Origin of the sequence: Sulfitobacter sp. (assembly GCF_036960155.1) — a bacterium.
GTDB lineage: Bacteria > Pseudomonadota > Alphaproteobacteria > Rhodobacterales > Rhodobacteraceae > Sulfitobacter.
This window is the reverse complement of sequence record NZ_JBALWB010000015.1, coordinates 1-55922: the sequence shown is the minus strand read 5'-3', so window position 1 is coordinate 55922 and position 55922 is coordinate 1. Positions and strand designations below refer to the sequence as shown.

58 protein-coding genes and 1 pseudogene (1 of these 59 running past the window's edge) are annotated in these 55922 nt (G+C 53.8%); 29 read left to right on the top strand and 30 right to left on the bottom strand.

The genetic code is table 11. From position 1 onward, the window contains the following. Both V7775_RS21170 and V7775_RS21165 read left to right on the top strand, forming a co-directional pair. Window positions 1-578, top strand: the 3' portion of a protein-coding gene (locus V7775_RS21170; RefSeq protein WP_335753919.1) for a hypothetical protein. 382 nt of this gene lie to the left of the window's left edge; 578 of the gene's 960 nt are visible here — the last part of the coding sequence; the start codon falls outside the window, past its left edge; its stop codon occupies window positions 576-578. 496 nt (window positions 579-1074) lie between these two features. Next, the gene (locus V7775_RS21165) at window positions 1075-1983 is read left to right on the top strand and encodes an ArdC family protein (RefSeq protein ID WP_335753918.1); all 909 of its coding nucleotides are present in this window, start codon (window positions 1075-1077) and stop codon (window positions 1981-1983) included. A 136-nt stretch (window positions 1984-2119) separates the two neighbouring features. Here V7775_RS21165 and V7775_RS21160 read toward each other — a convergent pair whose 3' ends face one another. The 3 genes from V7775_RS21160 to V7775_RS21150 all read right to left on the bottom strand — a co-directional run bounded on the left by V7775_RS21160 (window position 2120) and on the right by V7775_RS21150 (window position 3947). Then, complete coding sequence (locus tag V7775_RS21160; protein ID WP_335753917.1) at window positions 2120-2299, bottom strand: hypothetical protein; 180 nt, start codon at window positions 2297-2299, stop codon at window positions 2120-2122. A 239-nt stretch (window positions 2300-2538) separates the two neighbouring features. Beyond that, window positions 2539-3234: a hypothetical protein gene (locus V7775_RS21155; RefSeq protein WP_335753916.1), complete on the bottom strand. Its 696-nt coding sequence runs from the start codon at window positions 3232-3234 to the stop codon at window positions 2539-2541. Then, on the bottom strand, window positions 3234-3947 hold the full coding sequence (locus V7775_RS21150) for an AAA family ATPase (RefSeq protein WP_335753915.1): 714 nt from the start codon (window positions 3945-3947) through the stop codon (window positions 3234-3236). The genes V7775_RS21155 and V7775_RS21150 overlap by 1 nt, the downstream gene beginning before the upstream one ends. Window positions 3948-4618: 671 nt before the next feature. Between V7775_RS21150 and V7775_RS21145 the strand changes: the two genes are divergently transcribed. The 3 genes from V7775_RS21145 to V7775_RS21135 are packed head-to-tail and all read left to right on the top strand — an operon-like array spanning window position 4619 to window position 9408. After that, window positions 4619-5194 (top strand): transposase, encoded by a 576-nt coding sequence (locus tag V7775_RS21145; protein ID WP_335753914.1) that lies wholly within the window; start codon window positions 4619-4621, stop codon window positions 5192-5194. Continuing rightward, window positions 5181-7340 (top strand): relaxase/mobilization nuclease domain-containing protein, encoded by a 2160-nt coding sequence (locus V7775_RS21140; protein ID WP_335753913.1) that lies wholly within the window; start codon window positions 5181-5183, stop codon window positions 7338-7340. The genes V7775_RS21145 and V7775_RS21140 overlap by 14 nt, the downstream gene beginning before the upstream one ends. Next, entirely contained in the window at window positions 7333-9408 is a 2076-nt protein-coding gene (locus tag V7775_RS21135; RefSeq protein WP_335753912.1) for a type IV secretory system conjugative DNA transfer family protein, read from the top strand. The genes V7775_RS21140 and V7775_RS21135 overlap by 8 nt, the downstream gene beginning before the upstream one ends. Before the next feature lie 197 nt (window positions 9409-9605). Here V7775_RS21135 and V7775_RS21130 read toward each other — a convergent pair whose 3' ends face one another. The 14 genes from V7775_RS21130 to V7775_RS21065 all read right to left on the bottom strand — a co-directional run bounded on the left by V7775_RS21130 (window position 9606) and on the right by V7775_RS21065 (window position 20786). Next, the gene (locus V7775_RS21130; protein ID WP_335753911.1) at window positions 9606-10691 is read right to left on the bottom strand and encodes a type IV secretion system protein; all 1086 of its coding nucleotides are present in this window, start codon (window positions 10689-10691) and stop codon (window positions 9606-9608) included. Window positions 10692-10702: 11 nt separating this feature from the next. Beyond that, the gene (locus V7775_RS21125) at window positions 10703-11104 is read right to left on the bottom strand and encodes a hypothetical protein (protein ID WP_335753910.1); all 402 of its coding nucleotides are present in this window, start codon (window positions 11102-11104) and stop codon (window positions 10703-10705) included. Continuing rightward, entirely contained in the window at window positions 11101-11310 is a 210-nt protein-coding gene (locus V7775_RS21120; protein WP_335753909.1) for a hypothetical protein, read from the bottom strand. The genes V7775_RS21125 and V7775_RS21120 overlap by 4 nt, the downstream gene beginning before the upstream one ends. Further along, window positions 11297-12292, bottom strand: a complete 996-nt coding sequence (locus V7775_RS21115) for an ATPase, T2SS/T4P/T4SS family (RefSeq protein ID WP_335753908.1) — start codon at window positions 12290-12292, stop codon at window positions 11297-11299. Before V7775_RS21115 ends, V7775_RS21120 begins: the two co-directional genes overlap by 14 nt. Next, entirely contained in the window at window positions 12292-13659 is a 1368-nt protein-coding gene (locus V7775_RS21110; RefSeq protein ID WP_335753907.1) for a TrbI/VirB10 family protein, read from the bottom strand. Before V7775_RS21110 ends, V7775_RS21115 begins: the two co-directional genes overlap by 1 nt. Continuing rightward, window positions 13656-14354, bottom strand: a complete 699-nt coding sequence (locus tag V7775_RS21105) for a TrbG/VirB9 family P-type conjugative transfer protein (protein WP_335753906.1) — start codon at window positions 14352-14354, stop codon at window positions 13656-13658. Before V7775_RS21105 ends, V7775_RS21110 begins: the two co-directional genes overlap by 4 nt. A 1-nt stretch (window position 14355) precedes the next feature. Next, window positions 14356-15009 (bottom strand): virB8 family protein, encoded by a 654-nt coding sequence (locus tag V7775_RS21100; RefSeq protein WP_335753905.1) that lies wholly within the window; start codon window positions 15007-15009, stop codon window positions 14356-14358. A gap of 14 nt (window positions 15010-15023) precedes the next feature. Then, a complete protein-coding gene (locus V7775_RS21095; protein WP_335753968.1) occupies window positions 15024-15773 on the bottom strand; it encodes a type IV secretion system protein in 750 nt (249 codons plus the stop codon). A 92-nt stretch (window positions 15774-15865) separates the two neighbouring features. Further along, window positions 15866-16978, bottom strand: a complete 1113-nt coding sequence (locus V7775_RS21090; protein WP_443070153.1) for a transglycosylase SLT domain-containing protein — start codon at window positions 16976-16978, stop codon at window positions 15866-15868. Between the two features lie 32 nt (window positions 16979-17010). Beyond that, window positions 17011-17235, bottom strand: a complete 225-nt coding sequence (locus tag V7775_RS21085) for a hypothetical protein (protein ID WP_335753903.1) — start codon at window positions 17233-17235, stop codon at window positions 17011-17013. Then, a complete protein-coding gene (locus V7775_RS21080; protein WP_335753902.1) occupies window positions 17232-19595 on the bottom strand; it encodes a type IV secretion system protein B4 in 2364 nt (787 codons plus the stop codon). The genes V7775_RS21085 and V7775_RS21080 overlap by 4 nt, the downstream gene beginning before the upstream one ends. Continuing rightward, window positions 19585-19863, bottom strand: coding sequence for a type IV secretion system protein VirB3 (locus V7775_RS21075; RefSeq protein WP_335753901.1), 279 nt, complete (start codon window positions 19861-19863; stop codon window positions 19585-19587). The genes V7775_RS21080 and V7775_RS21075 overlap by 11 nt, the downstream gene beginning before the upstream one ends. 9 nt (window positions 19864-19872) lie before the next feature. Beyond that, window positions 19873-20163, bottom strand: a complete 291-nt coding sequence (locus V7775_RS21070; RefSeq protein ID WP_335753900.1) for a TrbC/VirB2 family protein — start codon at window positions 20161-20163, stop codon at window positions 19873-19875. Beyond that, window positions 20160-20786: a lytic transglycosylase domain-containing protein gene (locus V7775_RS21065; RefSeq protein WP_335753967.1), complete on the bottom strand. Its 627-nt coding sequence runs from the start codon at window positions 20784-20786 to the stop codon at window positions 20160-20162. Before V7775_RS21065 ends, V7775_RS21070 begins: the two co-directional genes overlap by 4 nt. Before the next feature lie 594 nt (window positions 20787-21380). Here V7775_RS21065 and V7775_RS21060 point away from each other — a divergent pair. Continuing rightward, complete coding sequence (locus V7775_RS21060) at window positions 21381-21659, top strand: hypothetical protein (protein ID WP_335753899.1); 279 nt, start codon at window positions 21381-21383, stop codon at window positions 21657-21659. A gap of 141 nt (window positions 21660-21800) precedes the next feature. Beyond that, entirely contained in the window at window positions 21801-22568 is a 768-nt protein-coding gene (locus V7775_RS21055; RefSeq protein WP_335753898.1) for a hypothetical protein, read from the top strand. Between the two features lie 29 nt (window positions 22569-22597). Here the strand turns inward: V7775_RS21055 and V7775_RS21050 are convergent, their stop codons facing one another. Further along, complete coding sequence (locus tag V7775_RS21050; protein ID WP_335753897.1) at window positions 22598-22966, bottom strand: hypothetical protein; 369 nt, start codon at window positions 22964-22966, stop codon at window positions 22598-22600. 735 nt (window positions 22967-23701) lie between these two features. On the opposite strand from V7775_RS21050, the gene nthA reads away from it, so the two are divergent. From nthA to V7775_RS21020, 6 genes are read left to right on the top strand one after another with little or no spacing between them, the layout of a single operon-like run. Then, the gene (nthA, locus tag V7775_RS21045) at window positions 23702-24343 is read left to right on the top strand and encodes a nitrile hydratase subunit alpha (protein WP_335753896.1); all 642 of its coding nucleotides are present in this window, start codon (window positions 23702-23704) and stop codon (window positions 24341-24343) included. Then, window positions 24343-24996 (top strand): nitrile hydratase subunit beta, encoded by a 654-nt coding sequence (gene nthB, locus V7775_RS21040; RefSeq protein WP_335753895.1) that lies wholly within the window; start codon window positions 24343-24345, stop codon window positions 24994-24996. The genes nthA and nthB overlap by 1 nt, the downstream gene beginning before the upstream one ends. Next, entirely contained in the window at window positions 24986-25342 is a 357-nt protein-coding gene (locus tag V7775_RS21035; protein WP_335753894.1) for a nitrile hydratase accessory protein, read from the top strand. Before nthB ends, V7775_RS21035 begins: the two co-directional genes overlap by 11 nt. 2 nt (window positions 25343-25344) lie before the next feature. Beyond that, window positions 25345-26307 (top strand): Gfo/Idh/MocA family protein, encoded by a 963-nt coding sequence (locus V7775_RS21030; protein ID WP_335753893.1) that lies wholly within the window; start codon window positions 25345-25347, stop codon window positions 26305-26307. A 17-nt stretch (window positions 26308-26324) separates the two neighbouring features. Continuing rightward, window positions 26325-27266 (top strand): acetamidase/formamidase family protein, encoded by a 942-nt coding sequence (locus V7775_RS21025; protein WP_335753892.1) that lies wholly within the window; start codon window positions 26325-26327, stop codon window positions 27264-27266. 24 nt (window positions 27267-27290) lie between these two features. Continuing rightward, entirely contained in the window at window positions 27291-28886 is a 1596-nt protein-coding gene (locus tag V7775_RS21020; protein WP_335753891.1) for a gamma-glutamyltransferase family protein, read from the top strand. A 163-nt stretch (window positions 28887-29049) separates the two neighbouring features. On the opposite strand, the pseudogene V7775_RS21015 reads toward V7775_RS21020, so the two are convergent. Beyond that, window positions 29050-29712 (bottom strand): annotated as a pseudogene (locus V7775_RS21015) (IS6 family transposase); the annotation flags it as partial. 91 nt (window positions 29713-29803) lie between these two features. On the opposite strand from V7775_RS21015, the gene V7775_RS21010 reads away from it, so the two are divergent. Next, window positions 29804-29959: a hypothetical protein gene (locus tag V7775_RS21010; protein WP_335753890.1), complete on the top strand. Its 156-nt coding sequence runs from the start codon at window positions 29804-29806 to the stop codon at window positions 29957-29959. Window positions 29960-30622: 663 nt separating this feature from the next. On the opposite strand, the gene V7775_RS21005 is transcribed toward V7775_RS21010, so the two are convergent. The 3 genes from V7775_RS21005 to V7775_RS20995 all read right to left on the bottom strand — a co-directional run bounded on the left by V7775_RS21005 (window position 30623) and on the right by V7775_RS20995 (window position 33372). Then, entirely contained in the window at window positions 30623-31468 is an 846-nt protein-coding gene (locus V7775_RS21005; protein WP_443070152.1) for a sterol desaturase family protein, read from the bottom strand. 45 nt (window positions 31469-31513) lie between these two features. Next, entirely contained in the window at window positions 31514-32926 is a 1413-nt protein-coding gene (locus V7775_RS21000) for a multicopper oxidase family protein (protein ID WP_335753888.1), read from the bottom strand. A gap of 74 nt (window positions 32927-33000) precedes the next feature. Further along, on the bottom strand, window positions 33001-33372 hold the full coding sequence (locus V7775_RS20995) for an SHOCT domain-containing protein (RefSeq protein WP_335753887.1): 372 nt from the start codon (window positions 33370-33372) through the stop codon (window positions 33001-33003). A gap of 242 nt (window positions 33373-33614) precedes the next feature. Here V7775_RS20995 and V7775_RS20990 point away from each other — a divergent pair, with 242 nt between their 5' ends. From V7775_RS20990 to V7775_RS20970, 5 genes are all read left to right on the top strand, one after another. Further along, entirely contained in the window at window positions 33615-33917 is a 303-nt protein-coding gene (locus V7775_RS20990) for a DUF302 domain-containing protein (RefSeq protein WP_335753886.1), read from the top strand. Window position 33918: 1 nt separating this feature from the next. Then, window positions 33919-34608, top strand: coding sequence for a TVP38/TMEM64 family protein (locus tag V7775_RS20985; RefSeq protein WP_335753885.1), 690 nt, complete (start codon window positions 33919-33921; stop codon window positions 34606-34608). 60 nt (window positions 34609-34668) lie between these two features. Beyond that, entirely contained in the window at window positions 34669-37002 is a 2334-nt protein-coding gene (locus V7775_RS20980; protein ID WP_335753884.1) for a heavy metal translocating P-type ATPase, read from the top strand. A gap of 210 nt (window positions 37003-37212) precedes the next feature. Next, on the top strand, window positions 37213-37746 hold the full coding sequence (locus V7775_RS20975) for a DUF1697 domain-containing protein (protein WP_335753883.1): 534 nt from the start codon (window positions 37213-37215) through the stop codon (window positions 37744-37746). Between the two features lie 452 nt (window positions 37747-38198). Continuing rightward, a complete protein-coding gene (locus V7775_RS20970; protein ID WP_335753882.1) occupies window positions 38199-38549 on the top strand; it encodes a hypothetical protein in 351 nt (116 codons plus the stop codon). Window positions 38550-38639: 90 nt separating this feature from the next. Here V7775_RS20970 and V7775_RS20965 read toward each other — a convergent pair whose 3' ends face one another. Both V7775_RS20965 and V7775_RS20960 read right to left on the bottom strand, forming a co-directional pair. Next, a complete protein-coding gene (locus V7775_RS20965; protein WP_335753881.1) occupies window positions 38640-39977 on the bottom strand; it encodes a hypothetical protein in 1338 nt (445 codons plus the stop codon). 460 nt (window positions 39978-40437) lie between these two features. After that, window positions 40438-41478: a LacI family DNA-binding transcriptional regulator gene (locus V7775_RS20960; RefSeq protein WP_335753880.1), complete on the bottom strand. Its 1041-nt coding sequence runs from the start codon at window positions 41476-41478 to the stop codon at window positions 40438-40440. Between the two features lie 203 nt (window positions 41479-41681). On the opposite strand from V7775_RS20960, the gene V7775_RS20955 reads away from it, so the two are divergent. From V7775_RS20955 to V7775_RS20925, 7 genes are all read left to right on the top strand, one after another. After that, on the top strand, window positions 41682-43004 hold the full coding sequence (locus V7775_RS20955; protein ID WP_335753879.1) for an ABC transporter substrate-binding protein: 1323 nt from the start codon (window positions 41682-41684) through the stop codon (window positions 43002-43004). 140 nt (window positions 43005-43144) lie between these two features. Next, window positions 43145-44092, top strand: coding sequence for a carbohydrate ABC transporter permease (locus tag V7775_RS20950; RefSeq protein ID WP_335753878.1), 948 nt, complete (start codon window positions 43145-43147; stop codon window positions 44090-44092). Continuing rightward, the gene (locus V7775_RS20945) at window positions 44089-45027 is read left to right on the top strand and encodes a carbohydrate ABC transporter permease (protein ID WP_335753877.1); all 939 of its coding nucleotides are present in this window, start codon (window positions 44089-44091) and stop codon (window positions 45025-45027) included. Before V7775_RS20950 ends, V7775_RS20945 begins: the two co-directional genes overlap by 4 nt. Further along, window positions 45024-45224 (top strand): hypothetical protein, encoded by a 201-nt coding sequence (locus V7775_RS20940; RefSeq protein ID WP_335753876.1) that lies wholly within the window; start codon window positions 45024-45026, stop codon window positions 45222-45224. The genes V7775_RS20945 and V7775_RS20940 overlap by 4 nt, the downstream gene beginning before the upstream one ends. Window positions 45225-45227: 3 nt before the next feature. Then, a complete protein-coding gene (locus V7775_RS20935; protein ID WP_335753875.1) occupies window positions 45228-46325 on the top strand; it encodes an ABC transporter ATP-binding protein in 1098 nt (365 codons plus the stop codon). Continuing rightward, entirely contained in the window at window positions 46318-47313 is a 996-nt protein-coding gene (locus V7775_RS20930; protein WP_335753874.1) for an ABC transporter ATP-binding protein, read from the top strand. Before V7775_RS20935 ends, V7775_RS20930 begins: the two co-directional genes overlap by 8 nt. 8 nt (window positions 47314-47321) lie before the next feature. Next, a complete protein-coding gene (locus V7775_RS20925; protein WP_335753873.1) occupies window positions 47322-48941 on the top strand; it encodes a dihydroxyacetone kinase subunit DhaK in 1620 nt (539 codons plus the stop codon). A gap of 150 nt (window positions 48942-49091) precedes the next feature. Here V7775_RS20925 and V7775_RS20920 read toward each other — a convergent pair whose 3' ends face one another. Together V7775_RS20920 and V7775_RS20915 are read right to left on the bottom strand one after the other, a co-directional pair. Next, a complete protein-coding gene (locus tag V7775_RS20920) occupies window positions 49092-49778 on the bottom strand; it encodes an IS6 family transposase (RefSeq protein WP_335753966.1) in 687 nt (228 codons plus the stop codon). A 486-nt stretch (window positions 49779-50264) separates the two neighbouring features. Further along, window positions 50265-50810, bottom strand: coding sequence for a TetR/AcrR family transcriptional regulator (locus V7775_RS20915; RefSeq protein WP_335753872.1), 546 nt, complete (start codon window positions 50808-50810; stop codon window positions 50265-50267). 89 nt (window positions 50811-50899) lie between these two features. On the opposite strand from V7775_RS20915, the gene V7775_RS20910 reads away from it, so the two are divergent. The 3 genes from V7775_RS20910 to V7775_RS20900 are packed head-to-tail and all read left to right on the top strand — an operon-like array spanning window position 50900 to window position 52199. Further along, window positions 50900-51370 (top strand): DUF2269 family protein, encoded by a 471-nt coding sequence (locus V7775_RS20910; protein WP_335753871.1) that lies wholly within the window; start codon window positions 50900-50902, stop codon window positions 51368-51370. A 10-nt stretch (window positions 51371-51380) separates the two neighbouring features. Then, window positions 51381-52004: a DUF1295 domain-containing protein gene (locus V7775_RS20905; RefSeq protein WP_335753870.1), complete on the top strand. Its 624-nt coding sequence runs from the start codon at window positions 51381-51383 to the stop codon at window positions 52002-52004. Between the two features lie 6 nt (window positions 52005-52010). Then, window positions 52011-52199 (top strand): hypothetical protein, encoded by a 189-nt coding sequence (locus tag V7775_RS20900; protein ID WP_335753869.1) that lies wholly within the window; start codon window positions 52011-52013, stop codon window positions 52197-52199. An 81-nt stretch (window positions 52200-52280) separates the two neighbouring features. Here the strand turns inward: V7775_RS20900 and V7775_RS20895 are convergent, their stop codons facing one another. From V7775_RS20895 to V7775_RS20880, 4 genes are all read right to left on the bottom strand, one after another. Continuing rightward, the gene (locus V7775_RS20895) at window positions 52281-52880 is read right to left on the bottom strand and encodes a carboxymuconolactone decarboxylase family protein (protein WP_335753868.1); all 600 of its coding nucleotides are present in this window, start codon (window positions 52878-52880) and stop codon (window positions 52281-52283) included. Window positions 52881-52981: 101 nt separating this feature from the next. Beyond that, a complete protein-coding gene (locus tag V7775_RS20890; RefSeq protein WP_335753867.1) occupies window positions 52982-54082 on the bottom strand; it encodes an alkene reductase in 1101 nt (366 codons plus the stop codon). A gap of 21 nt (window positions 54083-54103) precedes the next feature. Then, window positions 54104-54616: a hypothetical protein gene (locus V7775_RS20885; RefSeq protein ID WP_335753866.1), complete on the bottom strand. Its 513-nt coding sequence runs from the start codon at window positions 54614-54616 to the stop codon at window positions 54104-54106. Between the two features lie 92 nt (window positions 54617-54708). Beyond that, window positions 54709-55689, bottom strand: a complete 981-nt coding sequence (locus tag V7775_RS20880; protein ID WP_335753865.1) for an alpha/beta fold hydrolase — start codon at window positions 55687-55689, stop codon at window positions 54709-54711. Window positions 55690-55922 lie beyond the last annotated feature (233 nt).

The window sequence follows — 55922 nt, the reverse complement described above, 5'->3', positions numbered from 1 at the left end:
ACGCTGCGGGCCAAGATAGATTTTGCTACATAACGCCATGCGAGCCGGACGAGGATCTTAGCGATACAAACCTCTGGCTCATACCGTGGTTTGAAAGTGGTCTTGTCATGGACATGTGCATTGAACGCGAGGACGAAATCATCCGGTTCGATGTGAGCCTATATGATTATCTAAGATCTGAACTCAAGTCTTGGAAAAATGTCGTTGTCCGAATGCCAAAGCCTGAGGGTGACAATCCTACATGGGACCTTGATGAGATTGGGCTGGAGCTTCCTTATGTTCCAGATTGGTATGCCGAAGCGCATGATCTCAATGAGGAACAGATGACGTTAGTCGATACAACGGTTTCGATCTCCCTCAATGCAACTGGTGCTGAAGATTTTTCAGATTTGGGGGCATTTCAAAGCCGTGCAATCCACTTCGTTGAAGACAATGAAATTCGCGTAATGATGGAAGCATTTGAATCTCCTCGTGACGCCGATTTGACAGCCACCAATGAGAATTTGGCGATCGTTTTGCGGGACGTATTTGGAACACGGTCTGCGTTTCTAAAGCACATAAACTACACACAATCCTGATCCATAGCCCGCTTTGTTGGGCGCGTTACCGCACATTAGCGTTAAGCTGGCGTTGCGCTAAGGCTGACGCCAAAACGTAATGACGCTGATAACTGCGTCACCGACTTCCCTGTTGTCGCTCTGAACCAGCACACGCTTTTGCCACATGCTTGCCCAGGAATGTGCCAAACTGCCCTACGAGTAACGATCACTGGGACAACAGATAATAGGTGGTCTTGATCTCTTCTTTGTCCTTTGGGGTTCGCTCTGCGAACGCCACGTCAGGACGTTTAGGGAAGGCTCTGCCTCCCCCGCAAGACAACCCAAAATAGACAAGCCGTGTCCTCGCTCATCGCTGCGGGCCGCACCAGCCTTGTCGATTTCAGGTGGTTTTGCACCCCCTCCGCACTTCGCCAGCGGGACAGGTTTTAGAGACGGACGCCCTTTCAGGGCTGCGCTCAAAACCAGTCACCGAACAGGGGCAACGCCCCGACCTCACCGCACAGGAGCAAGTGTTATGCCAAAGATTGATATTCACCAGCACGTCACTGATATGATCATCGCACAGATGGAAGCAGGCACACCGCCTTGGCGCAAGCCTTGGACGGAAGGTGGAGGTGCTGGGGCCTTGCCATTGCGACACAACGGCGAACCCTATCGTGGGGTCAATATCCTGATGCTTTGGGCATCGGCAGAAATCAGCGGATTTACATCGGAGCGCTGGATGACGTTCAAGCAAGCCACTGATCTTGGCGGCAGCGTCATAAAGGGGTCGAAATGTGCCCGTTCTGTCTTCTACGGCACGTTTGAAAAAGATAACCAACAGACAGAAGACATGACAAAAGACGCTGAAGGCAAGACGCGTATCCCGTTTGCTAAATGTAACAATGTGTTCAATGCCGACCAAATCGAGGGGCTACCAGATGCATTTTATATCTTGCCAGAACCTGCGCGTGACCTTGGGACGCGGGCCAACCCAGATTTAGAGGCGTTTTTCGCCAAAACGGGAGCTGATATTGTGACCACATCTGAGCCTCGCGCCTATTATCGACCGTCCAAGGATCAAGTTCATATGCCGCCCATCGCAACGTTCTTTGAAGCGGCGCGCTATTACGGGGTTTTGGCGCATGAATTGACGCATTGGACTGGTGCCCCCAACCGTTTGGACCGGATCGAGAAATACTCGGATCGCTGTGCTTATGCGTTCGAAGAATTGGTGGCCGAGATTGGCGCATGTATCCTTGGTGTGAAACTTGGCATTGGACCTGAGTTTGATCAAAGCGCTGCCTACATAGAAAATTGGCTCGAAGCGCTGAAAAACGACAAGGGTTTGATCTTTAAAGCCGCGTCCGAAGCGCAGAAGGCCGTTGATTTCATTATGGATGCAGGTGGGGCCGATAGAATGTGCGATGATGAGGCCGCATAGCCGTAAGGCGGATTGATATACATGCGCCCTCGTATGATCGGGGGCGCGTGTCGCGGATAGCGGTGACGCGGCAAAGGGCGCGCGGTGCGCACCCTCCTGCCCCGCCCGGCGCTTCGCGCGGATGCCCTACGGGCTTTCATGGCTTAGGCGTTTCCTGTGGTTGGCCTGCATAGATTACATCCGTTCGAACTCCTTTTTTCCATTTTGGAGTGCGCTCGCCCGTGTTCCATTGGTACAGCCAACCGACCACCACGCGGGTTTTGCGGTCCAAGATGCGCGCTATTGCATGCGCTTCTTGTCGTGGTTTGCGTGGCATAGGTTATCCTCGATTTGCGTTGAAAACAGTGTTTTACCTACCCGTTTTTTCAATCGAAGGAGGATAAGCTGTGGCTTATCCCTGAGTATGCGCGGAGCTTGAGAGGATGGGGGTGAAACCAAATCGACAAGAGTGGCGCAGCCGACAAGACGGTCTTGTCTATTTTGTTTCAGGGGGAAGGAAGTCGAAACTCCTTCCCCCTCTTAAGAATTATCGGGCGCGGACTTCCGCGCCCGCGCTTAGTATTTGGCTTTGAGTTCTTTGATCACGTCATCAAGGCAGGACCAAAACAGAAGTTCGAATTGCCCTCTGACCATTGCGGGATCCGAACTGATGCCAAGGGGGTCTTGCTCTTTGCGCATGGCGTCCAAAATGGAGCCGGGCAATCGTTTGGAGGTGTGATAGCCCTGTTTCATCGGCAGCCTTTCGGCCTCTGGCTTTGGGACAAAGTCGGGCGAAAGGACAAACCGTTCTGTTGCGCGGCGTCCCGCCAAGGTGACGATGTCTTTCATCTTGAGGCCTTTCTCTTCCAAGATGGCCATTTGTTTTGCCTGCGTGACCTTTACGGCGGCATCGAGTGTGGTCTGGCGTTCGCCCGCCTCCTGTGGGTCATCAGAGCCCCGTGAGGCATCAGCGTCGGTTTTTTGTTTTTGAACTGCTGGGGTCTTTGGCTTCGGCGAGGTTTGCCGTTCTGTTGTGCTTGGTCTGGTTCGAGTGATCTTTTTTGGTTCCGGTGCGGATGTTGCGATTTTTTCTGCAGTCACACCGGCTGGTTTTGGCTGGGGTTTTGGAGTTTCGACAATGGTTTTCTCAGCTGCAACACCTGGGACCACGACATCAGGGGGCATGTCGTTTGGGATGGGACGGAACCGTTCAAAGCTGTGATCATATGATGGATCGGTGCCTTTGATTTGTGGCTTTTTGCGTCGTGCCATTATGTCTCTCCCATGGCTTCGGTCAGGATGGCCGTGGCTTCTTCGACAGCTTCGTCGAAGAGCTTTGCGTGGCTGCGGAATAATCCATATTTGTGGGCGCGTCGGAAATCCGCCAAGTCATGCAAGAATCCGGAACGATCCGCGTCGATGTGCTGGTTGCGGTGCATGAAGTAGTCTTCCATGATTGGAAAACGCGTCAATGCGACTTCTTCGATGTATTTCTGAGAGGCCGTGAGCTTATTCGGAACATCCGCAAGCACAACTTTGAAAGATGGAAGGTTTTCGGGATCATCTGTCCGTTCTCTGAGCCCGCAGTACCAATTGAAAGTGTCGGTCGTGATTGTCAGATCAGTATCGCCGAGCTTCATTGGTACGATGAGCACATCACTGAATGCGGCGAGATCGTCAGCCCATGCACCTGCCGCTCCTTGAGTGTCCACAAAGACAATATCTGTCTCGCCTTTCTCCCAGGCCTCATCTGTCCATTTTTCGAGATCAGAAGACACTTCGAGTTGCGCGCATCGCACAAGCGGATTGTTTATTTCGGCCCGTTCAAACCACCGTGTCAGTGCTTGTTGCGGATCGGCGTCAAGTGCGAGGCACCGTTTTCCGTCTTTGATGGCCGCACTTAAGAGCGCTTGGAGGAGGGTGGTTTTTCCGGCCCCGCCTTTGCGGCTCATGACCGTGATGACCTTCATCTTGTCGTTTGGCATTGCTCTACCTCATTGCGTGTCGCGTATCGCGTGTCCGAAACAGCGCGTCGCGTTTATTGTTTTGCGTGCAACTTATCGCGTACAGCGTGCTGCGTGTCAATTATCGCGTGCTACAAAACACGTGGCGCGTGTTGCGTGTGTAATATCGCGTGTCCGTGATCCGTTTCGCGTGATAATTGTCGCGTGTTGCTTGAAGCGTGTCGCGTGTCGCGTGACGACAAGACCTATTGCTCGGTTGGCTGAAGCGGCGTGCTGCCCACTTCATGAGTTTCAATGCGGCGCGGCGGTCCTGTGTCGCGTATCGCGTGTCGCGTGCCCTAAAGAGGCGAATCGGGCCTGTTTCCATGGCCGACACAGAGAGGTGAGGTCAATATTGCCGATCAGAGGCGCTGAGCTGCGATTTAAAGGGCCATAACGCCACAGCGGCGGGTGTTTACTGCGAACTGAGTATGCATGGCCTCAGGGGCGTTAATTTTGAACCTCGCGCCGGGAAATGAAATTGACTCGTACCTAGGCTCGATCCTAAGGGCCGCCTGTGGGGCGGCGAAAGTAGCGGAATACAGCTCAGCTATCCGATTTAGCAATCGTATAGGTTATGGCGCAATATTATAATTTCGTCATAACTAAACTGGCTGTATGAAGTTGGCAGGAAATAGGGAGTCTTTGTTCGCATGCCGTCTCGACGCCGCTTATCTGATCTGGAGCGATTGGAAATCGTCCGCGAAACTCTCGAAGGAGTATCGTCTGGGGTGTTGGCAAAGCGCTTCGATGTGACAGTACGAACCGTCCAATACACGGTCCATCGCGACAAACACCGCAAGCGTGATAGCGGCATTCGTACCGAAACGGTGAGCGTCACCCTAACGCCAGACGAGTTGCACCACTTTGATGCGCTCCTGTCACTCCATGGGATCAAGTACCGCTCAGATGCGCTTCGGCGTTTGATCCAATCTGCAAACGGTGTGTTCCAACCGGATGAAATTCTCGCGGATGAACTGCGCGGGTTTCGCGCTGCGCTCAATCGCGTTGGCAACAATGTCACCCAGATCGCGAAGCGGATGAACGAGGCCAACAACAAGGGCATGCGCCCAATCTTCGGTCGCGCAAGTCTTGCCCAGATGCGCAGCCTTGCGGGCTTTGTTCTCGACTTTGCTGATCAAGTCGACCTGTTGACCCGTCGCCGGACGGATGGCGTCCGCTTGATTGCAACCGACGCCCTGAAGGAGCTGGCCAATGCAGAGGAATAATGCGGTTACCGCTGTCACGGGTGAGATCTTCCGCGAAGGGTGGAGCAAGGTGCGCGGATCAATGCAGGGATTGGGTACAAAGCGATCTCAAATGGTTCGTGCTGCCAAAGGTCATCGTGCCGCTGTGTTTAAGGCGATCAAATCGGGCGGGTGTCACACTAAAGCCCAGCTATCAAACCAGCTGGAGTATCTTACCACCAAATCTTCGCACATCGTCGACAGCAGGGGTGTTTTGGACGGCAAGACCCAACTCAATGCTGCCGAAATTAAGAGCATTACCGATCGGTTTAGTGCGCGATGGGATGAAGGATTCCGGCCCAAGATGGGCCATACTACACATATGCTGATGTCTTTTCCGGTTGGAACCAAAGGCGAAGACGTTCGCGATGTTGCGGCTGGGGTTTGCGAAAAGTTCTTTGCCAATGATGCGCGCAACTTTGACTATCTGATTGCGGTGCATGAAGACCGGGCACATCCCCATGCCCATGTTGTGCTGAACCGTCGCTCTCAAGAAGGCGAATACTTCTATCTTGGGCGAGATCATCACTTCAATTACGACGATTTTCGCATCGCGATGGTTGAGGAAGCGGAGAAAGTAGGTGTCCGGCTTGAGGCCACGCGGCGCATTGATCGTGGCGATGTAACCTATGCCCCACGGACCAAAGATATTTATGCCGCTAAGTCTGAGGGTCGATCACCGATTGCACGTGAACGGGTTGGATCAGATCTGGACCGAGCCCTCGCGGACATCGCCAACACTGCTCGAACTTATCGATCCCTGGCGGCAGAGGCTTCAGCAGAGAACCGTCACGATATTTCAAAGGCCTTGTTCCGCGCTGTTGAGATGTTGGCGCACGGCGGTCACCTTGAACAGAATGGAGAGGTTTACATGGATACGCAGGACTCTTTTGATGATTTGAAAGGGCGGTTTGCCGAGCGTGCAGAGCGGGTTGAACACTTCGTGCGTGACGCGCCCGATACTCTGAAAGCAAAGTACGAAAAGCAGCTTGATGCAATTTACCGCAACGTGGCTCACATGCAGCCGGTTGGCGTGCGCTCCTTCACCCTAAACGATGCAGCGTCTGAGACCGGAGTCTATTCCGAAATCAACATCAACAGGGACGCTGTGGCTTCCATGTCAGAGCCGGAAACCCGTGCTCAAATTGAAACTGCATTGCGCGGTACGGGGATTTCAGCGTCGTCGGTGACTGCACGTATAGAGGTGGGGGCAAGCAACGCATGGCTCGAGCAGCGCTGGTTGGCGGATGACTTGACTAAAATCGCCGAAAGTGAGGGCCTCAATCTAGAGCGGAACGCAGATCTGAAGGCTGCTGTTGATCGATTGGATGAGGCACATGTTCAATTGGGACAGGTTTTGGAACGTGCTGGTGTGCTTCGCGTAGATGGCGTGGTCGAATCTGACGTGGATAGTGAAGAGGACTACTTCCGTGATGTTCAACAGCCTGAGCAAGAAGAGTTCATGGCAAAACATCCGGAACTGCTGGCCTCGCCGTCGCAAGTTTACCGTGAAGATGACGACGGACGGGCTGCCGAGATCATCGACGCGCGACGGGCGGACCAGATTGACCGTGAAGTTCAAGCGATTATGGGGCGGTTAGATGGGCGGCTCAATATAGAGGAAGCCGTCGCCGCAGATTTCAAGGCACGATATCCTGACATGCCGGATCATTTGGCGGATGGCTTGGCTGCTACCTATGCGGCTTCACATGAACTTAATGCGCGTGACGAAAATCGCCGAGACGCGACAGACCTAGTCCGTCAGGACAATCTCAATGCAGACAGCACCGAGCTGCGGCGCGTTATCGCCCATGAACGCAACGACAAGATCAACACACCGTTTGTCGAGGACGGCAGTGGCTCTGCATTCCGTCGCGAGATTGAGCGCATCTTGGATGATGATCAGGTTGAAGCATTGCGGTCTGGCGACAGCGACGCCCTTGCAGAGGTCTTCGATGATCGACTTGATCGTCTCCATGCCGCCAAGGCGTATCTGCAATCTGACGAGGCTACTGCCAGCAGTGAAGCTACCCGCGAAGTTGTCTCCGAGATTGCGGAAGAAGAATATGACGCTCAGCGTCTGAAACATACACATGGAACGACCGAAAAAGGTCAGACCCATGGATAAGGGTAAGATCGCCATTGGCATAGTGCTGCTAACATTCTTAGCAGTGGCGATTGGATATGTCGTGGCCACAGCGGTTTTGACGTTTCGGGACTTTGGGATCAAAACGGAGATCGACTTCTTTTGGCTTGCCCAGAACTACTTTGGCCTTCAAGACGGGCGACCGGCTGATTTTCGGATTGCCAACCTGATCATGGGCGGCTTTGGTTTGGCTGGGCTTTTACTCAGCGCTGTGCTGTCCGGGAGCGCGCTCACCAAGTTTGGCCAAACACAGTGGCAAAAAGCCGGTCATATGCGGCGAAACGGATTTTTCAGTGAGCCTGGCACTGGTTTTGTCATTGGCAAACTAGGGAAGGCGAAGGCCAACGGGCAGCTCATTTGTTCCAAGGTGTTTCCTCACGCTTTGATTGTTGCACCCACGGGGCGCGGCAAGACAACTGGCTTTGTGATCCCCAACCTTTTGACGTTCCATGGCTCTGCGGTGGTCTTGGATGTGAAGGGCGAGAACTTTGAGGCAACTGCGCGTCATCGAGCAGGGCAGGGGGATGACGTGTTCCGGTTTGCGCCGACAGATTGGCATGACCGTCGCAGCCACCAGTATAACCCATTACTGCGTATCGCCGAGATGGCTGATCCTGATCGCCAACAGATGGAACTGCAGTTACTGGCCTCATTGTTTTTACAAGCGGACAGCGACCGTGTTCAGGGCCTCTTGAAAGGCGGGATAGATTTGTTTGTCGCGGCCGGTCTTCTGGCGTTTGAGCGGGGTGTGCCAACGTTGGGTGAAATCTATCGGATCACTGCTAGTGGTGGACACAAGCAAAAGGAATTCATGAAGCGGCGCGACGAAGTGCAGAACCGTGCGGCCAAGCTCATCCTCGAGCGTATGGCCTCTACGAATAATGACACGCTGACATCCTATGTTTCCTTGTTGATGACGTCGGGCCTTGATCAGTGGAGCAATCCGGCCATCGACAAAGCAACCCGCGTTTCTGATTTTGACTTCAGAAGGATCCGCTCAAAGCCGTTTTCTGTCTATCTTGTCGTGTCGCCGAACATGGTGAAACCACTGGCACCGTTGATCCGGTTGTTTTTCTCGGACTTGATATCGTCCATGCAGGACAAAGAGCCTGGACCAGATGAGCCATGGCCGGTGATGATCATGTTGGATGAATTTAATCGTCTTGGAAAAATGCCGATTGTCACTGATAGCATTGAGACCTTGCGGTCTTACAACGGACATCTGGCTATCGTCACGCAAACCATTCCGGCGCTTGATGAGATCTATGGTGAGAACACGAGGCGTGCGTTGCAGGGTAACGCGGGTGTAAAGCTCTACCTGACACCATCGGATGAAAAGACTGTCGAGGAGTTGAGCAAGGCTGTTGGCAAAACCACAAAGCGTGTGGTCACTCGTTCGAGGTCTATTGGCCGCAATCCATTTGAGGGGCGCAGTATGTCAGAGCGGACAGAAGAAACTTCGCTGTTGCCAGAAGATGAGGTGCGCCGATTGCCTTTGGATGACATCATCATCGTTGTGGATGCGCAGATGCCGATCCGCGCCAAGCGCATTCAGTATTTCGATGATCCGTTCTTCAAGAAAATTCATGCAGCACAGACTGGAGAGTTGCCGTTCCCGCCATTGGCGCTTGAGGTTGTCAGCGAACAGCCGCTGCCAGAAATTGATGCGGTTCAAGGTGAGATGGACCAGTCCGAGTCTGGATCAACGGATGTCGGGGCAGGGAGCGCCTTTGTCGCGGCAAGCGAACTCCAAAAAGTAGGTGAACCGATGTCGATTGAGGAGTTGCGGGCTAAACCGCATAGGACCAAGTTGCGGACATCCAAACGTAAGAAAAGTGCGAAAGCAGTTGATCAGGCCACTCGTGATCTGGAGGGTACGCAGGCCAAGTTGGATGACGCAGTACAGCACAGGCTCGTAAGTCCGGACCTTGAGAAAGTTACAAAGGCTGATCTAGAAATACTCCAAGCTGCCGACGAACAACTATCAGAGCTGGAAGCAGAGTTTGCTGAAGATCGGCAGACGGGCGTTTCTGTTACGGCGGCTGAGTAGGAAGCCTCAGCCACGCAAATCGCTATCTTCTGAACAACTAGATATATTCGTAAAACACAAACAATCGGTTGCGACGTTGCCCCGTGATTTCGGTCAGGACACCGTGGGTTACTGTCCTCATATCTCAGAAAACAACTCAGAACCTGAGATAAGAGAATTCTAATGTCAAATTCAAAACTGTCGACTTGTACTGAACTCTACTTACCACGAAGCCTATCGGATCTCGCCTGAATCCGCTGCATTTGTTGACCAGTTCCGGTTGGTTGCGGCGGTGGTGTAGTAACAGGGCTAGTTGCTGGCCGTTGCTGGGTCCTTGTATTTGGATCACTCAAACCAAGCATTGATCTCCCGCGTATCGCAAGCATTTCTGGACCCGTCGCGGTTCCTACGCTGCGTCTGTTATAGGCTTGCTGACTACCTGCCATAGCGCGGCCAAACGCATATGTGCCTCCCATACCGCTTGTGAGCGCAGGCATTACGATGTTGCCAGAAACGGCTCTCACAATGAACGGGGTGGCGATGATGAATCCTTTGGCCATCAAGACCATCATGAAGAAGGGAATAAGTGCGCCAATATTAGTAGCGCCTTCTGGATCGCCAAGTTCTCCCAGCAACGCGCGAGACACTCCCGTTATCGTTGCAAAAACGCCCGCCACAATAATGGGATAAATGGCAAAAGAAATTAGTGCGGAGAGCCAGCGTGCGAAATAGTCTTTTGTGACATCAAAAAGCGTCAGAAAAATCATCACAGGTGCGATACCAATGAGGAGCGCGATCATTAAGCGCGACGCGACTAAAATAAAAGCGGCGAGACCACCAAGGATCGAAAGTAAAAGTACCCCAAGTATGTCCAGCATGGCGCCGGCCATCCAGTTTAACTCGGAACCAGCGGCGTTTAGGTAGTCACCGAGAGACTCAATCAGACTGTCGAACTCTTCGGCAAATGTCCCTGACGGTCCTGGGGTGCCGCCACCGACTGATCCGACCAGTGCGCCAGCGATACTATCAATGCCGTTGAGAATGGCTGATGAAAAAGTGTTGAACTGAACCCAGTTTGTCGCGAAGAGACCCACAAGCGCGATTTTCAGAGCAAGCCAAAAAGCAGTTCGCCCATCCATCGAACGATATTGATACGCCATGTTAATGAATACGAAGATCACAAGGATTGTCGCCGCTAGAATTATCAATGTCCCAACAGTAGCGGCAACTGATCCAAATTGGGTTTCAGCAGCAGTGTTCAGGTATCCTTCGGCAGTTTCGACGAAGTAAGTTACAACACTCAACTTTCTGCTCCTTACCAGTTGTCCTGTTGCTCACAGATCGGTTTGGCAACCCTTCGGTTTTCATTCGCTATGTCGCGATATTGCTCCGTTCTCTCAGTGGCACCCCATCGGTCCAAGTTCGCATAAGCTTCTAAGAAAATGGTTTCGGCGGTCGCCCACGATGGGAATCTTGTTTCACAAGAACAATCACCGCTTTCTGCAACAGCTTGCATGCTTTGCGCGCGGTACATTTGCTGGATCAGCACTTTGTTTTGCGCTTCACGTAGCGGAATTCTGTCTACCCATTCAGGTTGCGGCGGTTGATCTGGACATACTCGCGGCGTCTCACTTCCTAACGTTGGAGTGATCTGAGCAATTGCATAATTTGCATTGACGGCCACAAGTAGGATGAAGGTGACATGTATCAGTTTCATCTTGCGGCCTCGCCAGTTCCGGTGGCTTGTTTGACGATCTCACGTTTAAAAAATACATTTACTACATCGAAGCCAAGACTTGCTGGAACGACTGAGATCACTTCAAAGCCAACTTCACCCCATTCACGTAGGGTCTGCTGCATCCCTGCATATTTTTTGTCCGTAGAGATGTCTAAGTTGAGAACTTCATGTTCAAACTGTTTCATTCTGGCCTCCTGTCTCTGATGTGCCGGGCAGATAAAACTCGGTAATGCCCCGGTCTCCTTCATGGCGACCGGCTTGGATGATGACATCAATTGAGCTTTCGATGTATTCTATCATGTCTCGATAAGTCATAGGCACATCGGTCTTCAAAGCAGCGATCGCTAGGCGTTGAACCGCCAGTTGGGGCGTCTCTGCGTGAAGAGTCGTCATCGAGCCGCCGTGGCCAGTGTTGATGGCCTCCAAGAAGGTCATTGCCTCTTGGCCGCGCACCTCCCCTAGTACAATGCGATCTGGCCTCATTCGTAAAGTCGATGTGAGCAGTACGTCCGCCGATTGAGCGGGCGAGTCACGGTTAGAGATCAACGTAACGGAATTTGGCTGTGTCGGAACCAACTCCGCTGCCTCTTCAATCGTGATGATGCGTTCGTCATTAGGGACGTCCGCGAGGATTTTTCGCGCCGCAACAGTCTTACCCGTGGATGTTCCACCAGAGACGATCATGTTCAGTTTGTTTTCGACGCAAAACTTCGTGGCTGCGTAAATGTCGCCACCGGCAACTACTTCACGTAAAGCGAGATTCTTTTGCTGGCGTTCGGCCTCCAAACTACGCTCAGCTCCAAATAGGAACTTCAGTTCAATGTCTTCTAATGGAAGCGTCGAGAAAAACCTGAGCGCGATTGCGTAACCATCGCGGACGGCTGGGGGCTGGATCACTTGGGCCCTGATCGAGCGGCCATGATAGGGAACGCTGACAGAAATGATTGGTTTGTTCTTGCCCATCGCTGTGGAGGCTTTGTCAGCAATTTGGGAAGCAAGATCCTTAATGTCAATTTTGGTCAGAACCGTATCAAGGCGGCGCATGAAATGATCGCCCTGAAACTCCCCCCACAGTGAGCCATCGGGGTTGATACACAATTCAATGACATCATCCTGCCTCGCTTCGGGGATTTTATCTAGGCTGACTTGGAAGTAGTTTGAAGCCATCAGAATATCTCCAAATCACGATCAACCATGACCGTAATGCGTGAACCCTGATCGACATATATGACCGGACCGATAGCGAGATATTCTCCAATCACGCTGTCAGTGCTGTCCGCCAGATCATCGCCAACATCTTCCAGAACTTCTGCGGAAGCCTCATCCTCAACTTGAGCGGCAGCAGCGCCGGGCAGGGCGGTTATAAGTGAGATCAGTGCAGCAGAACCGAAGCGTTCGCGAAAACGAGTGTCGACGACACCTGACACACCGGAACGACCAAGTTCATCGCCACCGAACGAAGTAATCGTCACCGTCTGGTTGTTGGGCATGATAATCCTATCCCAAGCCACAGTGACACGTTGTTGAGCAATTTCGACACCCGACTGGTAGCGTCCGATCAAGCGTGACCCACGCGGGATCAAAATGCGCGATCCGTCAAAGGAATAGACATCTTCTGAGATTATTGCACGTATCGCGCCGGGCAATGAACTGTCCAAGGCTGTTTCGGTCACCGCTTGGATCATTGTGCCTTGGACAACCGTATTTGCTGGATTGGCGATGACTTCTGCTTGTGTGACTTGGGACGGCAATGCCCCGTTCACAACAAAATCTTGAACGGCTCCGAGTGTACGTTCGCTGAGGGCGTCAGAGCCATCGGCCGGAGCACCGCCACCAAAAGCAATGGTCGGGGATTCTATTCGGGCTTGCTGGAAGGCCAGTTCTTCTGCGCGCCGTCGTTCCAATTCTGCCATTCTGCGCGCTTCTTCCTCGCGTTGAAGCCGAAGCTGCTCCACCTCCAACAGATCATTTTGAGACGGACTTGATGCGGGTGTTGGCGGCTGAAGCTGGGCAAGCTCAAGATCCATACGCAACCGTTCCAACTCGCGATCTCTTGCTTCAAGTTCATTTTGAAACTGTTCTTGAGCACTCTCCGATGATGCCTGAAGAGCAGCTATTTGTTCGCTCAAAGAATTGATGGCATCTGCTGCAGCAGTGTCGTCTTCGACCACCGGCTGTTCGGCGTTTTGCAAGGCTTCGATTTGTGTTTGTAGCGCTGCGAGCTGCGCCAATAATTCCGCATTTGGTTCGACCTGTGTTTCCACGATCTGGACTTCGGGGTCTGGTGGGGGAGGCGGAACAAACGGAGCAATATCACCAAAGCCTTCGCCTTCAGATTGGAACTCGTCTGGTTGGGCTGTCGGTAGGGGTACATCGACAGTTGGCTGCAATGTCAAATATGCGAACCCTCCTATCGCTGCGATGCCAATGATGCCTGCTAAGGCCGCTTTCATAGATGGCCTCTTTCGGGTGGATGAAGAAGAACTACCTTCCAATGCTGCTAAGCGTTTTTCTAAATCGGGTTGATCGCTCATGATCCTGATCCTCCAGCACTAGCTTGAATGCAGACCACTTCTTCACCGAGTCGAAGAACCCATTGGCTGCTGACGCCCGAAACACGCAAAACACCGTCCTCAATTTGTTGGCTGTTGACCGTGCGTTCTCTTCCGGCGGTAGATCGAAAGATCGCAGGGACAGGCGCATTTCGCGGAAAGCGGAAATATGTGAAAGTGCCATCGTCCCAGACCGACGTTGGGGTGAACTCGGTTTGATCACTAGCTGCGTAGTTATAGTTGGGGGCTTGTTGTGCGACCGCATTCGTTGGGCGCACGTTGTCTTCAGGATACCGAAACTGGACAACGTAGTAGGTTGGAGACGCTGCCTCTGTCACATTGAAATAGTAGCTGCGCCTATTGGTATAAACCGTGATGTTGGTGTGAACGCCGCGTGCGTTTGGCTTGACCGCAAAAGCCCGTCCGCCGGGAACACCATCAAGTTGGAACCCTTCGGTGTCACCAGCGATGATCGAACGGATTGTTTCGCCTTGCCCAAACTCCACTGTCGTCACATGCGTTAAGCTAACGCTCAGTCGGTAAACCTGACCGTCTTGATATGTTGCGACGCGCACGCGGTTGTCGTTACCACCCGAGCGCGGGATGTATTCTGCGAGGGCAGGGGCGGCAATCAAGGTTAGCGCGATAAACAGAATGGTTGGCTTAAGGGCCTGCATATCAGTTCTCCAATCTGTCTGAGCGGATTGCGTATTCAATGACGGTGAAGCCGAATGGATTGCTCCAGACGTCATCAATCGAACGACGTTCTTCAGGCCTGAATTCAAACAACAGCGTCGCGGTGAAAAGGCCTGCTTGTACGCCTTGGGGCGATGTAAGACGCTTACGCATCCGAATCTGTGCGCGGTTCACCCCGATCCGGTTGATGCTGAGGATCTCGACATCGAGACGACCGGCATCGCCATAAACTTCTGGTGGATAGTTTGGATTTGCACTGTCCCATAAGGACCGCATGGATGCTTCGGCGGCCCGATCAGAACGTTCAAGAATGCTGCGAACGCGCAGATCATTGTCGAGTTGGTTGTAGGTCTCGCGGTCTGTCACGTAGCGAAAGACGACGGACTCAATAATGGCTTCATTCTCAGTCACGCGAACAGCGCCAACCGATGCATTAGGGAGGGCCATTCCTGTCTCTGGATTATAGGGAACAACTATGGGGTCTGGATCGACATCGAGGATTGCAACAGCTGCGGCTGACAAGCATCCGACAATCCCGAAAACCAAACCCGATAACGCGAGCTTCTGCCAAAGCTGTTCGCGTCGCCGCGCGCCGTAAATAAGCTCTTCTTCAACGATCTCGGTTTCCTGTGTCACACCCTGTTCCTCAATCAATCAGCAGTCAGTGTGGGGAGAGTGAAATCCATGAACTGCTGCTCTTCGGCGAGCGTTGCGGCATCCAGAACGCCGGCTTGGCCCGATCCAACGGTCTGCACAGCCTCCAACTGCCATTGCGCGACCAAGGCGATTGCAAGTTCGGCAGTGACACGGGTGTTGAGGTCAACGCTGTCTTTGAGCTCTTCCATATCACCGATCATGCCAACGAGACGGTCTACACGCTCCAACGATTGGCCCGCTTCTTCATAACTGTTCTGGGCGGCGGCAGACATGACAGCACCTGTGGTCGCTTGTTGGGCAATGCGTTCCGCACCCGCCGCTCCGCTGTTTGCCATCTGTGATAAAGTGTCTTCGTCAAACCCTGCATCAGCCAGAACGCGGGTCATTTGTGTCTGAATGCCGGGTGCACCATTGCCCGCCAGTCGAGACCAGTCACCATTCTTGATAGCGTCAATTGTAGCGAGGATATCGCCGAACTCTTGGTCCAGAATTCCGTTCAGCTCAGCTTCAAACTGCGTCGTGATGATTTCTGGGATATCCATCAGTCCGGTAAGGGCTGCATAGGTTTCCTGCAGCTGGGCGTACTGCTCGCGCAGCGTGTCGAGTTGGTTCAGGGCTTGTTGCAATTGTTCGTTTTGCAGGACCTCATCTTCGATCATTTGTCGTAGTTGCTGGATCTCTTGCGCAATATTTCGTGTATCAACGGTTGGAACTCCCTGCGCAAAGGCTGCGCCGCCCCCCATAAGGCTGGTCGCGGCTGTGAAGCCTATTGAGCACAAAACGACGGTTTTGACTGTGAAGCCTAATGTGGCTCCCTTGTTTGAAAAGATTTCCATTAGTCGAGTTCCTCCAATGTGAAGTCCATGAACTGATTTTCCCTGAGTTGTGCGGCGGCCATCGCGAGTTCCGCGTCGCTCAGTGGCCGAGTTCGGACGGCCTTGAGGCGGGTCAGGGTCGACACCAACCGAACCAATTCAGTGCGGGCGTAAGTATTGAGGGCGAGGGATTCTTGAACGTCCTGTGTTTGACCGATACGTCGCACAATGTTCTGAATGCGCAGGGCTGCAGCTTCAACGTTTTGCATCGAGCTGTTAGCGTAGAAGCTGGCACCCGAGCCGGTGATCGATAGGTTCGAGTGCGCAAGCAGTGCGGGGTCAATCGTGCCCAGTGCGTCAATACCACCGACCCTTGTTAGGTAGTGATTGTATTTGGCTGGGATGACCTGAACGTAATGCTGCGTTTCTTTGAACGGCGGGACGCCACCATAAGTCTGAACATTGCCGGGTCCTGCGTTATAGGCAGCGAGGGCATGGATAATGTTGCCATCAAACATGCGCAGCATCTGCGAAAGGTATCGCGCGCCACCCTCGACCTGCAGATATGGGCTGTCATAGTACTCTGGGTTTATGCCCAAATCGCCTGCGGTTCCGGGCATGATTTGCGTCAGGCCAAAGGCGCCGACGGGGGACCGCGCTCCAATCGTGAAGCGGCTTTCTTGCCAGATCAGAGCTTGCAGGAGACACCGCCACTGGACGACAGTGAGACCTGCCTGACTTACCCCAGTTAAACCGTGGGTTTCTTGCGCCACGCGGATTATGAGCTGCTCGATATTCAGATTTGCGTCCCCGAACATTTGATTGGCACCGGGATTGCCATCGATAGGGGAATATAAATTGTCGGCCGACTGCTCTGGCAGAGTGCCATCTTCGAGGGTGCTCACCATCGCTAGAATGCCCTGCCCACCAAAACTGGATTGAGCATCGAGTATCTGCTGCAGCACAGCGAGTTGTTCGCGTTCGATTTCGGAGATCGCTTCTGTGGTTGAAAGGCGTTCGGCTTGTGTAGCTAAGTCACTTTCGCGACGCAGGTTGGCCGCTTCGTTTCGGATAAACAGGTTTCGATCCACGGTTGGCACGCCTTGGCTGACCGCCGCAGACGCCCAGATCATTCCAATCGCAGTAACTGTGAAGGATGCACGCATTACTGTGTTTCGGTTTGTGTCGGCGCGTCGATAGCAACGAAGTTGCAATCGGCAGCGGGCGCGGTGCTGGTCGAGACGCGGCCACCAGGTGATTGAAGGAAGCTCAAGCTGTTGGTTGATCGCGCAACGACGTCTCGTTCAAAGCAATTTGCCTTCGGTCCTTGGTAGTCACCGCAGGCTCCAAGGCCAAAAGCACACAATATGATCAAAGTGGTTCGTTTCATGAAGTCCTCCAAAAATCGGGGTGTTGGCGATAGTCGGCACCCACCAATTGTTCTCCTTTTTCCATCCCGCCAAGGATGGTCAGCAGCGGACCCAAGGCACTGAGGTCGGCATTAATTACTACCGAGCCTTCATCGTCCCTGACGAGCCCGAGCCGAGAATTGCTGCCAGTGTTCAGCAGCAGGTCGAGTTCTTTGCTTTGAAGATTGAGCATCGCGTAGTCGGACGCGTTCGCTCGAATGTTGGGCAGTAAGATCTGTGTGGGAACGGCTTCCACAATGGTCCTACCCGTGCGGGTTCGTTCCAATTGACTGGCGTATTGGGTCATCATCACAACGACCGCATTTTGCTTGCGCGCAGTAACAAGCCAATTGGACAAGCGTTCGGCAAAATATCCGTTATCGAGGGCCTTCCAAGCTTCATCGATGATAATGATTGTTGGCTTGCGGTCTTCGATCACACGTTCGACGCGACGGAACAAATAAGACAGGACGGCCATTCGCTCTTTTTCACTTTCGCTGTCCAAGATGCCTGTGAGGTCAAACCCGACTACATCGCCTTCAAGCGAGAATGTGTCTTCTTTGGTCTGGCCAAAAATCCAGCCACAGCGGCCATCAGCCGTCCATTCCTGCAAGCGTTCATGCAAATCGCCGTCGTCATCGGCAGAAACAAACAGGGATGCGAGATCGTGCCAGTTGCGTAGATCAGCGTCAGAGGCAGATGCGTTTTGCCGAACGACCTCTTGGATGCGGTTGGTCTGTGCCGGGGTGAGTGGTTTGTCGGCGCGGTAGAGGAGGGAGGCTAGCCAGTCGGCAAGCCAAGATTGCCCGCGCTCATCAATTTCGGTCCATAGCGGATTAAGGCCTGTTGCCTGACCCGCGTTGATTGCCGCGTAGCGGCCACCGTTCGCCCGCACAGCCATTTCCATACCGAGGCGGTAATCGAAGACGAAGATCCGCGCACTCGCTCGTCGTGCTTGGGTCATCAGAAATGCTGATAGGACCGACTTGCCCGAGCCGGGGCGGCCAAGGATTAGTGTGTGGCCGCCAGTAGGTTCTTTGTCAGGTGAGCCTTGCTCATGGTAATTGAACCAATGTGCGGACCGCTCGGGCGTGGGAAACATCGTGATTGTTGTTCCCCAAGGGACCTCGTGGCTGCGTTTTCCAAGTGGTGTCCGATGAAAGGCTGCAAAATCAGCAAAGTTCTTGTTGGTGACAGCGGCCTTCCGGCTGCGTTTTGCTGCATTACCGGGATGCTGGGCAAAGAAATGGGTCCGGGCGGCGAACGCCTCATTGACCAAGTTTACCCCTTCAATCGCGGCGGTGTTTCGTACTTCGCCTGCAATGGACGCAAGATCGTCGATGGACGATGCGAATACGGTCACGCTCATATGGTGATCGCCAAAACTCAGGCGTTTTGACTCCAGATCATCAAGGGCATCAATCAGCTCTGCCTCCAGCGAGATTGCGCCGTCTTCAGCGGCACGCATGAGGCGTTGTTGCTTCTTGATCCGTCCAGCCATGAGGTTGCTGTTGATCGGCGTGAAGGAGTGGGTGACGACCATGTCGACAGGTAGGTTTAACTCATCAAACATCGTGCAGGATGTTTTTGCGGGATAATTCTTGATGGCGAAACTGGTTCCGAACCGTGAGCCAACCGCTCCGTCAGAGACCTCAAAGGTTGCTCCGCGGAATGTAATGCGTGCGTTCGCTAGGTCTTGCGCCAGGTATCCATATTTTGAGGATGCAAAGAGTGGTAATTCTTGGCCGGTATTCAATCCGCCAAGAAAGCCCAACAACTCGCCCTCGGAGGCAGCCAGCAACCGAGGAGACATGTCTGCGAATGTAGACTGTAGAAACCCGACAACCTCTGCCAACCGGCGCATCCGCTTTGCAGTCTGCTCCTTCAGCTGATGGACAGACTTCTTGCTGCTGAACAGAATTTTTGAGCCGAGAGGGGGGCGGTTGCTGACCGTGAGTGTCAGAGTTTTATCACGCAACCCGCTGCCGTGGAGGAGTTCTGTCCAGTTCCGATCTACCGTGGCGGCAAAGTCGTCGCCATCAATTGTTGCCAAGGCCGGGTCGATGGCTTTGGAAACTTTGTGAACGTAGAATGAAAACTCTGGGCCGGTCTGAGCAATTATAGACGCGAACAGCGCGCGGATCTTGTCGAGGTGATCATCATCTTTGGTGTAGCTGTTCACGCCCTCCAACCGGATGCACTGGAATATTTCGTTTCCACGCGTCCGAACGGTAAAGTCATCTACGAGGCTCACATACGGAAGCATGTGGGCCAGTTCTTTTTCTTTCTTTACCCAGTTGGGCAAGAGGGTGAGAGGGTCAAAATCAGTATCACGGGGCATAGCTATCGCCTCCGTGGATTTTGCGGTTGGCTGTTGGGGGTGTTTCTTGCAGCGTTGTGGCAACCACATCTAAGAAATTGGGGTCCCAGTCTGCGGCTTTCCACAAAAGGGGGTAGGTGATCACCGCTATGACGGCGACCACCCAATGCTGAATCCACAAGAAAATGAGAACAGATCCGAACAACCAGACCATCGCATACATGATGGGCAGGCCCAACAGTTTGGGAGGTCGTAGGAGGCCCAGAAAAAGACGAGACTGTTCAGCCATTCGGGCCCCCTATGTCGTCCAAATTGCGGCGACGATTGTGGGAGCCGCAGCGATGCCGGCGATGGCCACAACAACCCAAAGGGCTTGCCGAAAATCAAGAATGCCGAAGAGCCATGACAGGAATACGCCGATCAATGCGAGTGTGCCGATAACGATGCCAAGCGGTCCTGTAATAGCGTCAACGATGCCTTGCAGGACGTTCTGAACGGGGGACAAGTCAATGGACTGCGCCAAGGCAGGCTGCGCGACCATCAAGAACAGGGTGCAAAGCGTTACAATTTTTGTTGTGGTTGGCCTCATGAGTTTTCTCCCTCAAGCCTGTTGAATACGGCCAGCACACGGCTGACGTGATTTTGAGTTTCTCGGTAAGGTGGGATGCCTGCGTATTGGGCGACTGCGTTGGGTCCAGCGTTGTATGCAGCCAGTGCCAGTCGGGGGTCGCCAAATTGCTCCAGCATCATGAGTAAATACCGCGCAGACCCGTCAAGGTTCTGTTGCCAATTATGGGGGTCGACGCGCAAATCTGAGGCGGTCTCTGGCATTAATTGGCCCAACCCGATGGCACCAACCTGACTGCGGGCACTAGGGTTGTACGCGCTCTCAATTTCAATGTTTGAGCGGAACAACAGCCGCCATTCCGTCACTGAGAGGCCAGTCCGACGTAGGGCAGGGTGGCTTGCATATCGCAGGGCCGTCTCATCAATTGCAGCCAGTATTTCTGGACGAGGCGCGATGCGTTGTGGAGCAACTGAGGCAACACGGAAGCCTTCGTTGGCAGACGCTGCTTCTTCAGGTAGTTGGCCGAACAGTTGCAGCTCTTCTGACGCAGTTCCTTGCCCGGCTCCGTCGTTGTAATTTCTGGCAAAATTGTTCTGCGAAGCCGATTCTGTCAGAGAGCCGTCACCCTGCATAACCAAGACCATGCCTTGAGCAGTTGCGCCACTGCTAACAAGCATGAACCCGATGGCGCTAGCGACGGTTAGATGCTGAAGGGAAACGTGTAAGAACTTGGGATGAACGGCCACCTTGAAAAAGCGGGATACTGATTTGGGCGAAACCCATGCTGTAGAGAAATGAGATGAGACCGTTTGCTGTCTTAAATGTTCTAGGGACCACTTCGTCTGCATCGCCTGACCGCCGGTGGGCCAATACCAAGAGCTTCTCGCGCTTTTGAGTACTGTCGACTGCCCGAATAATCCATTCTCCGTACCAGACGGCTCTCCTGTTCTCGGCGGTGCACTTGCAAACGACCTCAGCATGGTACGCGCTTTGCAGGAGAGATCTGAAACGGGCTTCTGTGACCACATTGGGCGTTTCTCTCTCTAACTCTGGGCCCATTGCTGCACTTTCATTGCTATTGGCAGGTCGGAACCGGTTTTCGGTTCCGCTTCAATACAATATTATAATATTGACATCAAGCTATAAGATCGTAGCGTATTCAGACCCTGAGTAGGTTTGGCAAGTAATCGCTGCCATTGAAAAGTACCCATTAAAACAGTGAGAAGGCGGTAGGTATCATGCGCATCACGACTTTTTGGGGCATTACAGTCTTGCTGATTGCAGCATGTTCGCAAGCGGGTGCGGAAACCTGCCTTGCGCCTGTTCGCCCTTTTTTACCGAGCGATCCTGCGGCTGCCAAAGAATACGAAGACCTCATTCGCCTAGATTTTGAGAATTACATCAGCGAGGTGCAGGATTACTTTCGCTGCATGGAGGGCGAGCGTGCCCGTGCTTTCACCGAGGCGCAGGAAGTTAGCCAAGAATATGGTCGCTTCGTTCAGGAAATGGCTGAGTAACAGAAATATTCACAGGGACCTCTTTCTGAGCTCGGTTTGGAACGTCCATGCAAAGACGGATAATAGAGTTCATACCTTTTACCTAACAATACTATAATATCGTGTTAATAAGCATAGCATCATTCTGTTATGGAGCCCCCCATGTTTAACTCTCTGCGCACTTCGGCATTCTCATTGATTGTAGGGGCAATCAGTTTGATTGCTGTCCCAGATCGAGCCCAAGCACAAAGCTATCAAATAGACTGCGCAATTTTATTGTGCCTCTCTGGTGGATGGCCTGCGTCAGTACCATGTGCCCGAGCCCGCGCCGAGTTCATCCGACGCATAACGCCTTGGCCCGTGGAGCCGCCTCTTCAAATCTGGCGCTGTCCTATGGGAGCGGCTTACACAACAGATCCTCAAACGCTGACGGCTGATCGTATCTACGATATCTTGTTCAGAATGGAGGATGCGCGGGTACAGTCATTGCCAAACAGCCCTGCGGGCGATTTTGATCCCATTCCACAATCTGCGGTTCTGAGGCTGGCTGGCGGTCCTGCTGCGCGATTGCCCGAAGCCGCAATCCTGAACTTGGTCCAAGGTCTGAGTGACGGGACGGGCAGAGCTGACATCGATATAAGCGGTCAAGAGTTCAACTTTGTGCGGTCAATCCGCGTGTTTGATGTCCAAGCAAACCAAAGGGAGGCTGGAAGCGAAGGTGACTGTGAAAGATCAGCAAGAGTTCGGCTCGGATCTTATGGCACCCAAGGTGACTACCGTTGGAGCCGTGCAGGTATCGCTGACTTGCCGGTTGCACATGTCGGAACGGAGCGTTGGGGGTTGAACTGCCCGTCGATCTGGCATCGCTCCGTCTTTGTCGAATGGAGCGACTATGAGGGGAACTACGGTTTTGAACAGGTCAACTATTGAGAGGCTTGGGCGAAAGCTTCGATGTATTGTTAGTCCTGATCTTTGGTTAGGAGCTCATCAGGCAATGTGTGAGTGGAAACCCCACCTTCTTGAAGTGGTACATTGGCATGCGTGCACCCCATGCTGGCGAGGAAAGATATCAAACCGTTCGCCGTCTTAAACTCGCGAATTCTGATTTCATCATGTTTGTCTGACATCGACCGTGCTGGGACCAAAAGCTTCATAAATGTTCTGTCCTCATCGATGATCCGGATTACCCACTTGCCGTACCAGACCGCGCTCTTGTTGTAGGCGGAAGATTGGCAATAGACCTCCGCAAGGTACCCGCTTTGCATTAGTGTGCGGAAACGTGTCTCAGTAATCACATTTGGTGCTTCGTTGTCTTGGATGCTGCTCACACCAAACCTCTTCCCGTTCTACTCAAGACTTTGGTTCTTAAGGCGCCCCATCGTCTGATCTTAGCTATAATATTGTCACCGAGCAGGTAGTATGACACCCGATGCTGTTGTGTCTCAGACAGCATTAACCATCAAGTGGGCAGATTTCCAAGTGATACGAAAGAATTCACATTTGGATTTTGGTGGGTGTGGCAACCATTTTTTTGTTTTTCACTCGAAAGAAGCGTGTCCGGGTCAACGCTGATCCCTGCTGAGAACGAGGACGACTTCCTGATATCGTATCTATCCGGGCTCATTGTTGATGTGGCTTCATCTTTTCTGGTGGGCCAGAGCACGCTTGTAGGCACGGATGGGCAGGGGACCGAGGTGCTCTTTCGCTGCACCAAGGCCAAACAGGACCTTCGCTGCACTGTTCACGAACCCACACAGTGCGGACAAAACCGACCTTAGCTGCATCTACGCCAATGGCTGCTTTCAGTAAATTCGATTCAACAAACAAAGCTGGCTTCGAGATCAATCCAGTTTGGTTGAGCAGTTTTTATACTCATCGGCCGATTGGAGTCGCTTTGCTCTACTGAAGCGACACCTAGGTAGCGACGACACACCACGCATTTTTGGCCCCAATCGAGCGGATAACCGGTTTGTGACTTCACATTAAACTGCGTGACGACAACCAGACTGGTATAATCAGACTTCCCTGTTAGTCTCGGACAAAACAAGAAGAGGATGCAAGCGTTGACTAAATTTGACGGTAGTGAGGCCGCACTCGTCCATCGCCACCTTCATAGCCACATGCCATCAGACCCTGCTCTTCGTGTAAAGGCGCTTGAAAGCCTTGTGGTCGAGCGCGGCATGGTCGCCTCTGAAACGTTGGATGCTTGGGTCGAGGCCTATTCAGAACATATTGGTCCCAAGCGCGGAGCACATGTTGTTGCGCGCGCGTGGCTGGACACGTCGTACCGTGTGCGACTTCTTGAAGACGCGTCGGAGGCGATCAAAGAATTTGGTTTTGAAGGGCATGCGACAGGCGACTTGGTCGCAGTGGCCAATAGCGACAAGGCTCACAACATGGTCGTGTGTACGCTATGTTCTTGCTATCCATTCTCGATTCTCGGCATGTCACCTGCTTGGTACAAATCTTCGGAATACCGGGCGCGGGCGGTGCGTGAACCGCGTCAGGTTCTACAGGAATTCGGTGTTGATTTACCGGCAGATACGGCGGTTCATGTTTGGGACAGTACGGCGCTGCAACGCTATATCGTGATACCGGAACGCCCTGCAGGAACTGACGGCTGGGATGAAAATCAGCTGGCCGCAATTGTCACGCGCAATTCAATGATTGGAACACAGCGTATGCTGAGTTTGGGGCCTGTGTAATGGATGGCATCCACGATTTAGGCGGGAAGCAAGGATACGGCCCCGTGGCGGTTGATCATTCAGGCCATGTGCAACTTGACCACTGGGAAGCCCGCATGTGGGCCATTGCACAAACATGCAAGGCCAGCGACTGGACCGGCGATTGGTGGCGCCATATTACGGAACGGATCGATCCAGCGGTTTATTTGAACATCCCATATTTTGAGAAATGGATGCTGACCTACAGCACAGGTTTTATCACGTCTGATCTATGCAGTACGGATGAAGTCATCGCGGGACACCCCAAGACACTCGTGCCGCCACCAAGCGCGCAATCCGTTGCGGACGTGCTGGAAACTGTGCGCACCGGCGGGCGCGCTGCCGGATGGACTGCGCCCTCAGGACCGATCTTTGATATCGGGCAAAACGTACACACCAAAGTTGATATCGACGCAGATCACACGCGGCTGCCTGCCTACGCACGGGGCCGAACGGGACAAATAATTGCGCATCACGGACCCGTCCCATTGCCCGATTTGAATGCCAAAGGGATCACGCAACCAGAACATCTTTATACCGTTGTCTTTACGGCTCGCACATTATGGGGCGCTGCGGGATCAGACATCGACACAGTCCGCTTGGATCTATGGGAAAGTTACCTTGATGTCTCTTGATGCCACGTTGTCCCCACCGCCAAATGGGTTCTCCGAGATTTGGCATGCCCAAGTGCTTGCGATGGCAGACGAATTGATCAACGCGCGCATCTTTGGTGCTGAAGACTGGGCGCAATCCCTTGGGGCTGCGCTGCAAGCGGCAGAAGCGCGCGAAGACCCCGATACCGAAGACACCTATTTCAACTGTGCGTTGACTGCGCTTGAGGGGTTGTGCCGGGACAAAGGCGGGCTGTCACCGGATGCCCTTTCGATGCGCAAGTCCGCGTGGGAACGCGCCTACAGCACCACGGCACATGGTGAGCCCGTCGTGTTACCCAACGATGAATTCACCCAAACTGAAAGATAGATATGACTATTAATGTAGCAATTATCGGCTTGGGGATTATGGGCCAGCGCATGCTTGAACATATGACGTTGCACCCAGCATTCACGGTCTCTGCAATATGGGACCCGGATGCCAGAGCATGTCAGGCGGCCCAAGGTTTGGCCCCCGCGGCACTTCTGGCGGCTTCCGCAAAAGAGGCGATTGCACCGGTCGACTTGGTTTATCTTGCCTGCCCCCCTGCACCGCGAAAAGCCTACGCGCAGATCGCCGCTGCGTTGGGTAAAGCGGTGTTTCTGGAAAAGCCGCTTGGCATTGATGTCGGCGAAAGCCGCGATTTGGTTAGAAACCTGACGCTGTCCAAAGTCCCTACGGCTGTGAATTTCACGCAAGCCGCTGGGGCCGCCCTGACCGATGTTTCGAAGGCCGCACAGGCGGGTGATATGGGCGACCTTATGGGCGTCGATATTGTCGTCACTTATGCACATTGGCCCCGCGCATGGCAAAAAACGGCGGATTGGCTGCGGTTTCGCGATGAGGGCGGCATGACACGCGAGGTGATCTCGCATTTCTTGTTCTTTAGCGAACGTATCCTCGGCCCCCTTGACCTTGTTTGGACGCAACCAGATTACCCGACACAGGGCGATCTGTGTGAAACCCATGTCGCGGCTCGATTGATCAATGCGCAGGGCCTCCCCGTCACGATCATGGGCAGCGTTGGTGGCGCGCAACCCGATAGGCAAGAGGTGACCGTCAAGGGATCCAAAACCAGTCGACGTATTTCGAATTTCGCGGATGATGCGGTGTCCTTTGGTGGAGATTTTGTACCAATCGGAAACAAACCAGCCGATACACGGGCAACGGGTCTAAAAGCGCAGCTGGATGACCTTGTTTTATGTGTCCAAAACAAACCGAACCGTTTGGCGACAATCGACGAAGCGCTGCGGGTGCAAGTCCTGATTGAACGTATCCTGAATACACACGCCTAAAATTTGAGGGGACACCTATGACACACGCCACCTTGAAAGCATCGACAAAAACCTGCCACTGGGGCTTTTTCGACGCCACCTTGCCACACGCCGTGACAATTTCCAGCGGCGATGAGATCGTAATCGACTCGATTTCAGGCGGGCCCAAGAACCTCCCCGGCGATGGGTTCCATGTGCCACCTGAACTGCTAGAAATGCACGCTGCTGGTGAGCCTGCCTCTCCAGGGCATATCTTAACCGGTCCAGTTGCCGTGTCAGGTGCGATGCCGGGCGATGTGTTGCAAGTCGACATTTTGGACGTTTCATTGCGGCAGGACTGGGGTTTTAACTATTTGGGACCTTTGAAAGGCACGCTGCCGGGTGACTTCCCAAACCATCACCAAACCATCATCCCACTTGATGCAGAGCGCGGCGTCGCAACACTGCCTTGGGGTTTGGAGCTTAAACTCGCCCCGTTTTTTGGCGTGATGGGCGTGGCTCCTCCGCCAGCGTGGGGCCGTATTTCCACGATTGAGCCGCGGGTTCATGGCGGCAATATCGACAACAAAGAACTTGTCGCAGGCACGACGCTATTTCTGCCGGTTTTTGCCGAAGGCGCGCTGTTTTCTTGTGGAGACGGACACGGCGCGCAAGGCGATGGCGAGGTCTGCGTCACGGCGATTGAAACGGCACTTCAGGGGCGTTTTCGACTGAGCGTTTTGAAGAGTCGGGGTCTGTCTTATCCGCAGGCCGAAACCCCAACCCACTACATCACGATGGGCATGAACCCTGACCTTGATCGCTGCGCAGAAATGGCGTTGCGCGACATGATCACACTTGTGTCGCAGCGGGCAGGGATCAGTCGCGAAGACGCCTATATGTTGTGTAGCCTTGCGGGGGATTTGCGGATTACTCAAACGGTAAATCGCGAAAAAGGTGTGCATATGATGATGGCGAAACATCTCATAGACACACACTAAAGCACTAAAAATAAGGACATCTCTATGGAAATCCGTGCCAACCACACTTATCCGTCGCGCCGCTCAGCGGTCTTGGCAGAAAACATTGTGGTCACATCACAGCCTTTGGCATCGCAAGCGGGGCTGTCCATGATCATGCGGGGCGGCAATGCCGTCGACGCCGCAATTGCGACCGCAATCACCCTGACTTTGGTGGAACCCACGGGCAATGGTGTGGGATCAGATGCTTTTGCGATTGTCTGGGACGGAAAGGAATTGCACGGTCTGAATGCGTCTGGGCGATCCCCTGCGGGTTGGACTCCCGAACGGTTTAGCGATCACGAAGTTATGCCCTTTCGCGGTTGGGAAAGCGTCACAGTACCGGGTGCTGTATCGGCTTGGGTCGCTTTGTCGGATCGTTTCGGAAAACTGCCTTTTGCGGAGCTATTTGAGCCTGCAATCGGTTATGCCGAGAACGGGTTCATCGTCACGCCCGTCATCGCCCAACTTTGGCAAAATGCAGTGGAGACGCTGGACGGCTACCCCGGTTTTGCAGATGCCTTCTTGCCGGGTGGCAAACCGCCAAAAGCTGGCACACGTTTTATCAATGCGCCCCTCGCAAAGACCTTTCGACTGATTGCTGAAACCAAAGGAGAGGCGTTTTACAAAGGCGCATTGGCCAAGGCCATTTGTGACTTTGCCGCTGAACACGGTGCTGCACTGACCCAAGACGATATGGCCGCACACACTGTAGATTGGTGCGGTACCATATCCAAGACATTCGATGATGTCGAACTGCACGAAATCCCGCCCAATGGCCAAGGTATTGCCGCCTTGATGGCTTTGGGCATCCTGTCCCACACCGCGATCCGCGATCTTGAGGCTGACGACCCGTTGGCGTTTCACCTCCAAATCGAAGCTATGAAATTGGCCCTTGTGGATGCAGAAGCCTACGTCGCGGACCAAGACTATATGATAGACGTCACGTCGCAGGCCCTTTTGGATGATGCATATTTGGCCAGTCGTGCGGCCTTGATCGATGAGACGCGTGCGCAAGATTTCAGCGTAGGTGCACCAAAAAACGGCGGCACGGTCTATCTGTCTGTGGCGGATGCATCTGGGATGATGGTGTCCTTCATTCAGTCAAACTACGCGGGCTTTGGCTCTGGCGTTGTCGTGCCAAACACCGGCATTGCGCTGCAAAACCGTGGGGCTGGGTTCTCTCTTGATCCCGAAAGTGCCAATCGGGTTGGCCCAAACAAGCGCCCCTTTCAGACCATTATCCCTGGCTTTTTGATGGGTCCAGACGGCCCCCTCATGAGTTTCGGTGTCATGGGGGGACCGATGCAAGCGCAAGGCCATGTCCAGATGGTTCTGCGAACCCAAGTTTGGGGGCAAGACCCGCAAATGGCCGCTGATGCGCCACGTTGGCGCTTCGTCGAGGGTTTAGAGGTCGCTTGCGAAGACACAATGGACGACACAACGCTGGAGGCGTTAAAAGTGTTTGGTCATATCCTGTCGCTCGAAGCGCCAGACAATGCATTTGGCTTTGGCGGCGCACAACTTATCTGTCGCCTCAAAGAAGGTGGGTACGCCGCAGGATCTGATCCCCGCAAAGACGGGGCCGCAATGGGTTTCTGATCAGCTGATAAATTCCGCTCTTCCGAAACTCTATCTAGATCAATTTCTCTTACCGCCGACCGTGTTGCATGGATCAGCATTTTGTCTTAGCGGATTGGGTGCAACAATGTCGTCGGCTTTGTCAGGTTGTTATGTCGCGACGTGATCAGGGTCCGTGTCCGGTTCAGGCAGCCATTTCAGCCGCATAGTTGTTCCACAGGCTGAACGCATCAGCCCGAGATTGGCGGTAGGATGCTGCGGAAAGGCGGTGGCGCTTTGGGCGAAAGATGGTGGTGGTCTGATCGTGGACGGATAGAAAACGCTGCGCCTGGCGTGGGGGTTTGAAACGACCCATGATTTTTTCTCTGCGTCGTGTGTGTCGATGTGATGCCTCGGATCTGTTGTTCAAACCCTTGTGGGAGCGATGATCGGCGCTTGGGCAAAGGTCACGGACGGCCACGCCATAGCTGCGCAGTTTGTCCACTGCCCGGCAGTACATTGCGAACGCAATGTCACGAGAGGGGGGCACGAGGACGCGTGGCACACCCCATCGCTTCATCAGTTTCATCAGGAAACGCTTGGCAGCATGCGCATTTCTGCGGTTTTGTATCAGAATCTCCAGCACGTCTCCGTTGGAGTCGACCGCTCGCCAAAGCCAATGCTTTTGCCCTCGAATTAATATGACAACCTCGTCGAGGTGCCATTTGCCGGCAGGCGTCGGACGATCGCGACGGATCTTGGCCGCTATCTGCGTTCCGAACCGCTGGCACCACATCCGGATGCTTTCATACGAGACGATTACGCCCCGTTCCGCCAACATATCCTCGACATCGCGCAGGCTCGGAGCAAGGCATCTGTCACGGCTGTTTTCAGATTAGGTTGGCGCATCCCCGCTACAGACGGCGCAGACGCTGCGCATCGGGCGGGCTAAGCGTCTTTTGGATGACACCGTGCTGCCGATCACGGATATCGCCTTCAAGGCGGGCTTTGGTAGCGTTAGGCGGTTCAATTCGGCATTTCAAAAATGCTATATGGGCGTGCGCCGTCTTCCATTCGGAGACCGAAAAGGTGAACTGGTTGTGCTACACCCTTAAGCAATGACGCCTAAGCTGCCATTCGTCGTCACCGCAGCATCCGTCAGAATGGGCTCATTCGAGACCTTCGCTGCACGATGCGCGAGTGACTGCTATCGGGGATCGTTGCGAAATGCATGATATTTGCAACAACTCAGCCGAGCCATAGGATCAAGGTGATTTGGCTGGTGCATATTTCCGGTGCGAAATGCTGGGTGGTTTTTAAGTGCTAGGGCAGGGGGTCTCGATGTGTGCAGCATTGCAGCAAACCACAACAAGGGCGGATTGCGGACGTTCGCTGCGCGCCACACCGACGGCAGCTTTGCGCAGAAAGCGTACTTTGCAAAGTCACGCGAACGGCCCAAAATTACCGCTCGAGTTGGCCCCGCACGCTGCGACGCAGCTTCCCCGAAGCAGACGTTGATACGTTGCTGCAGCATTATTGAGGTATTAAGGTCTGCTACGCGGACAAAGTGTGAATTCGCTGCGCTTGCGCCAATGTCTGCTTCTTGCATGGTGGCTCGTTATAGTTCGACCAAGCGTTCTTCCACTGCGATGGATTGAAGAACGGGTCAGTTTGCCATGCCGAACGGCATACAGGCAAGTCTACCGTGTCTTACGATCTGTCTTTCCTCGAACACTTTAGGCAGTTGGTGATCAAAACACGACCGACAGCAACTTCGATCAAGGCTTCTTTTGCGCCTCACTATTGATCGGAGAGCCGTTTGCCGAGCCTTTGATCGGTTGAACCAGCATCCAGTCAAGCCATAAGTCACGCGTTGTCCGGAACTGCTCGATACCGATCGACATTTCCTCGTGGCCCGCTTTTGGCTGCGCCTTGTAGGTCCCAAGCAACCTGTCCCACCAAGGAAGGTTGAAGCCAAAATTGCTGTTAGTCTCCTCTGGTATGATCGAATGATGGACGCGATGCATATCTGGCGTGACCACAATCAAGCGGAGGAAACGGTCTACAAGTATCGGCAGCCGGATATTGGAGTGGTTGAACATCGCAGTTGCGTTCAACAGGACCTCGAAGATTAACACTGCCACAGCAGGCGGGCCCAAAGCCATAACTACAGCCAGCTTGATCCCCATCGACAGCAAAATTTCAACCGGATGAAACCGCAAGCCTGTGGTGACATCAAACTCGAGGTCAGCGTGATGCATACGGTGCAACCGCCACAACACGGGCACCGCATGGAACATGACGTGCTGCAGATAGATTACCAAATCAAGCACGACGATCGAGACGAGAACCGCAACCCACCCCGGCGCTTCGATGACATTGAACAGCCCCCAGTCGCGGTCCTGAGCAATCACAGCCAATCCAACCGCAAGGATCGGGAAACTTAATCGCAACACTATGGTATCAATCACCACAAGTCCCAGATTGTTCGTCCAGCGGATCACCCGCGGAATCTCTCGCCTACGCCGGGGTGCTGCAAGTTCCCATAGGGCCATAGCGACGAGAACGCCGAGAAACACGATGAGTCGTAGTTGCGGTTCACTGGCAAGAAGGGATTCTGTCATCGGTTCTGTTGGAGCTTTCGTATTGCGGTCCGCACGGCGCGAACGTCAGGTAACGGTAAACTGGCCCATCATACCAGCGTCTTCATGCTCGAGGATATGGCAGTGAAACATGAACGGTGCCTTGCGGCTTGCGGGCTGATCGAACCGGGCGAGGATCTCGGCCTCGCCAGGCACCAGTACGGTGTCTTTCCAGCCGGTGTTCTCGGGTCGCGGAGGGCCGCCGTTCTCCGTCACGACCCTAAACCGCACGCCATGGACGTGAAACGGATGCGCGACCATGCTGCTGCGGATTTGCCAGCGTTCTACGGTTCCCTGAGCGACCTCAAAATCGATCCGATCCATCTCGTAGGGGCGCCCGTTGATGGCAAAGCCACCGCCACCCATCATCATGCCGCCCATGCCCATGTCGAGCGAGACCTGCCTGGTGGTTGCAATCTCGGCACCCGACAGGTTCTCGAGTGCACCGTCCAGTTGTTCTGGCAGGCGAGTAATCCGGGTGGCGAGCGTCGTGTCAGTCTCGAACTGCAGGACGCCGTAGGCTTGGCCCGGATCGCTCATCAATATCGGCGCTTTGTCACCGGAGAAATCGACAAGGATCTCGGCTCGCTCACCGGGCGCAAGGCGCAGAGTGTCGATTGAAACAGGCGCGGGGAGGAAACCGCCATCCGTCGCTACCAGATGCATCACGCGCATATCGTCGAAAAAGAGCGTGTAGATGCGGGCATTCGAGCCGTTCAGCAGGCGTAAGCGCACGATCCCTTGCGGCACAACACCCGTCGCGCCCGCCTGACCATTGACGAGCATCCGGTTCCCGGCAAACCCGTGCATTACGTCCATCATGGACGGGTTATAGACCATGCGTCCCGATGCATCGAAGCGTCGATCCTGTAAAACGAGCGTCAGATCGTCGATCCCGTATGTGGAGGGCAGACCCCGCGCATCGTCCTGCCCGTCCGTCACGTGGATGACTCCGGCCAGTCCAAAGTAAACCTGCTCCGAAGTTCGTTCATGGATATGCGAGTGATACCAGATCGTTGCCGGATCCTGTGCAATTGTCATCTCGGGCTGCCATGTGCCACCGGGTGCAATCGCAAGATGGGGGCCGCCGTCATGCTCTCCGGGGGCCAGAAGGCCGTGCCAATGCGTACTGATGGGCTCGTCGAGAGTATTCTTCACCTCGGCCGCGAGATCGCCGTTTTGCATCAGGATGGTCGGGCCCAAATACCCCTGATTGTAGCCCGCCGTCGGTGTGGCAGGCCCGCCGAAAAAGCTGCTGCTGCCTGACGTCGTCGTCAGGGACAGCCGCCCCGTCGCCCGCGTATCAAGAAGAGGCGGCATGGCGAGGCGCGCTGGCGGAGCTTGTCCCTGCGCAAAGGCGCGTCGGACCGGCGCTTGTGAAAGAACGCCAGCGGTCAGGATCGCTGCGGAGGTCGAAGTTAGGAACTGGCGTCTTTTCATATCGATCTCTCAAGGGTTGGGTTGAAGCATCGCCATGGTCTCGCTCGTCCTGCAAGGGTGGGACGCATCACGTATCATTCAGCCAGAAGCTTCTTGCGTTCAGTGAATTCGGTCGAATCGATCTCACCCTTGGCATAGCGTTCCTTTAGAAGCGACAAGGCGCGATCGTGCGCAGCGTGACTGTTTACGGCGGGACCGACTGCACCGAACAGGCGCAGGAGATATATTATCCCGGCAACGATCCCGACCACGATAAGTATCATGAAGATCGGCCCAAGCATCATTCCAAACCCTCCCCACTGGCTACCGCCCCACATCATGTCATGTCCATGATCGTAAAAGCCGTTGTGACTCGTGATTTCCCCAACCTGTGCCATCGCCGAAGTCGCTGCGACGCAGAGTGCGCCTGCCATGCTCGGGACAATCGCCTTATTCCTAAATTCCATCCTGTAACTCCTTTTGCGCGGCATCGACTGCGGCCACTTATTGCGTTTGGACTATATGAGCAAAACGGCGCGCAGACCTTGATGTGTATCAAGATGGCAGTGACGAAGTACTATACCATGCTGCTCAGATACGCGGGCGCGGATCGTGCGACGACTCTATTGGAATGGCCGCGCAAGACACTTTTTGGTGCAGTCTTTCCGGGCCAGCGTCTTCTAAACTCACCCATAAGGATGTCATTTCAGTGAGATACACCATCAATCACATGTCCAAAGACTCCACTTTCGACAACATTGACGCCCGCACTCGTCAAGCCCTTGCCGACCATGGCTTCGGCGTACTGACCGAGGTCGACGTCAAATTGAAGATGAAGCTCGATGTCGAGATGCCGGCCTATCGGAATATCGGTACCTGCAACCCGAAGGTGGCGCATCAGGCGATCGGGATCGACCCGGTGGCGCCGATGCAGGCGATAAAAAGCAGTGAATTTACAGCCGTTGCGGGCAAGGTCCGAGACATTATGGCGAAGTCCGTAGAGGCGATCTGAGATGAGTCTGCGCACCGCGATCCTGTCAGGAATGGCGATCCTCGGGATCGCCCTGCTCTGCATGTGGCAGTTCGCGCCATCGGTGTTAACCGAGGTCCGTGGGCTGTTGGACGCCGAGCGTCTCGATATGCTGGTGGCGCGCGCAGGCATTTGGGGGCCTGTCGTGATCGTCACTCTTATGACGGTCGCGGTCGTGGCCAGCCCGATCCCGAGCGCGCCGATCGCACTGGCCGCCGGGGCAGCCTACGGACATCTTTGGGGGACGGTGCAGGTCGTGATCGGTGCCGAGCTCGGGGCGCTGATCGCGTTCGGCTTGGCGCGAATTCTGGGGCATGATGTCTTGCGACGGGTGTTTGGTGATCGGGTTGATGCCGGTCTGCTTGGGTCGCAAACCGCATTGACGGCGACAGTCTTGGCCAGTCGCCTGATGCCATTCGTATCATTCGACATAATCAGCTACGCGGCAGGGCTCAGCAAACTTAACTCTTGGCGCTTCGCGCTTGCAACACTGGCAGGCATCATTCCGACAAGCTTCCTGCTCGCTCATTTCGGTGGCGAGGCGGTCAGCGGAGATCTCGGACGGGCGACATGGGCGGTGCTCGGCCTCGGGCTTGTGACCGGTTTGCCGCTGCTCTGGGTGGCGCTGCGGAAACAACCTGAAAAAGGAACTCCCGACCACCAAAGGAAATGACTTGAGCTTCCAGTCCCTGGAGGCGCTATATTACGATAGAATCAGAAAGGTTCGCACACCATGAACCACGATCACCATCACACTGCGTCCGAAATACCGACAGGAACCAAGACGGTGAAGGACCCGGTTTGCGGGATGGAGGTCGCGGTCAAGCCCGACGGGCGACACGCGGATTTGGAAGGCGAGACTTTCCATTTTTGCTCTGAAAGATGTCAAATCAAGTTCAAGGCCGACCCTTGGCACTACGCCTCGGGTCGGGCCGCAGAACAGACGAAGGCGGCACCCGCCGACGTCCAGTACACCTGCCCAATGCATCCTGAGATCATCCGCGACACGCCTGGGGCCTGCCCGATCTGCGGCATGGCGCTTGAGCCGATGCTGCCCACGGACGAGCCGAGCGAGGAGTTGACCGATTTCACCCGCCGAATGTGGATCTCGGCGGCTGCGGCGGTGCCGCTGATCGTCCTGACAATGGGAGGAATGGTTGGCCTTCCGGTGCGCGACTGGATCGGGCATCAGATGACAAGCTATCTGGAATTTGTGCTGGCCACGCCAATTGTGCTTTGGGCGGCATGGCCATTTTTCAAGCGGGGCTGGGATTCCGTTGTGAACCGCTCGCCAAACATGTGGACGCTGATCAGCCTTGGTGTTTCCGCAGCCTATCTCTATTCGATCTTCGCCACGTTTCTGCCGGGCCTTTTCCCCGAACAATATCGTATGGGCCAAGCCGTCGGCACATACTTCGAGGCGTCGGTGGTGATCGTAGCATTGGTCTTTGTTGGTCAGGTCCTGGAACTGCGGGCGCGCGAACGTACGGGTGACGCGATCCGCGCACTTTTGGACCTCGCGCCCAAAACCGCGCGGCGGATCCTGCCGGACGGCAATGAATACGACGCGCCGCTCGAAAACATCATGGAGGGCGATCGTCTGCGTGTGCGCCCCGGTGATGCGGTCCCGGTGGATGGAACGGTGATCGAGGGGCGTTCCAGCTTGGACGAAAGCATGCTGACTGGCGAGGCGATGCCCGTCGAGAAAGGCCCCGGCGATGCGGTGACTGGCGCCACAATCAACAAGAACGGTTCTCTGGTAATGGAAGCGGGCAAAGTAGGTGTTGATACCGTATTGGCGCAGATCGTGACCATGGTGTCGAACGCACGGCGGTCTCGTGCCCCGATTCAGGGACTGGCGGATCGGGTCTCAGCTATATTTGTTCCAACGGTCGTGGGTGCCGCAATCTTTGCCTTTGCGATGTGGATGATCTTCGGACCCGAACCCGCACTGGTTTTTGCTATCGCTTCAGCCGTCTCTGTGTTGATCATCGCATGCCCCTGTGCGCTGGGGTTGGCCACGCCGATCTCGATTACCACAGCGGCGGGACGCGGAGCGCAGGCGGGCGTGCTGATCAAGGACGCCGAGGCGTTGGAACGCATGGCAAGCGTCGATACGTTGATCGTAGACAAGACTGGCACGCTGACCATGGGCAAGCCGACGCTGACTAACACAGTATCGCTGGGGGATATAGCCGAAACAGACCTGCTGTCGCTGGCCGCGGCACTTGAACGCGGGTCCGAGCATCCTCTGGCTGAAGCGATTGTTGAAGGGGCTGAAGCGGCGGGCGCAGCGCGTCAAGATGCATCCGAATTTGAGGCCATCACTGGCAAGGGCGTGCGCGGACAGATCGGTCGACGCGCCGTCGCGCTTGGCAACACCGCGATGATGCAAGAAATGGGGTTGGACACGGGTGCTGCCGAGGCACAGGCCGATGCCTTGCGCGCCGAGGGCAAGACAGCGATGTTCATCGCGGTCGATGGGGCGCTGGTGGGCATCGTGGCCGTGGCCGACCCGATTAAGGACAGCACTGCGCAGGCGATAAGGGAACTCCACGCCCAGGGGCTGCGCGTCATCATGGCGACGGGCGACAACGAACGCACGGCGCAGGCGGTTGCGGGCAAGCTCGGCATCGACGAGGTGCGTGCAGGCGTCCTGCCGGAAGACAAGAAGGACCTGATCGACCAATTGCGGAGGGACGGTCACAAGATTGCCATGGCAGGTGATGGCGTGAACGACGCGCCCGCGCTGGCCGCCGCCGATGTCGGCATTGCCATGGGTACCGGTGCCGACGTAGCGATGGAAAGCGCCGGGATCACCCTGCTTGGCGGCGATCTGATGGGGATTGTGCGGGCGCGCAAGTTGGCGCGGGCGACCCTGCGCAACATCAAGCAGAACCTGTTCTTCGCCTTCGCCTACAACACGCTTGGAGTGCCCATTGCGGCGGGGTTGCTCTACCCCGTCACGGGCCTTCTACTCTCACCGATGATCGCGGCGGCCGCGATGAGCCTATCGTCCGTCTCCGTCATCAGTAACGCGCTTCGCCTTTGGCGGGTTGATCTTTAGAGGAGAACATCTGTGGAAGAGCTGAAACCAACATTCGCCGCGTCGCAAAATCTTTGCATTTTGGGCTCGAAGCCGACTTTCGCTGCGGTTGCAAACGAAATCACCGCCAAATCGGAAGGCGAGAGGCGGCAATGCGGACAAAGTTGCCGTTGCAGTAGATGGATCTAATGTCAGCTTTTTCAATTTGTGGAAAAGGGTTATGATGGTTGAATGAAAACACTCGTAACACTTCTACGCGCCGTCAATGTTGGCGGAACTGGCAAGCTGCCCATGGCCGAGTTGCGCTCCATGGCGGAAGCGCTAGGCTTGACCGACGTGCGAACCTACATTCAATCTGGTAATCTTGTATTCTCTTCCGCTGACGATCTAGCGTCCGTGAAAGAGGCACTTGAGAAAAAACTTGAAACGTATGCAGGCAAGCCTGTTGGCGTCATCGTTCGCACTGCTCAAGAGATGCAGGCAATACTTGACGCAAACCCTTTCCCAAATGCCGAACCAAGCAAGGTTGGCGTTCTCTTCCTCGATGCCTCTCCCCCTTCAACAACAATCGACGAGACAAAGGGACCAGCTGATGAAAAAATCGAACTCGGGGAGCGCGAGATTTTCATTCACTATCCGTCTGGGATGGGACGAACAAAATTACGGTTAGCAGCAATGTCCGCAGGCACCGTCCGCAACATCAATACGGTCTCAAAACTCGTAAAAATGTCAACTACTTCACAAGGCTTCACTCGCAAAAGCTGACATTTGTCCACATCGCAGTATCGGTCGAATTGGGCTCTTTACTGCCGTTCGCTGCTGTTGAAAGTGCCACGTGCTGCCAAACGTCTGCTTTCTCATACGTTGAACCTATACTTCGCAACTGCGGCGAAGTACCGCTTCCCGCCCGACCTGTTGAATAAGCATGTCCGCTTTGGGCTGGGAGCTGCCGTTAGACACCATTTGCATCAATGGCAGCTATGCGCAGATAGTGTGCTTTGCAAAGTCTCGCGAACGGCCCAAACCTGCCGTTCGCGGCATCGGTCGTCGCCACAGCGCAGCTTTCTCTTTGCAGACATTCGTTCATCGCGCAGCATCGTAGGAAGGCCAAACTACACACTGCGGACTTAGTGTGGAATCATGTTCATTTGGTTGGTCTTGCAGTAAGGTATGCAACGGTCTTTTGAAGACCTAAATCCTATTAAGGGAAATAACTGATGAAATATATTACATTAGCCGTCGCTGCATTAACATTGTCTGCTTGTGCGTCTGCTCCATTGATCCCGCTGGATGATCCACGCCGGGCCGCCGCCGACGCTCGCATTGCGAACACGATTTTTGCGGCTTCGGGGATTGCGGGGATTGCCTATGTGGGTGCTGCAGGTAGGGATGATGGGGCGAACCTGTCCTATGATCGGCTATACACGACCCCAGTAGAGCTTGCGGCGGCTCCTGAAAAGGTCTGTGCCAGCTTGGGTGGCACCGTTGATACGGTCAGCGACGAGGAAACCCCGGGTGGGTTGGTCCCAGATAATTTCCGCGTACTTTTTATAAACTGCAACGTATAAGACGGCTCCGTACTATGTAACACGAACGGCCCAAAGCCGACCTTAGAGGCAAGAAGCTTTAAGGTCCGCCTCTGGGGACGAGACCAAAAGTTAAACACCCCTGCATCCTGTCAAAAGATTGCGTGTGTAGTCATGCAGGGCATGGGAGGCGTCATGCATCAGGCCGGGCCGGTATCCATCCAATCGACCTTCATTTAGCTCAACAAAGTTTGCATCCGCGTCCATAAATGGAGGGCAAACCATCCGTAAGTCGGACATCAATGACGTCAGCGTGGTGACATATTGAGGCAACTCACAGTGAGCTGCCAGAATATCCCTACTCATCGCGGATTCACGAAAGAAATGACCCGTAATATCGCTCCCGTTTGAAAACCGGATTGGGTATCTTAGCTCTTCTACCGCTCGTTCCAAAATGCCAATGGTTGAGCCGAGATTAGAGGCCGAGACACAACGTTCAACATACTCAACCTCATCACCGTCAAACTTTCCGCCGTTGAAAACCATACAAACGAAAGCATATCCACGATCTTGATTCTGTTTGAATGCTTTGTTCCGCTTTCCGAACTTTTGAAAACTCTTTGGCACCTTCAGTTTTTTGAAGTCGCCTTTGGTCATGTTCAAGGCGATAAACGCCAATGCGGCGGCCAAACGACTGCTGAGAAATAATTCCTTAGATCCCGATTGTATTGAAAGAATGTGTGCCGCTGTATTGTATTCGATCAGGTCGTGATTGTAAGCCAAAGCATTGAACTCAGCATTGGCACGGTGCATTTCTACAATTCGAGGACCCTCTTCGGGGTGTGAGTTAATCGCGGTGATGGCCGTTCCGATTTCCGCCGCTATCGCCCGTACCTCTAGCAAGGCACCCACGGAAACCGGTTGCCTGGCAAAGTTCCTTCTCGAAGGATTTTCTCCATATCGCGCCATGAATATTGGCTTGTCTTCGCGGACGCTTCCGTCTGGGTCAATTTCTGCACCAGAGACATAGTCGATTGTCCATGGCCTTGCATTACTATGCGGGGCAGAGGGAGCGTTGGAGAAACGATAATATGACGGGGAGAGAACCCGGCGATCTTTATCGAAGAGATTTATAATATTCGGAAATTCTGTCTCAACGCCACGTTCAAATGCACGGTAGGCACGACAAATTGACCCAATGTAATCTCGTCCCCAGACGGTTCCAAAGAAGTCAAACCAGTGGGTCATCTCATGGCAAAGGACCTGAAGGTCATGTCTAGCGGGCATCAAATCTCCCGCTTTCAGAGCGTCTCTAACACGTTTCGTTTGAAAACAGCCCACTTCTACAATCGTCGAATGGGGGGTAAATGAACCAGCAGAAATTTGGTTGGGAAAAGTGGCCGTTTGTAACTGTCGTTGATCTTTTTGGGCCTGGGTAAAAGTATGTACGGAACTATTAATGAATGGCATTTTGCATCCTTTCGAACTCATCAAAAAACAGATGACACTGAAGTGCTATTGGCGGCAAGAACATTGCGCGGACCACAAGATACAACACCGCATTGCAGATCTTGATGCACTGCGCAGCGAAAGTCCGGTTCCCCCAAATGTGTAAAACGGCTATGTCTGCTTTGGGCTGGGAGCGGTCATCTATCTGGTAGAGGCGGACGGTCGCTTAGTCCGCAGAGCCGACCTAGCTCTCAACAAAACCAACGGCAGCTCTGAGTCAGAAGGGAAGGTAGTTTTTTGAAAGGCTAGCAGAAATTTTACCGCTTGGTCTAAAAACGCATAAGGTTCAATATGACAAATAGGGTGAAGAATTTCTAGAAGGGTGAGGGGCAGGGGTCAGTCTTTTCCTGGGGAAATGCGGCTGAGGTTTTGTTTTTCCTGCATAAGCGTGTTCATGTCTGGCTTTAGTCCAACGCTTTCATCAAATATTTGTCCTAAGCAAAATGTCGATGCGAATATTTTCTTGTGATCCGACAGTGCGGCGTTGATCTACGTTACCTTTCAACCTTCGAATGGCGCTGCGGACGAGATGTCCAGCATCTTGAGCGATGATCCCGTCAAGCGTGCGAGTGCGAAGCGCATGCTCTGTGTAAGGTGTGCGTTCATGGGCGATCTTGGTGATGGATGGGTCAATGTCCAGATCATAAAGAATGCTGAGCGGTTTGCGTGCTTCAGATGCCATAACGTAAATTCCAACGGTGTCAGGGTTGCTTGCAAGGCTGGCAGCGATGATCTCGCCCGCGCGGATTTCATTGCCATAGGTTTCGAGCGACGGCAGGACGCGTAGCTGTTCAAAGCCCGCGTTCATTTCCTCATCAAAGCCCAGACGACGCTCGAGGCTGTCGCGCGACTGCATGCTTTCCGCGATTACCATGATTGAGCCTGCTTTGGGCCCAATGAATTGTCCGAGCAGTAGCGCGGCGGTTGCCCCTGCTGCACGGTTGTTTATCCCAACCCAGTCAGCATCCATCATCGTTTGGTTTGATATAAAGGGCAGAGCTGCAACCCCGCGATCTTGAAGGCGTGAAATCGCGTCGCGCACCTGTGGGGTTTCTGGCGACATAATCGCGACGCCAGTCACCTCATTTGGGGACAGGCTATCTAAAAAATCTGAAATGCTGTGCGGATCATTTTCATTGATATGCCTTACGTCACAAAAGATATGGTCGGTTGAGAAGATTTCCGCAGCCTCTTCTATGTGTTGCACAATGCGTTCTAAAAACTGATCCCCTGATCGAGGTAGAGCAAAGATAAAGCGATAACTTTGAGATTTCGCCAAATTTGCTGCCTGTAAATTGCGAACGAATCCCAGATCTTTGATGGCCTGTTGCACGCGATCGACGGTCTTTTGCTTTACGCCATCGCGGTCATTCAAGACGCGATCGACAGTTGCGCGACTAACGCCAGCCGCTTTTGCGAGATCTTTCGTTGTCGGCCTGAGCATGAGTTTTTGCGGCGCCATTCTGGGTCTTTCTTCTAATTTATCAGGCTTTTGCCAACCTGCAATCGTAAGAGCAATGTAGCATAGTTACGATCAAGATATCAAAAGATGAGGCACGTGTCTCATTTTTATGTTGTTTTGAGACACGTGCCTCATTATGAAGGCTTTCATGAGAGGGCGCGACGAGGAGGTCGGCCCAAGCAAATCCTTGGGAGGATAAATTCATGAAAATGAAACTGATGATGCACGCCGCGGCTGGTGCAATGATGGCAACTGGAGCTTTGGCTGACGGTCATGCAACGGATTTGACGCTGTGCTGGGCCGCTTGGGACCCCGCAAATTCACTGATTGAACTGAGCAAAGATTTTGAAGAGCAGTCTGGCCACACCATGAACTTCGAGTTCGTTCCTTGGACCAGTTTTGCGGATCGTATGCTGAACGAGTTGAATTCGGGCGGGCAATTGTGTGATCTGATGATCGGCGACAGCCAGTGGATCGGCGGCGGCGCTGAAAACGGTCACTACGTAAAGCTGAACGATTTCTTTGATGCGAACGGCATTAGTATGGACGATTTCTTACCAGCGACCGTAACCGGTTATGCTGAATGGCCAAAGAACACTCCGAACTATTACGCGCTGCCTGCTTATGCTGACGTTGTTGGTTGGACCTACCGCAAAGATTGGTTTGAGCGTCCAGAGCTTCAGACCGAATTCATGGACACCTATGGCTACGCGCTGGCCGCACCAGAAACCCTTGGCCAGTTGAAAGACATCGCTGAGTTCTTCCAGGGGCGCGACATTGACGGCACGACAGTTTACGGCGCTGCTATCTACACCGAGCGTGGGTCCGAGGGCATCACGATGGGCGTCACAAACGCGCTCTATAACTTCGGTTTCGAATATGAAAACCCTGATCAGCCGTATGATTTAGAAGGGTTCGTGAATTCCGAAGGCGCGGTTGCGGGCCTTGAGTTCTATAAGGAACTTTATGACGTTGGTACGCCTCCGGGTTCGTCCAACTGGTATATGGGCGAAAACATTGACGCTTTCCGTTCCGGTCAGGTTGCAATGCAGATGAACTTTGCGTTCGTGTGGCCCGGTGTGGAAGCTGATGAAACAGTTGGTGGCGGTAACTCTGGATACTTCCCGAACCCAGCAGGTCCCGCTGGTCAGTTCGCCCAGCTTGGTGGACAGGGTATTTCGGTTGTTGCATATTCTGAAAAGCAGGACGCGGCGCTGGAATACATCCAGTGGTTTGCCCAGCCTGAAGTTCAGCAGCGTTGGTGGGATCTGGGCGGTGCATCTGCATTGCGCGCGGTGGTCGAAGCCCCTGACTTCGCAACCAGCCAACCGTATGCACAGACGTTCCTCGATAGCATGGCGATCGTCAAAGACTTCTGGGCAGAGCCTGCCTACGCGGACCTTCTGATTGCCACGCAGGAACGTATGCACAGCTACGTCATTGCTGGCGAAGGCACTGCGCAAGAAGCACTTGACGGTTTGGTTCGTGATTGGTCCGAAGTCTTCGAGGACGAAGGCAAGTTGTAACCGCCTCCCTGTCGGATGCCCTTCCTGAGTTGGGCGTCTGGTACTCCCCCTCCAATCGATATCAACACGTCGGTTGGAGGGGGCTTTTGCCTAATAATTTATACGTCACGGGCCGCATTCGCGTCTGAAGGAATTCCGATATGACAGACTCCCCCATCGATAGGGTCGCCGCCAAAACTCCGGACGGCGTAGCCCGCCGCATCAAGGGCCTCTCGGACCGCACCATCGCGTGGATATTCGTCGCGCCGACAGTGTTCTTACTGCTGGCCGTGAACATCTTTCCGCTGATCTGGACGATCCGCCTTAGCTTCACCAACTTTCGTGTGAACCGCCCCAACAATGATGTCGAATGGGTGGGCCTGCGCAATTATCAACGCATTTTGACCGACCCTGATGTGTGGAACACCATGCAGGCGACGGCGCATTTCCTGATCTGGACGATCACGTTACAGGTGCTGATCGGCTTTACGCTGGCCTACCTGATCAACAAAAAATTCAAAGGCAACGATATGTGGACGACCATCATCGTGTTTCCGATGATGCTGTCCCCTGCGGTTGTCGGTAACTTCTGGACGTTTCTATACCAACCGCAAATTGGCCTATTTAACTACGTAGTCGCGTTCTTTACGGGCGCTGATCCGGCCAGCTTTTCGATGATTGGTGATGTTCACCTCGCGCCTTGGGCCATTGTCATTGCAGACACCTGGATGTGGACGCCGTTTGTGATGCTGATCTGTTTGGCGGGGCTGCGATCGATCCCCGACAGCATTTATGAGGCCGCTGAATGTGACCGTGCCAGCAAATGGCGCCAATTCTGGACAATCACCATCCCGATGGCGCTGCCGTTCCTGATGTTAGCCGTGCTGTTTCGCGGGATAGAAAACTTCAAGATGTTCGATCTGGTCGTGCAACTGACGGGTGGAGGGCCAGGTAATACAACAACGCTGACCTCTATCGACCTCAAGCGTGAGGCGTTTGAGAAATGGCGAACGGGGTATTCAAGTGCTTATGCAGTGATCCTTTTTGTGACCGTCTTTGGCCTTGCCTCGATCTATGTCAAAGCCCTGAATAAGGTAAAAGAACGATGAGCTATTCAGCCACAGAGCCCACGAAGGGCACAAAATGGTTCGCCGGTATTGCCGTTGTTCTGTACGCGATCATCACCTTGATCCCACTTCTTTGGATTGTTGCGACGGGTTTCAAATCCCCCGCAGATTCTATTGCCTACCCACCCGTGGTGGTTTTCGAGCCGAGCTTGGAGGGGTATGTGAACCTGTTCACCGAACGGACGCGCGCGACACCGGATATGCTTGAGGCCGCAGGACCCGCAGTGACATGGTACGATGAAATCACACGCAATCGCGGTACGGTTATCTCCGGCCCATCGCGCTACGGTGAGCGGTTCTTGAACTCGGTCATCATCGGGTTTGGATCTACGTTACTTTGTATGATCTTGGGCACGGCTGCGGCCTACGCGTTCAGCCGCTTTAAGGTACCGCTTAAGGATGATTTGTTGTTCTTCATCCTGTCTACGCGGATGATGCCACCCATCGCGGTCGCCATTCCGATCTTCCTGATGTTCCGCAACTTGGGGCTAAACGACACGCATCTTGGCATGATCCTGCTTTACACGGCGGTGAACCTGTCGCTCTCCGTCTGGCTCCTTAAAGGATTCATTGACGAGATTCCGATCGAGTACGAAGAGGCGGCCCTGATTGACGGCTACACACGGTTTCAGGCGTTCTACAAAGTGGTCCTGCCGCAGGCGGCCACGGGTATCGCGTCCACGGCAATCTTCTGTCTGATCTTTGCATGGAACGAATACGCCTTTGCGGTTCTGCTGACGTCCGGCACGGCGCAAACAGCGCCACCGTTCATCCCCACAATCATCGGCACCAGCGGTAAAGACTGGCCAGCTGTTGCGGCGGGTGCGACGATCTTTCTCGTGCCTGTTATGGTCTTCACCATCCTGCTTCGCAAACATCTGTTGCGCGGGATCACATTCGGGGCGGTTCGCAAATGATCACCTATCTAAGCACCTTCATAAGAGGCCTTGTGCGGTTTCGCCGCGGGTCGTGGGAAATGCTGGCGACCATTCTGATTGCATTGGGGGTCTTCATGTTGATGCAGCCCTTTCTGCTGGGCCTCTACAGCTACTCCTTCATCGTAACCCTTGTCGGCACGGTGATGTTCATCATCGTCAGCCATTTCCCGGAGTGAGCAATGGCACAAATTAGAATTGAAAACGTGCGCAAGGATTTCGGATCGTTCAATGCGGTGAAATCCTCGACGTTCACGATTGAAGATGGCGAATTCTTCATGCTGCTTGGTCCTTCGGGCTGCGGTAAAACAACGACGCTACGGATGATGGCGGGGCTAGAGCTGCCGACATCGGGCGAGATTTACATTGATGGTGAGGAGGTCGGTCAAAAGCCAGCCAGCCAGCGTGACATTGCCTTCGTATTCCAGATGTTCGCTCTGTACCCGCACATGAATGTCGGCAAAAACATCAGCTATCCGTTGAGATGTCAGGGGATGCCAAAGGCGCAAGTCCGCAAAAAGGTGGGCGAGATCGCAGAAATTCTTGGCATTACGGACATTCTCAAGAAACCTGTTGGTGGGCTGTCTGGTGGTGATCGTCAGCGTGTCGCACTTGGTCGCGCGATCGTGCGCGACCCCAAGGCGTTCTTTATGGACGAGCCATTGGGCGCACTTGATGCAGGATTTCGCGAACACATGTCCGAAGAACTGCGCGCCCTGCATGATCGTATGAATGCAACGACGGTCTACGTCACACATGACCAGCTTGAGGCCATGCAGATGGGCGACAAGATTGTCGTGATGAACCACGGGTCCGTTGAACAATTCGGCGTGCCGCAAGAAATCTATGATTGGCCTGCAACAAAATTTGTCGCCCAATTTATCGGTTCACCCTGTATGAACTTTCTCGATTTCAAAGGTCAGGTTGCGGGCGGGCAGGCATCTATCCAGCTTGATAATGCTGTGCTGGATATGCCCAAATTGCTGGATGGTGCATCTGGTGACCTCACGTTTGGGGTGCGTCCAGAACATGTTCATCTTGATGATGCCGCCGCCTACCGGGGCAAAGTCGTCGCCACAGAATACCTTGGCACGACGCAGATCATCACGCTCGATACACCAAACGGTCAGATCAAAGCACGCGAGGCGGCTTTGAAAAATATCGCAGTGGGCGAGCAGGTTGGCCTGCGATTTGATGCGCGCACCGTAACTATTTTCGATGCATCGACAGGGCGCGCTTTGCGCAGTCATGCCAACCAAGGAGTGTTGTCCCATGGCTGAAGTAGCCCTTACGAATGTGTCCAAGTCCTTTGGTGCGGATATTGCGCTGAATGATGTTTCGATGATCATCCCCGACGGTTCATTTGTCGTTCTGCTTGGCCCTACGGGTGCAGGCAAAACGACGACACTGCGAATGGTGTCGGGCCTTGATAAGCCCGACACGGGCGGCATCACAATTGGTGGGCGTGACATGTCAGGGATGACGCCCGCACAACGTGATGTGACGATGGTGTTTCAGCAATACTCGCTTTACCCGCATCTGACTGTGCGCCAAAATCTTGAATTTCCTCTTAAATCGCCGATCTTGCGCACTCCACAGCCCGAAATTGACCGCAAAGTGAACGAGGTCGCCGAGGTCCTGCAGATCAGCCATAAGCTAGACAACAAAGCGACGGCCTTGTCAGGCGGAGAGATGCAGCGCGTATCGATTGGTCGTGCCTTGGTGCGCCAACCTTCGGTGTATCTTATGGATGAACCGCTGAGTTCGTTGGACGCCAAACTTCGCTCAGACTTGCGGATTGAATTGAAGGGCATTCAGGCGAATTCCGGTGCAACGCTACTGTACGTCACGCACGATCAGATTGAGGCGATGACAATGGCGACCCACGTAGGCGTTCTGGATCAGGGCAAGCTTGTGCAATTCGGCACGCCGCGTGAATTGTATGAAAACCCTGTCAGCGTTTACGCCGCCAGCCGTCTTGGTCAGCCACGCATTAATGTGCTGCCCGCCGATATCTTTGGCGGTGCACCTGTTGCGGCGACGCATATCGGTTTGCGCCCTGAACAGATTTTACAAGGGGAGGGCCAAGACAGCACCGTGCACCGTGTTGAACACCTTGGTGATCAAACGCGCCTGCATCTGTCATTCAAGTCGCATGATTTGATCACGGTCACAGACGCACACACCGATCTTAAAGCGGGCGACATCGTTAAAATTCGCCCGCACGAAGCACTCTATTTTGGCGCCGATGGCGCGCGCGTTGCGTAAGGGAAACCATGAAACAGTTTATTAACAAAAAAGAAGACATGGTGACAGACGCCATCAACGGAACGATTGCAGCCTCGGGCGGCAAGCTGACGCGCCTTGACGGCTACCCACATATCCGTGTTGTGGTGCGCAATGATTGGGACAAGTCCAAAGTTGCATTGGTGTCGGGTGGCGGGTCTGGTCATGAACCCGCGCATGCGGGTTTTGTCGGGGCTGGCATGTTGACGGCGGCGGTTTGCGGTGACGTATTTGCCTCCCCATCAGCAGACGCTGTTCTGGCTGGCATATTGGCCGTGACGGGACCGGCAGGGTGTCTGTTGATTGTTAAAAACTACACCGGTGATCGACTGAACTTTGGTCTTGCCGCCGAACGTGCACGCGCATTTGGACACAAGGTGTCGATGGTGATTTTGGACGATGACGTCGCGCTTCCAGATTTGCCACAAGCGCGCGGTTTGGCAGGTACTCTCTTTGTGCATAAAATCGCGGGAGCCCTGGCAGAGAACGGCGCGTCACTTGAGGAGTGCACCAAGGCCGCAAAGCGCGTGATCAAGAACAGCCGTAGTATTGGCATGTCATTGGACACCTGTACGGTACCAGGGTCGCCTAAAGAAAATCGCATTCCGGAAGGGATGGCCGAACTCGGTTTGGGCATTCACGGCGAAGCAGGGGTCCAACAGGTTGCATCATCTGGCGCGAAAGACGCCGTTACAAAAGTTGTGGAAAAGCTTGCCGCGACAATGGCAGATGCGCCGTACTGCGTGTTGATCAACAACCTAGGTGGTGCATCCGTTTTGGAAATGTCGATCCTGACACAGGACCTTTTGGAGTCGGACATCGGGGATCGCATCAAATATATCGTTGGGCCGTCTGCGATGATGACTGCATTGGATATGCACGGTTTTTCGATATCTGTGGTTGAGTTAACGAAAGATGATGACACGTTATTATTGCGGCCCGTCGATGTTGTTGGTTGGCCGGGCTGCAACTCGCGAGTGGCCTCAAAAGTACTTCCGTTGCCTGACGGTCTGTCGCCGATCCGCACGCCCGCGTCGCCACATCCCGCAACGAAAGCATTCCTGACAACGTGCTGTGAGATTTTGATAGCATCCGAGGCCGATCTAAACGTCTTGGACGCGAAGTCTGGTGACGGTGATACAGGATCAACGCTTGCTACAGCCGCCAATGCTTTGATTGAGGCAATGGACACATTACCATTGGCAGATCAAACCCAACTTTATCGCGCGATCGGGTTAGAATTGAGCCAGACGATGGGCGGGTCTTCCGGCGTGTTGTTGGCGATCTTCTTTGCGGCGGCGGGGGATGCATCGGCATCGGGGCAGTCAATGCGTGCCGCTTTGCAGGCTGGACTGGAACGGATGCGCCAAGTTGGCGGTGCGAACCCAGGTGATCGAACAATGGTGGATGCGTTGGCACCTGCGCTTGACGCGCTGGATGCAGGCATCACGTCTGCGGCGAGTGCTGCGCGCAAGGGTGCAGACTACACAGCAACTTTGACAACCGCAAAGGCGGGCCGCGCAACGTATATCAACGCTGAACAGCTGGAGGGCCACATTGACCCAGGTGCAGAAGCTGTTGCCCGCCTGTTCGAGCACTTGGCATCGTGAAACATCAATTGCGCACAGCGCTGAACACGGTTCTTGCACAGAGAGTGCAAGAACATAATCTGGTCGGGTTGGTCCATCGCGCGCGAGGTACGCACGAGGGTTCTGTCGCAAAGTTTTTGGCCGACCGAAACCCGTCTTCACTGGACACACTTATTCAGCGAGGGCAGTGAACTGCTTGAATACGGAGGTGCCCGTCTGGTCTAGTTGGCCCTTGCGGATCATGTGCGCGGTTTCGATTCCGGCTAACGTAGCAGCCGCTGAATGGAACGCTTTGAAGCCGAGCATTGGCCGCGTAATCCGCTTGATAAAGCGATGATTCTGCTCGACGATATTGTTGAGATATTTGGATTGAACGATACCAATGATCCGACCAACTCCTGTGAATTTGAGGATGACGTTTAGACTTTGCAGACCAGCCAAATTGGCACCGCTCTTGTCGAGGGCAATCCGATCTGGGACGCCGTTGGTACCGACGGCACGCTTGAAGAACCTACGCGCAGCGGCGGTATCGCGGCGCTCCGACAGCATGAAATCAAGCGTTTGCCCGTCCCGATCTACGGCACGGTACAGATATGTCCACTTGCCGCGAACTTTGATGTATGTCTCGTCCATCCGCCAAGAGACAGTTGTCGGCCTCTTTCTAGTCTGGGCATGTGCAGCAATCAGCGGCGAGAATTTCACTACCCAGCGGTTCAGCGTGGCATGGTCGATTACAACGCCGCGTTCGGCCATGATCTCTTCGAGATCGCGATACGAGACACCGTAGCGGACATAGAAAAACACCGCGTACAGAATCACGCTCTTCGGGAAATGGTTCCCTTTGAATTCAATCGTCAAGGTTGGGCACTCGTTTTCAAACTCAGACACCAGCAACTACCATGCGCGCTCCAGCCCAACAAACTCCAAAACTTTGCGACAGAACCATTCGAAATGGTCATCGATGGAACGCAGACCAGCGCAGCACTTGCAGATCAGGTGAAAAGCCTTGATTGGAAAGTGAGAAAAGCAAAGCGAAAAGGCCAAGTTACCTCAACGGAGCTTGCAGAGGTGCGCGCCAAATCCGTGGCCTTAATCCAGGGGTGAGGTATATTTTCTGTCCACATTTGTAGTATTATTAATGTAAATCAAAGCGTTACCAAAAAACCTGTAATCTATCTTATGTAATATAACTCTATGAACTGAGTGTTGAATGCCCTCAGGGTAATCGCCACGCGTGCGTGGCTCAAGTCCAGCACCGCGAGTGTATAAGACGCAAACTCGGACAGGTCCGGTGCCCCTTCGACCAGCAGTCTGTCCGGCGCGATCCGCCACGTGGTGACGCCGTCAATGGTCTGTGGATGACGGTAGTTCTGCTGAGATCAGACCAGATGCCCCCCCTTCAGAACAACCCAACGTTCCACCGGATAAATAGTCCAGCATGAGATGACCCATAACAACTGACAGCGTTTCAACTGCACGTTCGGGACCAACAATGCGTTCGACGGTTTTCAGGTACGTTGAAAGTGATAGTTGCATCGCCTCATCCGACGCAATTTCCGCGGGGTTTTTCCCACGCAGGTATTCAAATACCAAAGCCATCTCTGGTCCGAAATCGCCCTGCATAGAATCCACTAACACCTGCAACTGTGCCGCCTCCGTCGTTGCTTCATCTAGAGGGGCCTCTTCAACTCGGCTCATGACAGATTCAGTAGACGCCACGAACAGCGACTCTTTGGTCGGAAAGTAATGATACAAAGCACTCTTTGACATGCCGAGATGTTGGGCAATGCTGCGCATGCCAACGCCAGCATAGCCATGTTTCGAAAAGAACCTTGCCGCGCGTTCGGCGAGATCCTTCCTATATTTGTCTCGATCAACAATTTTGGGCATTAGGTATCTCGTCCATGTGGTCGAAAACAATTGACAGACTGCGGCGGTATCGTCTAGGCATCATTAAATAGTCCGGATGGTCGATAAAAATGCCTGATCCATACCTTGCTGCGAAATTCCTGCATTTTCTCGCTGTGACCCTGATGGTGGGGGCAACTGTGATCAATGGCTTGATTCATGCTCAGGCAAAGGAATCGACACCCCTCGAAGCATCGGCATTGTTGAAGGCAGTACTGTTGGTCAACCGGTTGATAATGGGTCCATCATTGCTGACTATCCCCCTATCCGGCTATTGGTTGATGACTTTAACCGGCTACGGACTGGCAGAAATATGGCTATCCATATCAGTTGTCTTGAGCATCTTTTTGATTGCCGCCTATCTGCTTGGGCTTCGGTTGGAGCGCCGATTGCACAGTATTGCAAATCAGGCCGCTACCATCCACGACAGCGTTCTACCCGCTGACTATGACCGCTCATTCTTGAAAGCCGCGCCCATCGGCTTTGGCGCATTGGTGATGTCCTTAGCGGCTTTTTCCCTCATGATCTTCAAGCCGTTTTAAGGAGTATCTAATGGCCGATTCCGGTGGTGTTAATCGCGATTATGATAGATCATTTTCGCAAAAACTAAGCTTCGCTTTGATCCATGCTTGCATCGTTGCAACCTGCATTTGGCTGGCTTTTGGATCGATTGATTGGCCTAATCCGATGCGCGCACGCCTTCTCGCGCTCTGCGCCATCTTGTATTGGGCGCGACACTGCGTGACTTTGTTTGTGCTGCTCAAGCGGCAAGTCGCATATTCCGAAGTGTTTGGTCTTTCAGTTTTTATGGCAATTTTTGAAATTGGTTTTGTGCTACTCGGTGCGGGCATCCTTGACGATGCCCCGACGCAGCTTGGCAGCTTGGACGGGATAGCCGTCGCGCTGGTTCTGCTGGGGTCATATCTGAACACGGGATCCGAGCTCCAACGCTGGCAATGGAAGAAAAAACCATCGTCAAAGGGCCATTGCTACACCGACGGGTTGTTTGGATATGCAACGCATATCAACTACTTTGGTGACAGTGTTTTATTTACCGGTTGGGCCATACTGGCGGCATCCATGTTCGCTTGGGGCATCCCGGTCTTCGTGACAGCAGGCTTCGTGTTCTTTCACGTCCCAGCTTTGGATAGATATCTGTCGAAGCGTACGGCGTAGAATTTGATGAATACGCCGCCAAGACTGCCAAGCTCGTTCCATCCATCTACTGAGGTGTCTGCTGGCCGTTCTCGGGTTAACGCCATTGATACGTTCTGGCCGTTCAACCTACGTCGCCTTTTGACTCACCCCTCGCTTAAGGTTTTGGATTTTCTAGCAGACGAACAGCGCTACGAAGTAGAGGCGCGAAAATAGATACACGGGCGGGCTTCGGTTCTCGCCCGTGTATCAGTTTATTCGGCGACGAAAGTTTGCCAATCCTCCCAGCTCAAAGCCTCAGGCGCTTTTCTGGAGCGCGTCGAAACCATCGTTTTGCACTGCATAGGGTTCGAACGCATCATCCAGTTCAGAGTGGAAGATGTGGTTGGAGTAGTTGCTCAGCGTCTTTACCGAAACGGCTAAAACGATCTCCATGATTTGACGTTCTTCATAACCGGCCGTTAAGAATGCTGTGGCCTCGGCTTTTGTGATCAATCCGCGTGACAGAAAGATGCGCGCCGTGAATGATGCAAGTGCGTCCAGTTTTTCATCGGCCAAGGCTGCGCCTGATCGCGCGGCTGCAAGAGTGTCAGCATCAAGCTTCGCGACCTTGTCTGCGATCATGCTGTGCGCGGCAGTACAATAGTCACAACCATTCTCTCGGCTGATGACAAGGAAGATCAATTCCTGTTCGACTGGCGTGAAGCCTGAGCTTTGCCGAAAGGCATCGTAACCATGGGCATAAGTGCTCAGATAGCCGCCTGAATTGGCCATCGTTCGATACATGTTTGGTACAAATCCCAGTTTTGCTTGGGTGGCGTCGATGATCTTTTTGGCGACACCAGTTGCGGCTTTGTTGGACATAGGGGGTAGTCCTATTTTGTATTCGGCGGTCATCGTATTTTCCTTATTGGGGGGGGTGAAGTGATTTCTTACCGCGCCCGGGCGAATGAGTTCGCCGGCGCAATTGGTGAGATTATTGATTTTGTTGATGCCGATCAGGCCAAAACGCTTGCGTTTTGAACCGGATAATCCGTGTATCCTGTAGCACCACCACCATAAAGTGTTGCAGGGTCAACTTCGTTCAAGTTTGCATTCTGCGCTAGCCTTTCGACTAAGTCGGGGTTGGCAATAAATGGACGACCAAAGGCAACAAGGTCGACCTCACCTGATCCGACCGCTTTTGCCGCAAGGCCGCGATTGTATCCATTGTTGGCCATGTAGGTCCCCTTGAACAACGCTCGAAGCGTGGCAATGTCTGCACCTTTGGGCAGTTCGCGGGTACCGCCAGTTTCGCCTTCAACAAGGTGCAGATAGGCAAGTCCGAATTTGTCTACACTTTTGATGACATGGGAAAACGTCGCCATCGGGTCGCTGTCACTGATGCCCCCAGCACTAGAGAAGGGGCTTAGGCGAATGCCAATGCGACCAGCCGGCCAAATTTCGGTCAATGCCTCAAGCACTTCAACCAGAATTCTGCTGCGGTTTTCAACCGAACCCCCATATGCATCGGTGCGCTTGTTCGACCCATCGCGCAGGAATTGATCCAACAAGTAGCCGTTTGCGGCATGCAGTTCGATCCCATCAAACCCGGCGTTTTTGGCATTGATGGCGGCCTTGCGGTAATCATCAACGATCCGTGCCATTTCGAATAGATCCAGCGCGCGTGGCGTCGATGTCGGAACTAAAGCTTGCCCATCAAAGGTGTGTGCCTCGGCCGCCAGTTCTGAGGGCGCAACGGGTGCCTGTTCGTTAGGCTGAAGCGACGTGTGAGAAATGCGCCCCACATGCCAAAGTTGAACAAAAATGCGGCCCTGTTTTGCGTGGACAGCATCGGTAACCTGTTTCCATCCTGCAACCTGTGCGTCGCTATAGATGCCGGGTGTCCAGGCATAGCCTTTGCCTTCGGGCGAAATTTGTGAGGCTTCGGTGATAATCAGCCCTGCACTTGCGCGTTGCGCGTAATATTCCGCATTGGGCACATGGGGCACATCGCCAACAGGCAATGCCCGGTTTCGGGTCAGCGGTGCCATCACAACGCGGTTGGGCAGGTCAAGATCACCCAAACGCAGGCCGTCAAATAAGGTGGGGTAAGTCATCTTAGTATCCTTTGGGTTAAGTCAGTGGGCGGAAGCGGGCTGCAAGTGAGTTGATTTGAGACTGGTCTGACTACGGCGCACGAGCCGGGCAAAAACCATGACATGGGTGACGATCAACAAGGGCACCAAGAAAGTTGGGATGTACCAAGCGGCACCAAAATGCGGGACAGCGTCGACTTGGCGCAGTGCATTTAGCAAATCGAGCGTGCCGACAATGCTGAATACCCAGACCAACGTGAAGGCCGATGCCCAGTTTCTGTGCAGCGCGACCAGTGCCAATATGGCAAGAAGGCCGCTGGCAAAGTCTCCGTAGCCTGCCCCCATTGCAAAGGTCCTTGGCATCGCCTCACTGACGACTGCCGGGGTTAGAAATGTCAGACCAATGTGGCGAAAGGCATGTGGAAGGATCAATGTTGCCAATGCAAATTGCGTTGATTTTTCAGACAGCCATGGCGCGACGTACCATCTGGCGATGAGGGCAAAGACAATTACGCTCAGGACAAATTGAATGCCAAAGATCCCGACGGTTTCCATAGTTTGTACTCCAAGTTCAGGGGGCATTTTGGATCGCTTCGGCCAAACCCAACACGGTATCGGGTTTGGCCGTTTCTTTTCGGTGTGGACGCTTATGGCTTGGCGTTTTCGTCCAAGAACTCGATCATTTGACTCGCAATCTCGCTGCCATATTCCTCAAGTGCAAAGTGACCTGTGTCGAGCAAGTGGAACTCCAAATTCTCTAGGTCGCGTTTGTAAGGATGCGCGCCATCGGCCGGGAAAATGTGGTCATTCTTGCCCCACATCAGCAACGTTGGTGGCTGGTGTTCGCGAAACAGGGCCTGCCATTTAGGATATTCGGCAACGTTGGTTCCGTAATCCAAGAACATCTCAAGCTGGACTTCCTGATTGCCGGGGCGGTCTAACAGGTATTGAACATGCCAAAAGTTGTCCGGGCTGATTGCCTCGGAATTTTGTGTGCCGTGGGTGAACTGCCACTTGGTTGCATCAATTCCCAGAAAGCCGCGCAACGGGTCGCCATTTTCAGCAGAGGGATCGGCCCAGTAGGCTTTGAGTGGATCCCAGAATTGCTTCAAGCCTTCCTCGTAGGCGTTCCCATTTTGAATGATGAAACCGGAGACCCTTTCAGGATGTTCTGCAAACATGCGGAACCCGACAGGCGCGCCGTAATCCATCAAGTAGACAGAGTAATTTCCAACGTTCTTCAGGTCCAGCAATTGGGTAATCATATCTGCTGTGTTGGCAAACGAGTATTCGTAATCGGCAGCGTCCGGCATGTCGGAGGCACCGTAGCCTAGATAATCAGGGGCAATGACGTGATAGTCTTTGGCCAGCTCGGGGATCAGGTTACGAAACATGTGTGATGAGGTCGGAAATCCATGCAGCAGCAATACGGTCGGGTTCGAAGGGTCTCCGGCCTCGCGGTAGGCAATGCTCTGGCCGTCAATGATTTCTGAGCGAAATGATGCTTGTGTGGCGTCTGACCTAACGACGGTTTCTGCTGCCATGGCAGACGAGGGGGTCATGAAAGGTGATGCGATGACAAGCGCCAGAAGGCTCGCGCTTAGGGTTGATTTAAAGGCATAGGACATTTGGGTTTCTTCCTTGTTTGTGTAGAAATGAAGTAGGTTTATGGGCTGGGAATGGCGCGAGGATCAGTCGTTCTGACCAAGCGTCAATCTCAGCTTTTCGTTTTCGAATTTCAGGCGGGACAATTCCGCACGTAAAGGTTCAAGCTGTGGTTCCAGTTCTTCCATCGTCATCCGTTGCGGGATGTGCTGCGGGCAATTCCAATCGAGTGCCTCGACCGTGATGACAACCGCGC

What these genes read in the sequence shown, in the direction of transcription:
- V7775_RS21165 (WP_335753918.1), top strand. Translation starts at nt 1,075, where the DNA reads ATGCCAAAGATTGATATTCACCAGCACGTCACTGATATGATCATCGCA.
- V7775_RS21160 (WP_335753917.1), bottom strand. Translation starts at nt 2,299, where the DNA reads ATGCCACGCAAACCACGACAAGAAGCGCATGCAATAGCGCGCATCTTG.
- V7775_RS21155 (WP_335753916.1), bottom strand. Translation starts at nt 3,234, where the DNA reads ATGGCACGACGCAAAAAGCCACAAATCAAAGGCACCGATCCATCATAT.
- V7775_RS21150 (WP_335753915.1), bottom strand. Translation starts at nt 3,947, where the DNA reads ATGCCAAACGACAAGATGAAGGTCATCACGGTCATGAGCCGCAAAGGC.
- V7775_RS21145 (WP_335753914.1), top strand. Translation starts at nt 4,619, where the DNA reads ATGCCGTCTCGACGCCGCTTATCTGATCTGGAGCGATTGGAAATCGTC.
- V7775_RS21140 (WP_335753913.1), top strand. Translation starts at nt 5,181, where the DNA reads ATGCAGAGGAATAATGCGGTTACCGCTGTCACGGGTGAGATCTTCCGC.
- V7775_RS21135 (WP_335753912.1), top strand. Translation starts at nt 7,333, where the DNA reads ATGGATAAGGGTAAGATCGCCATTGGCATAGTGCTGCTAACATTCTTA.
- V7775_RS21125 (WP_335753910.1), bottom strand. Translation starts at nt 11,104, where the DNA reads ATGAAACTGATACATGTCACCTTCATCCTACTTGTGGCCGTCAATGCA.
- V7775_RS21120 (WP_335753909.1), bottom strand. Translation starts at nt 11,310, where the DNA reads ATGAAACAGTTTGAACATGAAGTTCTCAACTTAGACATCTCTACGGAC.
- V7775_RS21115 (WP_335753908.1), bottom strand. Translation starts at nt 12,292, where the DNA reads ATGGCTTCAAACTACTTCCAAGTCAGCCTAGATAAAATCCCCGAAGCG.
- V7775_RS21110 (WP_335753907.1), bottom strand. Translation starts at nt 13,659, where the DNA reads ATGAGCGATCAACCCGATTTAGAAAAACGCTTAGCAGCATTGGAAGGT.
- V7775_RS21105 (WP_335753906.1), bottom strand. Translation starts at nt 14,354, where the DNA reads ATGCAGGCCCTTAAGCCAACCATTCTGTTTATCGCGCTAACCTTGATT.
- V7775_RS21095 (WP_335753968.1), bottom strand. Translation starts at nt 15,773, where the DNA reads ATGGGGGGCGGCGCAGCCTTTGCGCAGGGAGTTCCAACCGTTGATACA.
- V7775_RS21090 (WP_443070153.1), bottom strand. Translation starts at nt 16,978, where the DNA reads ATGATCTGGGCGTCTGCGGCGGTCAGCCAAGGCGTGCCAACCGTGGAT.
- V7775_RS21085 (WP_335753903.1), bottom strand. Translation starts at nt 17,235, where the DNA reads ATGAAACGAACCACTTTGATCATATTGTGTGCTTTTGGCCTTGGAGCC.
- V7775_RS21080 (WP_335753902.1), bottom strand. Translation starts at nt 19,595, where the DNA reads ATGCCCCGTGATACTGATTTTGACCCTCTCACCCTCTTGCCCAACTGG.
- V7775_RS21075 (WP_335753901.1), bottom strand. Translation starts at nt 19,863, where the DNA reads ATGGCTGAACAGTCTCGTCTTTTTCTGGGCCTCCTACGACCTCCCAAA.
- V7775_RS21070 (WP_335753900.1), bottom strand. Translation starts at nt 20,163, where the DNA reads ATGAGGCCAACCACAACAAAAATTGTAACGCTTTGCACCCTGTTCTTG.
- V7775_RS21065 (WP_335753967.1), bottom strand. Translation starts at nt 20,786, where the DNA reads ATGGTCTTGGTTATGCAGGGTGACGGCTCTCTGACAGAATCGGCTTCG.
- V7775_RS21060 (WP_335753899.1), top strand. Translation starts at nt 21,381, where the DNA reads ATGCGCATCACGACTTTTTGGGGCATTACAGTCTTGCTGATTGCAGCA.
- V7775_RS21055 (WP_335753898.1), top strand. Translation starts at nt 21,801, where the DNA reads ATGTTTAACTCTCTGCGCACTTCGGCATTCTCATTGATTGTAGGGGCA.
- nthB (WP_335753895.1), top strand. Translation starts at nt 24,343, where the DNA reads ATGGATGGCATCCACGATTTAGGCGGGAAGCAAGGATACGGCCCCGTG.
- V7775_RS21035 (WP_335753894.1), top strand. Translation starts at nt 24,986, where the DNA reads ATGTCTCTTGATGCCACGTTGTCCCCACCGCCAAATGGGTTCTCCGAG.
- V7775_RS21030 (WP_335753893.1), top strand. Translation starts at nt 25,345, where the DNA reads ATGACTATTAATGTAGCAATTATCGGCTTGGGGATTATGGGCCAGCGC.
- V7775_RS21025 (WP_335753892.1), top strand. Translation starts at nt 26,325, where the DNA reads ATGACACACGCCACCTTGAAAGCATCGACAAAAACCTGCCACTGGGGC.
- V7775_RS21020 (WP_335753891.1), top strand. Translation starts at nt 27,291, where the DNA reads ATGGAAATCCGTGCCAACCACACTTATCCGTCGCGCCGCTCAGCGGTC.
- V7775_RS21005 (WP_443070152.1), bottom strand. Translation starts at nt 31,468, where the DNA reads ATGACAGAATCCCTTCTTGCCAGTGAACCGCAACTACGACTCATCGTG.
- V7775_RS21000 (WP_335753888.1), bottom strand. Translation starts at nt 32,926, where the DNA reads ATGAAAAGACGCCAGTTCCTAACTTCGACCTCCGCAGCGATCCTGACC.
- V7775_RS20995 (WP_335753887.1), bottom strand. Translation starts at nt 33,372, where the DNA reads ATGGAATTTAGGAATAAGGCGATTGTCCCGAGCATGGCAGGCGCACTC.
- V7775_RS20985 (WP_335753885.1), top strand. Translation starts at nt 33,919, where the DNA reads ATGAGTCTGCGCACCGCGATCCTGTCAGGAATGGCGATCCTCGGGATC.
- V7775_RS20980 (WP_335753884.1), top strand. Translation starts at nt 34,669, where the DNA reads ATGAACCACGATCACCATCACACTGCGTCCGAAATACCGACAGGAACC.
- V7775_RS20975 (WP_335753883.1), top strand. Translation starts at nt 37,213, where the DNA reads ATGAAAACACTCGTAACACTTCTACGCGCCGTCAATGTTGGCGGAACT.
- V7775_RS20970 (WP_335753882.1), top strand. Translation starts at nt 38,199, where the DNA reads ATGAAATATATTACATTAGCCGTCGCTGCATTAACATTGTCTGCTTGT.
- V7775_RS20965 (WP_335753881.1), bottom strand. Translation starts at nt 39,977, where the DNA reads ATGCCATTCATTAATAGTTCCGTACATACTTTTACCCAGGCCCAAAAA.
- V7775_RS20960 (WP_335753880.1), bottom strand. Translation starts at nt 41,478, where the DNA reads ATGGCGCCGCAAAAACTCATGCTCAGGCCGACAACGAAAGATCTCGCA.
- V7775_RS20955 (WP_335753879.1), top strand. Translation starts at nt 41,682, where the DNA reads ATGAAAATGAAACTGATGATGCACGCCGCGGCTGGTGCAATGATGGCA.
- V7775_RS20950 (WP_335753878.1), top strand. Translation starts at nt 43,145, where the DNA reads ATGACAGACTCCCCCATCGATAGGGTCGCCGCCAAAACTCCGGACGGC.
- V7775_RS20945 (WP_335753877.1), top strand. Translation starts at nt 44,089, where the DNA reads ATGAGCTATTCAGCCACAGAGCCCACGAAGGGCACAAAATGGTTCGCC.
- V7775_RS20940 (WP_335753876.1), top strand. Translation starts at nt 45,024, where the DNA reads ATGATCACCTATCTAAGCACCTTCATAAGAGGCCTTGTGCGGTTTCGC.
- V7775_RS20935 (WP_335753875.1), top strand. Translation starts at nt 45,228, where the DNA reads ATGGCACAAATTAGAATTGAAAACGTGCGCAAGGATTTCGGATCGTTC.
- V7775_RS20930 (WP_335753874.1), top strand. Translation starts at nt 46,318, where the DNA reads ATGGCTGAAGTAGCCCTTACGAATGTGTCCAAGTCCTTTGGTGCGGAT.
- V7775_RS20925 (WP_335753873.1), top strand. Translation starts at nt 47,322, where the DNA reads ATGAAACAGTTTATTAACAAAAAAGAAGACATGGTGACAGACGCCATC.
- V7775_RS20915 (WP_335753872.1), bottom strand. Translation starts at nt 50,810, where the DNA reads ATGCCCAAAATTGTTGATCGAGACAAATATAGGAAGGATCTCGCCGAA.
- V7775_RS20910 (WP_335753871.1), top strand. Translation starts at nt 50,900, where the DNA reads ATGCCTGATCCATACCTTGCTGCGAAATTCCTGCATTTTCTCGCTGTG.
- V7775_RS20905 (WP_335753870.1), top strand. Translation starts at nt 51,381, where the DNA reads ATGGCCGATTCCGGTGGTGTTAATCGCGATTATGATAGATCATTTTCG.
- V7775_RS20900 (WP_335753869.1), top strand. Translation starts at nt 52,011, where the DNA reads ATGAATACGCCGCCAAGACTGCCAAGCTCGTTCCATCCATCTACTGAG.
- V7775_RS20895 (WP_335753868.1), bottom strand. Translation starts at nt 52,880, where the DNA reads ATGACCGCCGAATACAAAATAGGACTACCCCCTATGTCCAACAAAGCC.
- V7775_RS20890 (WP_335753867.1), bottom strand. Translation starts at nt 54,082, where the DNA reads ATGACTTACCCCACCTTATTTGACGGCCTGCGTTTGGGTGATCTTGAC.
- V7775_RS20885 (WP_335753866.1), bottom strand. Translation starts at nt 54,616, where the DNA reads ATGGAAACCGTCGGGATCTTTGGCATTCAATTTGTCCTGAGCGTAATT.
- V7775_RS20880 (WP_335753865.1), bottom strand. Translation starts at nt 55,689, where the DNA reads ATGTCCTATGCCTTTAAATCAACCCTAAGCGCGAGCCTTCTGGCGCTT.